This is a genomic window from Streptomyces sp. H39-C1, assembly GCF_027158125.1.
Classification (GTDB): Bacteria; Actinomycetota; Actinomycetes; order Streptomycetales; family Streptomycetaceae; genus Actinacidiphila; species Actinacidiphila fildesensis.
Genome location: NZ_JAPVLS010000019.1, coordinates 57672 through 114634 on the forward strand (window position 1 = coordinate 57672; position 56963 = coordinate 114634).

Genomic DNA, 56963 nt, shown 5'->3' on the forward strand with positions numbered 1-56963 from the left:
ACTTGCGCAGGCCGACGGCGGAGACGGCGGCGGGCGGCTTCTGACCGTCGCCACTATTGGGCATGGGCATGACAGATGAAGGCATGGGCCTCTCCCGATCGAAGGCTGGAACGAAGCAACTGGATGAAGTGACTGGAAGGGAGTGCTGGAAGGAGCGCTGGAAGGAGTGCGGGGCGGACTGTCAGGCGCGGGCGCGGCGGATGTCGATGTTGCCCCAGCGGGTCCGGGCGCGGACCTCGACGGTGTCCTCGGTCTTCTCCGGAGCCTCGGAGGCGTCGAGCGCGTTGCGTACCTGCCCGCGGCCGGAGCTGACGTCGAGCCAAGCCGCGGTGCCCGCACGGATACCGATGTCGATGGCGCCGTAGTTGGTCTCCAACTGGACGTTCCCACGGGCGACTTCGGCGACGCGCAGGGTGCCGTTCGCGGTGGTGGCGGCGACCGAGCCCTCGGCGCGCTCGATGGTGATGTCGCCGTTGGAGCCGCTGACCCGGAGGTCGCCGGTCGCGGTGCCGACGGTCGTGGTGCCGTGCGAGTTCTTCAGGACGGCGGTGCCGTTGACGGTGCCGACGCGCAGGCTGCCGGAACTGGTGGTGACCTCGGCGGAGCCCTCGACGTGGTCCACGGTGATGGAGCCGTGGGACGCGGTCAGGTGCAGCGGCCCGGTCGTGTCGAGGCGGACGTCGCCGGACGAGGTCTTCACGCGGACCTCGCCGAGCCGGCCCTCGCCGAGCACCTGGGTCCAGGAGCCGGTCATTTCGACGCGTGAGCCGGTGGGCAGCTCGACCGTCACGTCGACGGCGCCGGTGGCCCCGACGAGATAGCGCGTCTTGGGTGTCCTGATGGTCAGGACACCGCCCGAGTAGGTGACCTCGGTCTGCTCGGCGGCCCGTACGTCCTTGTCCTTCTTCGGGTCGCGGGGAGTCACGTCCACGACGGTGTCGGCGCGGTCGGCCGCGGCGAACTGGATGGATCCCGCGTCCACGCGGGCGTTGACCGAGATCGGCTGGGGAGTGTCGAAAGCAGGCATGGCTGTCCCGTCCTCTTGGGTCGTCCTGGGTTTTCGTGGCGTCCCCGCTGGTGGGACGTGGTGTGAGTGGAAGTGTTCTGAAGGGCTGGTCAGTGCACCCAGCCCGTGAAGCTCTGGCCGATGGTCCTGGTCTTCCCGGGAGTACGGGGGGTGGTGGCGTCGCCCGTGTCGACCGCGGCCGACACGACCCGTACGAGCCATGCGTTGACAGAGAGGCCCTCGCGTGCCGCGGCGTCCTCGGCACGGTTCTTGAGATGGGCGGGCAGGCGCAGATTGACGCGGGCGGTGCCGCCCTCGTCCGTGTCGGCGGGGACCGGGGCCGGTGCGGGCGCCGGTGCGTCGAGGGGTTCGCTCCGGTCCTCGTGCTGCGGCAGCATCACGACGAAGTCGGGGTCGAGACCGCGCAGTCGTACGTCGACCGAGCCGGGGGCGAGTTCACGGGTGACCTCGGCCATGGCGGCGGACAGCACATTGAGCATGGTCAGGCGGGTGGCCGACTCCAGCGGCGCGGTCAGCCGCTCGGCGAGCTCGCGGGCTTCGTCACCCCCGGCTTCGGCGGCCACCGCCAGTTCCCTGCGGAGTGTTTCGACGTACGGCGTGAGGTCCATGACGCAATAGTGGCACCACTATGGCGCCATTGGCAAGCACAAAGGCGCCACCCGTGGCGCGTGGCATGGCCGAGGAACGACAGACAGGTACGTCATTGCAGGTCAAGGGCGTACGGGAGAGGGCGGGGGTTCATGGCGCCAGATTGTCGCGGAGTGGCGCCAAGCGGTGCCATCGCTCCTTGCCAGTCGGTGGTCACCGTTCCGGGAGTGAGCGCGGGCACGGCCACGGGCGTCCCGCCGCGGCGCAGGGCGACGGTGGTGTACAGACCGCGCCCTGCGGCCGACTTGCCGGCGGCCGGCTTCCGCGCCGCCGACTTTCCGGGAGGCCGGCAGGCCGCACCCGGATGGCGCCGAACGGAATGCCGTCGGCGGACGCCCGTGGTGTGCTGGCTCCGGCGCAGGCCGTCATCGGGGCGGCGGGGAGGAACCGGAAAAGCCACACGGAGGAGACCCCCATGGCGATTTTCATCCAGGCCGAATTGGCAGGCGTGACGACCGCACAGTACGACGCCCTGAACGCCAAGCTCCAGGCCTTGCCCGGTGACACGTTCAAGGGCTGTATGTCCCACGTCGCCATCCCGACCGGCTCGGGGATGCAGATCTTCGACGTCTGGGAGTCCGAGGAGAGCATGCGGACGTTCTCGGACCTCCTCATGCCGGCCGCGCAGGAGCTCGGACTCCCCATGGGCGAGATGCCGAAGGTCTCGCCGGTGCACGACTACTGGGTGCCCGAGGCGTAAGCGGGCATCACCCGAACGGCGGAGACCGTCGGGCCGGCGTCGTGGCCGCCCTTCCAGGCGCTTTGCCGGTCCGGAAGCCTGTGCCCAGGGCGTGCGCCCGGAAGCCCGCGCCCAGGACATGTACCCAGGACGGTCGGGGACCCATACTCAGGTGCACACCACAGCGGAAGGCGGACCCGGACGGGATCCGCCACCGATCACCTGCGGGACCATGGATCTTCTGCCTTTCGACCGGACGCACGCGGTCATGGTGGCCGGCTGGCCGCTCACCCCCGCAGAGGTGTCGATGTGGTGCGGCCTGCGGGAGTTCCCCCTGCCCGCGCGCACGGTCGAGGCCTGGCAGCAGGCCGACGACGTCCGGGCGCATCTGCTCGTCGACGGCGAAAGACCCATCGGCTACGGGGAGTTGTGGATCGACGCCGAGGAGCAGGAGATCGAGCTCGCCCGGATCATCGTCGCCCCCGACGCCCGCGGGAATGGTCACGGACGGACCCTGGTCCGCGAGCTGCTCACCCAGGCACTGCTGACGGGTCATACCGCCGTCTTCCTGCGCGTGCACCCCGACAACGACCGCGCCCTGCGGTGCTACCGGGCCGCCGGCTTCGCACCGGTCGACCCCCGCCTCGCCGAGAGCTGGAACGCCATCCAACCGGTTGCCTACGTATGGCTCCGGTACGACCACGCGACACCGTGACGCGCCGCACTCCCCCACCCACGCGGCTCATGGGCGAGACCAGCCATCGGTGCGCGACAATCGACGAGTGCCCGGCTACCCCTCCCTCACCGCACTCGACACGCTGCTCGCCGCGCTGCCCGGCGTAGGAGAAGCCCGCCGGCGGCAGCTGGGCATGGTGCGGCGGGAACTCGCGGCGGCGCTGGAGCGGGACGCGCTGCCGGTGACGGCCCGGCGCAACCTGCGACGGCTGCTGGAGACCGCAACGTTGGAGACCTACCTGCGCCTCGCCGAGTCCGGCGCGCTGCGCCACCGGCTCGTCGGCGGACGGCGCCCGCCGACCTCCCCGCCCACCAACCAGGCCCGCTACGACTGTCTGAACCTCGCCCGGCAGGCACTGGGCCTGCCCCGACTGCCGCTCGGCGGCGGCACCCCGATACTGCGGCCCACCCCCGAGTCAGGTCAGCTCGCCGCGCTGCGGCGGCAGCTCGGCCAGGACCTCGGCGGCCACCTCTCCCCCGGCCGGATCCGGCTGACCGCCGTACTCGCCCTGCTGCTCGACACCCGATCACGGTCCGGCGAACTGACCGTGCAGCGCGTCACGCATCTCACCGGCGACGACAGCCGCCCGCACACCGGAATCCATTCGCGGCGGCAGCCGCAGCACGGCACCGGCGTCGCGACCGAGAGCGAATGGCTGCCGCTGTCGGACCTGAGCCGGGCCGCACTCGACCGGTGGCTGCCGCTGCGCGCCGATCTGATGAGCCACGCGCACGGCACCACCCGCCTGTGGGTGAGCCTCCGCATGAACCACGCGGGCACCCTGGACGACGACGGCCGGGCCACCCTGCGGCCGGCCGGGATGCCGCTGGAGGAGAACGGACTGATCACCTCCTACCGCGCCGGGCGCTCCCGGTACGAGGAACTGCGACGGCTCCTGCCCCCGAAGATGGAGCAGCTGCGCCGGGCCGCCGAGGACCAACACGCCGCATCACAGGTGTAGTTCCGCGCTGCGGTTCTTCCTGGGCGTGACCTCGTGAGCCGCCTCGCTGTGAGCCTCGCCGTAAGCACTGCCGTAAGCCCCGCTCCCCCGCTGCTTGTTCGGTCCTTTCCTCAAGGACAATGGGGAAGCCAAAGGGCTTGTTATTACCATACTATTGCCACGGACTCATCGTTGACGGTGCCGGCCTCAGCCGAGGTAGTGGACGCAGACGTTGAGCGGATCGCCCCAGCCCGTGTGGATCCTGACGATCACCGCGCTGTTGAGCACGGTGACGCCTTCCGAGTAGACGTGTGCGTCGTTGGCGCCCTCTCCATGGAGAACGCCCTCGGAGGCGGAGGCGACGACGGGCTGTGACGCCGTGACCGGCGCACCGAACCAGGTCAGCGGCTGTTCGTCGCGGACCCCCGTCCAGCAGAGGGTCGCCGCCGGCGACCCCGCGGCCGAGATCTGCTTGCTGACCAGGACAGGAGCCTTCGGGGCGGCCGACGCCACGGTGCCCGCAGAGGCCGACGAGGCGAAGAACCCGCCGCCGGCCATGAGCCCCACGGTCGCCGACAACGTCATCAATCGGTGCGACTTCTTCATGATTCCCCTTCCATCGGAACTGAGCGCGGATGCGCTGAGGTGCGGATGCCTCGCAGGGGTGTCCCCTCATCCGGATCGGTGGGAGAACGCCTCGCGACGACCGTTCCGATAGTGATCCGACCGCGAAGATCCAGGTATCCCCAGCTTTAGGGGGTTGACGCGGCCGTGGCCGGACGACCCGGCAGCCACCGCCCCTGACCTCACCCCCTACGCTGGAGCCCGCCACGTCGCGGACACGGAAGACCGCCGGAAGACCGCCGGACGGCAGACGGACGACAGCCGGGCGACGCGCGACGGAATTGAACAGGATGGGACGGAGCAAGGGTGACGACGGGGGACACGAACGGCGGCGAACTGGTCGGCACGGTCATAGCCGGGCGTTACCGGGTGACCGCGCAGCTGGGCCGGGGCGGCATGGGCGTCGTCTGCCGCGCGGTGGACGAGGTGCTGGGCCGGGAGGTCGCGGTCAAGGTCCTGCGCGCGTACAACGACGCGTCAGGACCCGAACTGGCCGACCTCCGGGCCCGGATGCAGCGCGAGGCGCGGGCCGCCGCCCGTATCCGTCACAGCGGTGTCATCACCGTGCACGACGTGACCGAGGAGCAGGGACTGCCGGTCATCGTCATGGAGTTGATCCAGGGCCCCTCCCTCGACGACGTGCTGGCGGAGAACGGCGCGATGGATCCGCGCGAGGCCGCCGCGATCGGCGCCAAGGTGATGGACGCGCTCGACGCGGCGCACCGGGCCGGGGTGCTGCACCGGGACGTCAAGCCCGGCAATGTGCTCCTCGACCGCAGTGGGCGGGTGGTGCTCACCGACTTCGGCATCGCCAGTGTGGAAGCCCCCGACGAGGACGCGATGACCAAGCTGACCCAGGACGGGGTCATCGTCGGTTCGCTCGACTTCCTCGCGCCGGAGCGCGCCAAGGGCCAGGAGCCCGGCCCCGCTTCGGACATCTGGGCGCTCGGCATGACGCTCTACGCGGCGGTGGAGGGCGGTTCGGCGTTCCGCCGCACCTCCGTCTGGTCCACGCTCAACGCGATCGTCGGGGACCCGCTGCCGGAACCCCGGCAGTCCGGCCCGCTGGCGCCGGTGCTCCTCGCACTGATGTCCAAGGAACCGGCGGACCGCCCGTCCGCCGACCAGGCGCGCCGGATGCTGGAGACGGTCGCCGCCGGGAGCGGCACGAGTGTGCCGCCCGCGTCCGTGGCGGGAGCCGCTCCGCTGCGCCGGCCGGTGCCTCCGGCCGTCGCGGGAGCGGGCAACGCATCCGCCGGGCGGCCGCCCGCACCCGCCGCGTCTCCCGCGGAAGCGGCGCCGCCACCCGGAGCCGCCGGATACCGGCCGTCCGCCGGCCTGGGCGGCTCGGGCGGTCCTCTCGTCTCCCCCGCCGGTGGCAGGGAACGGCGCACCGAGCCGCTCCCCTCGCGCCGTCGTAACCGCGGCCGCATCACCGTCGCGGCGGCGGCCGCCGCCGTTGTACTGGCCGGCGGCGGACTGGCGTACGCCCTGGTGGGAACGGGTGATTCGGGCGGTGCCGGGCAGCAGAACCACGCGGCCGGCTCCAGTGGCACCCCGCAGGGCGAGGCCAACATCGCGGGCGAGAAGGCCGATGGAAAGACCGGCAAGAAGACCGGCTCGAAGTCCCCGGGAGCGTCCGCGTCCTCCTCTCGCACGTCCGGAAAGCCCACGAAGCCGTCCGGCGGCACGAGTCCGGGTGACGCCGGCAGCCCTTCCGCCTCCGGCAGCAAGGCCGGGGGTGCGCCGTCGTCGCCGGCGGCCCCCAGCACGTCGGCGAGCGCGGTGTCGAAGAGCTGCACCGGATGGACCCACCAGGACCCGCATCCAGGCACCTACGGCTACATGACCGGCAGCTTCCACCTCACGACCGGCCCGTACGCGGTATGCCCGGACGTGGCGATGGCCAAGTCGGGAGCGAAGGTCTTCTACCACTGCTTCATCCTCAACGCGTACGGCCACACCTGGACCTACGTGCGGATCGACGGCACCAAGACCGCAGGCTGGATGTCCAACGACAACCTCACCAAACAGAAGGGCCCCGCCTACCACTGCTGAGCCTCTGCCGGGGCCCGTCCCCGCTCCCCCACCGGGCCGGTCGTACTGTCCGACCGGGCCGGTAGGGTGCGCGAGTGATATTCGCACGAGCTACGTTCACCGACGCCGTCGCCGCCTTCGAGGCCGCGGTGCGCGCGCAGGACTCCCGGGCGTCGGGGAAGTCCTTCGGGAAGCTGCAGCAGTCCTTCCAGCGGGCGGACGACGCCGAACTCGCCGCGGCCGCACCGCGGCTCGCCGCGCTCCTGCCCGAGGTGCCGGCCGGCCCCCGTTCGGTGATCGCTGTCCTCGTGGGTGCCTGTGTGGAGCGCGGCGCCGATCCCGCCGGGTGCGCCCCGGCGATCTTCGCGGAGTTGGGGAAGGCACTCGCCGGCGCGGCGGAGTTCGTCGAGCGGTGGGCCGCCACCGGCGGCGGCGACCTGCCGCACGCCGACGGGAGCGGCCCGGAGGCCGCGGTGGTCGCCCGGGTCGGCGCGGACGCCGCCCAGGCTTGGTGGTCGCTGCCGCAGTGGGAGATGGCCACGGTCGCCATGCTCAGCCACCGGTCGGTACGGGCCCAGGTGGACGGACGCCAGGAGTTGGTCACGGCCGCCCGCCACCTCGCCGAGGTGAGCGGCGACGAGCTGAAGTGCCTCACCTACGCGCTGCTCGTCCTCGACGACGAACCGCTGGTGGTCCTGCACCGGGAGAGCCGGTCCGGCTACCGGATGCGGATGAGCGGGCTCGGTGACAACTTCCAGCTCCACACCCTGCTGGCCGCCGAACTGGTCGGCGCCGGGCACGTCCCCGGCGAGGCGCCCACCCCCGAGGCCGTCGCCGTGTGCCGGAACTCCCCGGGCCAGGTGCCCACGACCGGTGCGTTCAACCTGGCCGCACCCGACGGGACATGGATCTGGAACGAGGGCACACCGTCCGACATCCCGGTCGTGGACGACGTACGGCTCCTGGTGCTCGACCCGCCGCCGTACTCACGCGGGTGGCCCGCCGGCCGCTTCTTCCCCGGGATGCCCGGTAAGCTCGTGCTGGAAGGCGTGCTGGACGCGGCGGAGACCGAGAGCTGGTTCGCCAAGGTCGCCGACGCCAAAAGCTGACTCACCTCTGGTGGTCGAGCCTTTGGTGGTCGAGCACGGTGAACACAGCGGCCCGGCGCGTCAGCGCCGCCGCAGGACGCCACGGATGAAGGCGGCCTGGCCCGCGTGCTGCAGATCGTCGGAGATGACGCTCACGAGGCGTACGCCCTGCGTCACCGCCGGGGTCCAGGCTTCGTCGACGACGCGGTCGAGGTCGGCCTCGCTGAGCCCTCGCACGTAGCCGACGGTGTGCTCGTGAACGGCGTCGTAGTAGCCCAGGAGCAGCGCCGGGGTGTCGACGCGTACGGCGGCCACGTCGTCGGTGCGGTGGCCGTAGCCGGTGGCTCCGGTGGAGAAGGGCAGCTGGAAGCGGTCGAACCAGCCCTCGGCGGTCCAGATCTCCTCGGTGCCCGCCAGGTCGGCGACATGGTCGTCCTGAATGCGCGTCAAATGCCACACCAGCCAGCCGATCGAGTTGGCCTCACCGTCGAGACGCACGGACAGCTCGTCCGCGCCGAGCCCTTCGACGGCGCCGTGGACGGTTTCCTGGACCCGGCCGAAGGCATCGGCCAGTAGCTCCGCGCTGTTCATCCGTGACTCCTCAGAAAGTGGCGACGTTCCGACCCTTCCGATTGTGCACGCCGGCCGGCGGGGTGGGCGGGAGCACGGGCGGCGGGGCGCCGGCCGGACCGGCCGGGAAAAATCACCGGCGTCGCCGCTGCGCCGCAATTCGAACACGTGCTTGAATTAGCGGGTGATGTACTCCTTCCCCCACGACCTCCTGCAAGCACAGCGCGAGTGGTACGCCGTGTACGGCCAACTCGCCGACCGCACCAGTAGCAGCACCGCCGCACAGACCACGGCACTGCGCCGCCGTCTGCACCGGCTCTCCGTCCAGGTGTCCACACATCCGTACTGGGAGGCACATACCGGACGGGCACCGGCGGCGCGCATGGCGCTGCGTGAACTGGCCCGCTCCTGAGCGACGTTCGACGGGGCTCCCACCGTGACCGGTCCGCCCGTCAGTGGTATCAAGGGGCAGCCGTTCAACGGAGGAGGGGCCATGCAGGGTTACGCCCGTAGGTACGTCGGAAACTTCGTTCTCGCCGTCTTCATCAATCTCTCGGTGCCCGTGGTCCTCCTCATCGCCGTGGCCGCTGCCGGACCCGGAGTCGATGGGAGGTTGTCGGCGGCTTCCCTCGGCCTGGGGCTGCTCGGTGCCCTGTCCGTGCCCTTCTCGGCGAAGCGTCTCGCGCGGGCGGACTTCCCGCGGATCAGCCGCGGGGACGTCATCGAGGACGCGGGCCACCACGAGGACGATGCGTTCGCCCTGTGGTCTCCGCGCGCCGACGACCACATCCGGCAGGGCCGGTTGGCCAGGGCCGATGTTCTGGAAGCGACGTTCGTGTCGTACACCCCCGACTCGGAGGCGAGCTTCGTCCATTACGTCGGCGACTTCGACCCCACCGAGGTCAGGCCCCTGATCCGGATGAAGCTCCTGGTGCGCGGTGACGGGATCGATTCCTTCGAGACCACCGACGAAGTACGGGTGCAACCGCTGTGTCTGGCCGCCGTCACCGCCGGACGCCTCGCCGTCTACGTCGATCCGGACAGCTCCACGGTGCTGGGCGTCGACTGGCCGCGCAGCGCCCTGCTGTCCGGTGCCAGAACCTGCAAGGTGCTCGGGCTCGACGGCCGGAGCGTCGAGCTGACCGGACATCCCGACCTCCTGATGGAACAGATGCAGATCTCGCGCGCCGCCGGCGACATCGCCCTGGTCGTCGACACGGTCGTTCTCGAGCGACTCGAACCCGAGGTCGCAGCACGAATAGCGGGGCTGGCCGAGCGGGCCCGCACCGCCGTGGCGGACCGGGACCGCCCGGCGCCGCCGGGCGAGGGGCCGACCTGGGTGGTCGACGACCTCCCCGGCGAAAAGGGAGCGTTCGGCCGTGTCGGCAAGGGCTGGGCGCGCAGAGGAGGGCGGCTGGCCCGCGCCCGGTTCCTCGAGATCCGGGGCACGACCACCTTCCAGGCCGACGGCCCGGTGGTGAAGACGATGCTGCGCATCCGCCCTGAGGACGGCGGCGCCCCCTTCGACGTGCGGCGCAAGCTGACGGTGCCGATGAACTACCTGGCGCTGCTGCACCGTACCAAGGAGGTCGTCGTCCGCGTCAGCCCGAACAGGAGGTCGTACGACATCGACTGGGAACGCACCAACCTTCTTGCCGGGGTCGGCCCGGCCGTGGTGATCGGTCCCGACGGGCAGCAGGTCACCCTGACGGGACAGGCCGATCCGCTCTGGGCCGTCATGAAGCTGCTCGTGGCCAACGCGGTCAGCAACCCCAGCGGCACTCTGGACCTCCGCGAGCACCGCCCCGAGGTGGCGGAGCAGGTCCTCGACGTCATCGGACGGACGGGCTAGTCCTCGTCCGCGTCCGCGTCGTCGTCCTCGATCAGGCGCTCCAGATCGCTCACCGCCTCGTCGGCGACCTCGCCGAGGAACCGCGGGCAGGCCGGCCATGAACGCCGGGCAGAGCAGGGTCTCCAACGACGGCCCCCTGCCCGACGTTTCGCGGTCGAGTTCATGGAGGCGGCGTCCGCCGGGTGGCTCAGTCTGATGCCGAGTTCAGCGGCCGGCGGTCCGCTGCCCGGCAGGTGAGGATGACCGTCCGGGCCGTGCTCGCAAGGGACTTGGCTCTCGTGGGCCAACGCCTTCGCCAGTGCCTCGATCAGATCGTCGAGGTGGGTTCGGAAGGGGTTCCGAAATCCGGTTCCCCACCCGCACCCCGGTTCACTACACTCGCAACGAATCGCGCGCCGCCACGTCTTCGTCATCGCGGCGCGCACCGTGACCAGTGAGGGGAGACCGGCCATGCGTTACCGCACCGCTGTCGTTGTTCCCCAGTCACGGTACGAGGTGATCCTGGTGTCTTCGTGCCCCCAGTGCCGGCTGCGCGGCTGCCACTGGATGTCCGTGACGAACGCCTGACCTCTGCTCCGACCCCCCTGTACCCGTCCCGTCCGGTGGTGAACCGCTGAGCGGGTACGGCCTGATGCGATGTGCCGCGTCGGATGTGCCGCGTCAGAGGGTTCCGTGCGGCCTGGTCGCAGGCCGTCTTCGTCCGGAATCGCGCCGACCCGTTCCCAGGATCACCCCGAAAGGCCATGGGCCGTGCGTACCGACCTGCATCGTCAACCCGTCAATCCACTGACCGCCGTCCGCAATCTGGGCATCCTCGCCCACGTCGACGCCGGAAAGACCACCGTCACCGAACGGATCCTGTACTTCACCGGCGCCACCCACAAGCGGGGCGAGGTGCACGACGGGACGACCGTCACCGACTTCGACTCCCAGGAGCGCGACCGTGGCATCACCATCTTCGCCGCCGCGGTGAGTTGCGCGTGGGACGGGCACCGGATCAACCTGATCGACACGCCCGGCCATGTGGACTTCGCCGACGAGGTGGAGCGCTCGCTCCGCGTCCTCGACGGCGCGGTCGCGGTGTTCGACGCCGTCGCCGGGGTCGAACCGCAGAGCGAGTCGGTGTGGCGGCAGGCCGACCGGCACGGCGTACCGCGGATCGCGTTCGTCAACAAGCTGGACCGTGTCGGCGCCGACCTCGACGCGGCCGTCGAGTCGATCCGGGAGCGGCTGCATCCGGCTCCGCTGGTGGTCCAGCTCCCGATCGGCAAGGAGGACGGGTTCACCGGCGTGGTGGATCTGCTCCGCATGCGCGCGCTGGTCTGGGCCGGCGACGGTGACACGTTCGAGGAAGGCCCGGTACCCGAGGCCCTGCTCGAAGAGGCGCACCGGCGCCGCCGGTTGCTCGAAGAGGCGGTGGCGGAACTCCATCCGCTCGCGTTGGAGGAGTTCTGTGCCGGGTCGACGATCTCCGCGCCGACGCTGGCCGCGGCACTGCGCGACCTGACCCGTACCGGTGAGGGCGTTGTGGTGCTGTGCGGTGCGGCCTACCGCAACCGTGGCATCGAGCCGCTGCTCGACGCCGTCGGGACCTATCTGCCGTCGCCGCTGGACGTGCCGGCGGTACGCGGCACCCTGCGCGGCATGGAGGAGGAGCGGGCCGCCGATCCTTCGGCGCCGTTCGCGGCGCTGGTGTTCAAGGTGACGTCGACGTCCACCGGGCGGCTGACCTATCTGCGGGTGTACTCGGGAACGATCCGGAAGGGAGACACGGTGATGGACGTGGGCGCACGGCGCTCCGAGCGGATCAGCCGGATCCTCCGGGTACAGGCCGACCGGCACGCGGAGATGGACCAGGCGGTCGCCGGGGACATCGTCGCGGTGATCGGGCCGAAGGCCGCCCGCGCCGGAGCGACCTTGTGCGTACCCGAGGCCCCGCTGGTCCTCGAACCGCCGACGACGGCCGATCCGGTCGTCTCCGTAGCGGTCGAGGCTCGCAGGAGCACCGATACGGACCGGTTGGTGTCGGCGTTGGTGCGGCTGGTCGAGGAGGATCCCTCGCTGGTGGTCAGGACCGACGCCGAGACGGGTCAGACGGTGCTGTCGGGCATGGGCGAACTGCATCTGGAGGTCGCGGTGGAGAAGATCCGCCGCGCCCACGGTCTGGAGATCGGCGTCGGCCGCCCGCAGGTGGCCTACCGGGAGACGGTCTCCCGCGGCGTCACCGGACTGCTGTACCGGCACGTCAAGCAGGACGGCGGCGCCGGCCAGTTCGCCCATGTCGTCCTCGACGTGGATCCGCTGGATGCCACCGACGCCATCGGCGACGGCAGCGGCGGCAGTGCGGTGGAGTTCGTGTTCCGGTCGGCCGTCGTCGGTGGACGGGTTCCGCAGGAGTACGTCCGGGCGGTGGAGGCCGGTTGCCGGGACGCTCTGATCGAGGGTCCCCTCGGCGGTCACCCGGTCACCGGACTGCGGGTCACGCTGACCGACGGAGCCACCCATCCCAAGGACTCCTCGGAGATGGCGTTCCGTACGGCCGGCCGGCTCGCGCTCCGGGAGGCACTGCGCGCCAGCGCGATGGTGCTGCTGGAGCCGGTGGTCGAGGTCACGGTCACGGTGCCGGACGACGCCGTGGGCGGAGTGCTCGGTGATCTGGCCGCATGGCGCGGCCGGGTCTCGGGCTCGACAGCGCGGGCGGGCACGGCGGTGATCACCGCGGCCGTGCCGCTGGCCGAGCTGTTCGGCTACGCGACCCGGCTGCGCAGCCGGACCCAGGGCCGGGGCACGTTCACCGCCCGGCCCACCGGCTACGCGCCGGCCCCGGCCTCGGTGGAAGCCCGCTGAGCCGGTAGCTCAGGGCCGGCCCCGCTCGCCTCCATGCGAGCGGGGCCGGCTCGCGGGACCCGCTACGCCTCGGCCTCGGGCGCGTCGAGGAGGGTCATCTCCTGCTCCGTGAGACGCAGCGCGCCCGCGGCGACATTGGCGGTGAGGTGGTCCGGATTGCCGGTCCCCGGAATGGCCAGCACGTGCGGACCCTGCTGGAGCGTCCAGGCGAGCCGGACCTGCGCGGACGACACACCGCGCGCGTCCGCGATGGCGCGTACCTGGGCGTTCTCCGCACCGGTCGCGCCCGACTCGCGCCCTTCACCGGCGATGGCGAAGAACGGCACGAACGCGATCCGCTGCTCCCCGCAGAGGTTCAGGAAGTCGTCGGTACGCGGGCGCCGCGCGTCGATGCCGTAGCGGTTCTGCACGCAGACGACGGGCGCGATGGCCTGGGCCTCGGCGAGATGTTCGGCGCGGACGTTCGACAGCCCCAGATGACGGATGAGACCGGCGTCCCGCAGTTCGGCCAGCGCCCCGAAGTGCTCGGCGATCGAGCCGGGTGCGTTCATCCGCAGATTCACCACGTCGAGGTGGTCCCGTCCGAGCTGCCGCAGGTTCTCCTCCACCTGCCCGCGCAACTGGTCCGGCGTGGGCCAGGGCAGCCACGCACCCGAAGCGTCCCGGCTCGGACCGACCTTCGTGACGATCACCAGATCGTCCGGGTACGGGGCCAGCGCCCGATTGATCAGCTCATTGGCGGAGCGCAGCGACGAGAAGTAGAACGCGGCGGTGTCGATGTGGTTCACACCGAGCTCGATCGCCCGGCGCAGCACCGTGATCGACCGCTCACGGTCGCTCGGCGTCCCGAGATCGAACGCGGCACTCCCGGTCAGGCGCATCGCGCCGAGTCCGATCCGGTTGACCGTCAGGTCACCGAGCTTCCAGGTACCTGCGGCCTCGGCGGTGATCGTCCGTGCGGGCAAGAGCGGTCCTCTCGATCGATCTTCGTCCGGTGGTCCCGGCAGCACTGCGGAGATCGGATTATGAGGCGCCGGTCGGCGTGCCGGGAAGCCGGGAGAGGTGCGGTGATCATCACATCCGGAGCGGGAATCCGCGGCCGGGGATTCAGGTTGAGATCGGCAACGACATCACACCGCCGGCGGGGACGCCCGCCGGCATGACGCTCTACCGTGCAGGGCCGCTCCTCGGCAGTGTCGACACTGCCGAGGCGCGGCCCTGAAATCGCTGCGGCGCCTCAGACGGCGCCGCGGCGGGCGCCGCGGTCGTGGGAGCGCTCTGCGGGTGAGGGCAAGAAGATGCGGGCGGCCGAGGTGCCCAGGCCGGCTGGGGTGGCCCAGGCGTGTCCTTCCGGGGAAGGCAGGGACGGCAGTGCCAGGGGCTCGGACGGGAGGGTGGTCCGAGAGGTGGGTGTGTGGGGGACGCCGCTGTAGGGCAGGGTGCTCGGCAGGTCGGCGTCGTAGTAGCGGCGCACGCCCCGGTGCCAGTTGAGGATGCCGACGAGCCAGTCCTGCAGTTCCTTCATGTACTCGTCCATGGTCGCCCGGCCCTCGGCGTCCAGGTCGAAGTCGTCGTAGAGCACGGGAAGTTCGTGCTCCATCGCGTGCTGGAACTGGGCGAGCCGGGACGACATCAGATCCGCGACGATCTTCAGGGCGGTCGGATAGTCGCAGTCGAAGAAGTTCTCGACGACGAGGATGAGGTTGTGGATCTCTCCCTCGTACTGGATCTCCTTCTGGTACGAGAAGACGTCGTTGATCAGGAATCCGTAGTCGGAGACCGCGTTCTCGATCGCGCGCAACGTGCCGCTCTCATAGATCCCCGGCGGCAGCTTCTTGCCGTGCCGCATCCGGCACAGGCTCATGGTGAGGTCGGAGCCGAAGGTGAACCGGCGCATCTCCAGGTAGTCGATGGGGTCGGGGATGCGGTTCTGGTGCTGGTTGTGGAGTTCCCACAGCCAGCTGTCCAGCATGACCTCGATGGTGCGCTGGAAGGCCCGGCGCTGGTCCATGTCCATGGGCACGATGGTGCGGCCCCACAGGTCCGCGAGGCCGCGTTCCATCGGGGTGACCGCCAGGGCGGCTCCGACGGCCGGGTCCTCGACGGTCATACAGGCCTTCAGACGATCGGTGCACAGCTTCGCGCCGGCGAGGTCGTGGGTGCGGCCGAAGGCGAGCGGGTACAGGTCGTCGCCGTAGGTCCCCCAGGTCAGCCACTCCGCGCTGAGCTCCAGTTCCTCACGCGTGGCGTCCGGATCGAGGCCGGCCGAGCAGAGGGCGAAGTCGTAGCCGGCGAGCTTGGCCTCGTCCCAGATGTCGGCGAGCAGGCCCATCCGTCCGGCCCAGGCGACGGATTCCTTCCGCGCGTGATCGAGGTGCGGACTGACCGTCAGAGTGAACGGCAGGTCGAAGTCCGGTAGTCGGGAGGGGCCGACGTGCCGGCGCGGCACGTTGCTGTGGCTCCGCAGCCGGGCCTTGGCCGGCCGGCCGAAGAGCGTCTTGATGTCCAGGACCGACGTGCCGACGGCTCCCCCGAACAGGGCGTTCGGGGTGGTGACCGCGCCTTCGTTCATGTAGCGGCTGGAGCGCAGATGCCACTCGTGGCCGCCGGACTGCCAGTCCTGGAGCCCCTTCACGTACGCGGCGACGGCGGCGCACTGCGCCGGATCCAGGCCCTTCTCCACGCAGAGCGCCGGGACTTCGGTCAGCGCGGTGTTCTCGAACTGCTGCAGCCGCGAGGTGAGCAGATCGTTGACGGCCTCGGCCGCCTCCTGGGTCGTACAGCCCAGGAAGGTCTCCAACACCAGGACACCGTTGCTGAGTTCGCCCTCCTCCTCCACCTCCCGCTGGTACGAGAAGAGGTCGTTCCGCAGGTGGACGCCGTCCGAGAAGGCGTCGGTGAGGACGCGCAGCGGACGGGTCCCCGCGACCGGGACCGGGAGCTCGGCGTTCGCCGCGAACTCGATGATCCCCGCGGACCAGGGCGCCCCGCCCACCTTCCGGCGCATCTCGATGTACTCGACGGGGTTGGCGATCCGCCCGGTGTCGATGTTGGCGAGTTCCCACAGGGACTCGTTGAGGAGGTTGCGGGTCGACTCCGCGAAGCGCTCGCGCCAGGCGTACGACATGCTCGGCACGGTGCGCGCCCACAGGTCGGCGAGCCCGGCCTCCACCGGGTTGCGCGGCTCCGGGAAGCCGTCCGCCAGATCCATCGGCATGAACGCCGGCAGCCGGTCCAGATACTCCTTGCCGCCCTCCCGGTCGGGAGTCCGTTTGTACAGCTCCAGGAAGTGGTCGTCGAAGAAGAACACCCACACGTACCAGTCGGTGACCAGCGACAACACGTCGGCGTCGCAGTCCGGGTGGGTGTACGAGCACAGCAGGGCGTAGTCGTGGGCGTCGAGGTCCTTCTGCTCCCAGATCCCTGAACCCTCCAACATGCCCATTCCCCGGGCCCAGACCCTGGACTGCTCACGGGCCGCTTCCAGATGCGGGTTGAGCCGGGCCGGGTACGGCATGTAGAACTCGGGCAGGTCAAACGGCTGAGTCACTGGGCCGCCCCTCCAATTTTGCGCGCCAGTTGGTCAGGCCCAGTCATGCCCAAGGAGCCGGTGGCCATACGGAGTACCGCGTCGTCTCACACGAAAGTATGACGTTCCGCCAAAACACCCCGAACGAGCGGCCGGTTCTGCAGACGGCTGACTCCGCAGAACCGGCGCGACGACGGATCCAGACCTCAGCCGACCGCGGTGGGCGTGCGGGGAGCGGTGGGAATCGGCCGGGTCTGCTCGCGGGCGGCGAGGAGCGCCGCCCCGATGTCCCGGGTGCCGGTGGAGACGCACAACGTGTACGCGGTGTCCTGGAGTTGGCGGTGGACGTACGGGTCGACGGCGTCGGAGCGGGCGAGTAACTGCAGGGCGTCGTAACGTTCCAGCAGGTTCCGCAGTACGGCGGGGTGGGCCATCAGCATCGTGGAACTCCCTCGGCTCGGCGGTTCGGTGCGGCGGTTTCGTGCGTCAGCCCTGCACGACGGTGGCGTGCGGCCGGTTTCAGCCGGTCCAGGTCCAGTCCGCGACCTCGGGCAGGTCCACCCCGTGTTCGCGGATCCAGGCGTGGTGGCGCAGCCGCACGTCCTCCATGTCCTGCCGGACGGAGGCGGCGCGGACGGCGAGGCCGGGAACGCGGTCGATGACGTCCATGACCAGGCGGTAGCGGTCGAGGTCGTTGCGGACCACCATGTCGAACGGCGTGGTGGTGGTGCCCTCCTCCTTGTAACCGCGCACATGCAGGTTCGCGTGGCCGGCACGGCGGTAGGCCAGCCGGTGGATGAGCCACGGGTAGCCGTGGTACGCGAAGACGACCGGCCGGTCGCGGGTGAACAGGGCGTCGTACTCGGCGTCGTGCATGCCGTGCGGGTGTTCCTCCTTCGGCAGCAGCCGGGCGAGGTCGACCACGTTCACGACCCGCACCCTCAGCTCCGGCAGATGGACGCGCAGCAGTTGCGCGGCGGCCAGGACTTCCATCGTGGGAACGTCCCCGGCGCACGCCAGCACCACATCGGGCTCGCCGGTGCCGTCCTCCGTGCCGGCCCACTCCCAGACCCCGGCGCCGCGGGCGCAGTGCGCTCGGGCCTGGTCCAGGGTGAGCCAGTCGAAGCAGGGCTGCTTGCCGGCGACGACGACATTGACGTAGTCGCGGCTGCGCAGCACGTGATCGGCCACCGCCAGCAGGGTGTTGGTGTCCGGGGGCAGATAGACCCGGACGACCTCGGGGCTCTTGTTCAGGACGTGGTCGATGAAGCCGGGGTCCTGGTGGGAGAAGCCGTTGTTGTCCTGCCGCCACACGTGCGAGGTGAGCAGGTAGTTCAGCGACGCGATGGGGCGGCGCCAGGGCAGCCGCCGGGAGACGCGCAGCCATTTGATGTGCTGGTTGACCATCGAGTCGACGATGTGGACGAACGCCTCGTAGCAGGAGAACAGACCGTGCCTGCCGGTCAGGAGATAGCCCTCCAGCCAGCCCTGGCAGGTGTGTTCCGAGAGGATCTCCATGACCCTGCCGTGCCGGTCCAGGTCCTCGTCGACCTCCAGGGTCTCGCCCTGCCATGCCTTGCCCGTGGCCCGGTAGACGCTCTGCAGGCGGTTGGACGCGGTCTCGTCCGGGCCGACCAGCCGGAAGTCGCGGCGCTCCGCGGTGTCCTCCATGATCGTCTCCACCAGGTCGCCCAGGACGCGCGTGGGCTCGTGGAGGGTCGCGCCGGGTTTGTCGACGGGAACGGCGTACCGCTCCAGCGCCGGGATCGGCAGGTCCCGCAGCAGCAGACCGCCGTTGGCGTGCGCACTCGCGCCGAGCCTTCGTTCGTCGTCCGGCAGGCATTCCAGCACCTGGTCGCGCGGGCGGCCGTGCTCGTCGAACAGCTCGGCCGGCCGGTAGGACTGCAGCCAGGCCTCCAACTGGCGCAGGTGCTCCGGGTTGTCGCGCACTCCGGACAGCGGGACCTGGTGGGCGCGCCAGGTGCCTTCGACGGGCAGCCCGTCGACCTCCGCGGGACCGGTCCAGCCCTTGGGGGTGCGCAGGACGATCATCGGCCAGCGGGCGCGTTCTCCAACGCCCTCCTCGCGGGCGGTGCGCTGGATGAGGGCGATGCGGTCCAGTGCCGTGTCCATCGCACGGGCCATGTCCTGGTGCACGCGCAGCGGGTCGTCCCCGGTGACGTGGATCGGTTCGTGGCCCAGCCCGCGCATCAGGTCGTCGAGTTCGGCCTCGGGGATCCGTGCCAGGACCGTCGGATTGGCGATCTTGTAGCCGTTCAGATGCAGGATCGGCAGGACCGCTCCGTCGTTCACCGGGTCGAGGAACTTGTTGGAGTGCCACGAGGCGGCCAGCGGTCCCGTCTCGGCCTCACCGTCGCCGATGACGCAGGCGACGAGCAGGCCGGGGTTGTCCAGTGCGGCGCCGTAGGCGTGCGAGAGCGAGTAGCCCAGCTCCCCGCCCTCGTGGATCGATCCGGGCGTCTCCGGTGCCACGTGGCTGGGGACCCCGCCCGGGAAGGAGAACTGCCGGAACAGCTTGCCCATGCCCGAGGCGTCCCGGCCGATGTCCGGGTACGTCCGGCTGTAGGTCCCCTCCAGCCAGGTGTTCGCCAGTACCGCCGGTCCTCCGTGCCCCGGCCCCCACACGCACAGCGTGTCCTGGTCGCGTGCCTTGATCACCCGGTTGAGGTGGGTGTGGACGAGGTTGAGACCGGGCGAGGTGCCCCAGTGGCCCAGCAGCCGGGGCTTGATGTGCTCCGGGAGCAGGGGTTCGGTGAGCAGCGGGTTGGCCATCAGGTAGATCTGGCCGACGGCCAGGTAGTTCGCCGCCCGCCAGTGCGCGTTCAGTGCCGCCAGTTCGGCGTCGTCAAGGTAGGTGTCGTTCTTTTGCGTCTCTGACCTGGTGCCAGGCATATCCATCTCCTCCGCAGGCGCCGGACCGGCGTCGCTCCTACTCTGCGACGCGGTGCGGCCCTGCCTCTTGGGCCGATGAGGGACATCCGGGGGGCCGAACGGCCCTCACTTCCAGCGGCGTGAACCGCGGTGTCAGAAGTCGTCCTCCGCGCCGCCCACCGATACCGAGCCGTCGCGATACACCCCGAACGGGCCGTACAGGTCGAGCAGCCGGGTGCGCGTGGAGTGCAGCCGGTCTCCGATGACCGCGGCGCAGAGCAGGACGAACTCATGTCCCAGAGCGGGATCGGCAACACACAGTTCACGGACCGCCGCCGCCGGGAACTCCCAGGCCTGCACGGCGGTGTGCGCCTGGGCGCCGAGTTGCCACCGGAACGGCGGGAACAGCCAGGACCAGCCGAGGAGTTCGCCCGCCGAGACGGTCTGCACCACGGCTGCCTGCCGTCCGGGGACGTGCAGGTCCAGGGTCACCTCGCCACGGTCCAGGACCCAGAAGCGTTCGGCGGTCCGGTCGGCGTCGAAGATCCGGGTGCCCAGGGGAAAGGCGACCGGTGTGGACAACGCCATGAGTCGGTCACGGTGTGCGGTGGTGAGCCTGTCGAGAAGGGAGTGTGTGGTGGACATCGCACTGTCCGTTTCCGCGGCTCCGCGGTCTTCGACGTGTGCAGGCGTGGTCGCGCTTCGCCGCTCTGGTTTGTCCGTGCTCCGGTTGTCCATCAATCCTGCCTGCCCTCCCATCCTCACCCAGGGGGCGCTGACGCGCAGGGGCCCGAACGTCCTCAGTTGCCGGCGGGGTGGCCCGCTTGCGCGGCGGCATCCGCCGACGAGCAACCGGGGACGGGGGCGAACGGTCAGTGTGCGCCGGTCACCGTCGGTGACCGGCGTCGTGCCGGCCTTCCTGGTTCAGCCGGTCCTGGGCCTGGGTCGCGATCACGGCGGCCTGGACGCGTCGCTCCACGCCCAGCTTGGCGAGCAGCCGTGAGATGTGGTTCTTGACGGTCTTCTCCGCGAGGTACAACCGCTGTCCGATCTGCCGGTTGGTCAGCCCTTCGCCGACCAGCGCCAGGATCTCCCGCTCCCGTTCGGTCAGGCTGGGCAGCGCGACCAGTTCCGGTGCCGGTTCCTCCGCGCCGCGCAGCTTGGACATCAGCCGGGCCGCCGCGCTGGGGTCGAGCGTCGACTGTCCGGAGGCGACGGTGCGGACGGCCGAGACGAGGTCGGAGCCGCGGATCTGTTTCAGCACGAACCCCGAGGCACCGGCCATGATCGCGTCGAGGAGCGCCTCCTCGTCGTCGAAGGACGTGAGCATCAGGCACGCGAGCTCGGGCATCTTGGAGCGGAGCTCCCGGCAGACCGTCACTCCGTCACCGTCCGGCAGCCGCACGTCCAGCACGGCGACCTGCGGGCGCAGCGCGGGAATGCGGATGAGGGCCTGCTCCACGGTGCCGGCCTCGCCGATCACCGTGATGTCCGGTTCGTCGTCCAGCAGGTCACGCACCCCCCGCCGCACCACTTCATGGTCGTCGAGGAGGAAGACCGTGATCCCGGCCGCGGGGGTGGGACGGTCGCTGTCCGACATCAAGAGCTCCTGAATCCTGCGCCGGGATTCGCCGTCCAGCGGACGGGTCCCGAACGGCGCTCACCGTTCAGTCTGCGGCTCCCCGCGCCGTGGTGACAGGGCCAGGTGGCCCTGATCCGTGGTGTCATCGCCACCGCACCCTCCCATTCTCCGCTCTTCGGGGCCCAGCCGCCGGAGGGCCGCCGCCCGCGGGCACGCCGTGGAGTGGACCGGGGCGAGTACGGTGGAGGGGGCTGTGACGATGGGCCTGCATTCCGTCACGAGCACCTGGAGGCATATCGGTGGGTAACGTCGACGAGGGCACCGGGCAGTCTCCTCAGCTGCGGATCGACGAGCTTCTCGAGGACCTGCAGGACCGGCTGGACGCGGCGCGCGGCACCCGGGACCAGGTCCGCGGCCTGCTGGAGGCGGTGCTCTCCGTCGGGCGTGAGCTGGATCTGGAGCAGGTGCTGCGCAATATCGTCGAGGCGGCGGCGGTACTGGTAAAGGCCGAGTACGCGGCGCTGGGCGTGATCGGGCCGGACGGCGAGCGGCTCGCCGAGTTCGTGACGGTCGGTTTCACGCCCGAGCAGATCACCGCGATCGGCGCGTACCCGTCGGGGCACGGAATCCTGGGCGTGCTGATCCGCGATCCGCACCCGTTGCGGCTGCCGCGGATCTCCGATCACCCCTCCTCGTACGGCTTTCCGCCGAACCACCCGCCGATGGACTCCTTCCTCGGGGTACCGATCCGGGTGCGCGACCACGTCTTCGGCAACCTGTATCTGACGGAGAAGCGCGGCGGCGGGCAGTTCGACGCCGAGGACGAGTCCGTCCTGGCCACGCTGGCCGTGGCCGCCGGGGTGGCGATCGACAACGCCCGGCTGTACGAGGAGTCCAGGCGGCGCGAGCGGTGGCTCCAGGCCAACGCGGAGATCACCCACACGCTCATGGCGGGCAGTCCGCGCAGTGCGGTCATCAGCCTCATCGCCGAACGCGCCCGCGAGATCACCGGTGCGGAACTCGCCCTTATCGCGCTGCCCGTCGACGACGCGGCGGCGCTCTCCGTCGAACTCGTCATCGGCCGGGACGCACCCGCGCTGCGCGGTCTGGTCGTGCCGGTCGAGGGCAGCCTCGTGGGTGCCGCCTTCTCCTCCGGGAAGCCCGTGACCAGCGAGAACATCAACCTGGACGAGTCGGTCCGCACGGACGTGCCGCGCAATGACCGGCTGGAGGCCGCGGTCGCGGTCCCCATCGGTACGGGTGACGGCCCGCGTGGCGTACTGCTGCTGGTCCGCGCGGCCGGCGGGACCTCCTTCACCGCGGACGAGATCGAGCCGCTGCTGGGCTTCGCCGGGCAGGCGGCGGTGGCGATGGAGCTGGCCGAACGGCGTACCGGCGCCGAGCAGATCGCGCTGCTGGAGGACCGGGACCGGATCGCCCGCGATCTGCACGACCTCGCGATCCAGCGCCTCTTCGCCACCGGGATGACGCTGCAGAGCGCGGGCCGCTTCATCGAGCACCCGGAGGCCTCGGAACGGGTCCGGCGCGCTGTCGACGACCTGGACGAGACCATCAAGATCATCCGGTCGACCATTTTCGGCCTGCGGTCCCGCGAGACCGGCGCGGAACACACCCTCAGGGCCCGTACGGTGCGGGCCGCCTCCGACGCCTCCGCGGTACTCGGCTTCACGCCGAGCGTGCGGATGGAAGGGCTGCTGGACACCCAGGTGCCACGGGAGGTCGCCGACCATGCGATGGCGGTGCTCGCGGAGTCGCTCAGCAACGTCGCCAAGCACGCCCACGCCACCCGCGTGCAGGTGGCCCTGGAGACCGACGGCCGGCAGGTCGTCCTCACCACCACCGACAACGGCGTCGGACTTCCGGCGCAACGGACCGGCAACGGCCTGCGGAACATGCGGGAGCGCGCCCTGCAGCTGGGCGGCGACATGGAGCTGATCTGCCCGCCGGACGGCGGGACCACCCTCGTCTGGCAGGTGCCGGTGAAGGCGGAATAGCGGATCCCCGACCGGCTCCCTGCGTGGCGTCCGCCTCCGTCAGGGCATGTCGGCCGGCGACAACTCGACCAGCTCCGCCGGGACATGACCGTTCCGGTCGACGACGCGCCCCGCCACGAGTTCGGGTTCGACATGGATGAAGATCCCGTCACCCGTCTCCAGCCACGGCCGCGGACCGCTCGACCTCAACCGCGCTTCCTTGACCGGGTTCGTGACCACGGAAGCGCGGCCGGTGACCACCACACTCCAACCGGTGTGGCCGGCCTCGTCGAAGTGGTCCGCCTCGAACGCGACCACCGCACCCCGCACCGCGCGCGCCATGTGCGAGGCGGCGGAGGCCTGGAACAGCACGGCACCGTCCGGGTCCAGGAGGAAGTGAACCGGCAGAATCGTGGGCAGGGCATCCTCGGTGTAGACGACCCGGCCGATCGTCACCAGAGACAGCAGACGCAGACTCTCCCGGCGATCCAGCTCCCGGAAACCGTTGTGTCGGTGCATCGTTCGATCCTCAATACCGTCCATGCCGTCATGACGATCCATTCGCCCACCGACCATGCTTCCTCACGACGCCCGCACGCGGTAGGGCCGCATGTCCCCCACCAGGGCCACATGGCCCTGGGCGCCACCGGGCGGACGTGCTCGGTCGTACTCAGTCGTGCGGGACGACGGCGACCGGAGCGGCGGCGTGGTGCATCACGGCGTGAGTGACCGAGCCGATGTGCGCGCCGATCGCCGAGGTGCGGGTGCGCCGGCCGATGACGACCAGGCCCGCGCCGCGGGCGGAGTCCACCAGATGGTGCGAGGCCCGGCCGATCACCGCCTGTGCGGTGACCCTCACGCCGGGGAACTTCTCCCGCCACGGACGCAGCGCGTCCGCCAGCGCGGTCCTCTTCTGCTCGGCCAGCTCCCCGCCGACGTCCTGGTTCACGGCGAGGTCCGCGGTCCCGAAGCTGTAGTAGGCCGGGAGGTACCAGCCGTGGACGACGCGCAGCGCCGACTGACGCACGGCGGCGGCCTCGAAGGCGAAGCCGATCACGGCATCACCCGGGCTGTTCAGGTCGAGACCCAGCACGACATGGCGGGGCGGAGCCGGGATGGTCGCCGTCTCAGTCCCAGTCGCTGTCGCGGTCGCGGTCGCGGTCGCGGTCGCGGTCCCAGTCGCGGTCGTGGTCGTGGAGGGGTCGGCCGGCTGCGCCGTCCCGTCCGGTTCCCCGGCCCGGACCAGTACGACGGGCCGAGTGGCCCGTCCCACGACCCCGAGCGCCACCGAGCCGACCAGGAAGCCGGCGACGGCGCTGAGTCCCCGTGAGCCGATGACCAGCATCTCCGAGCCGTTCGCGGCGCCCAGGAGGGCCGCCACGGGCTCGTTGGCGATCTGCTCGCCGACGATCCGCAGATCGGGGTGGCGCAGCCGCACCTGCGCCTCGGCGTCGCGCAGTACGCGATCCCCCCAGTGGCGCTGCGGGGGGCCGGGACCGCCCAGCGGCGTGTGCGGGGTGACGGTGTCGGGCTGCCATTCGCCTGCGTGGACGAGGCGCAGGGTCAGCCCGCGGCGGCGTGCTTCGCCGGCCGCCCAGTCCGCCGCGGCCATGCTCTCGGGGGAACCGTGCAGGGCGGCGGTGTGGGTGGGGCCGGCTCCCGGCCGCCGGACGGCGGGAGGAGGGCCGCAGGATCACCTGACGGAACGGTGCTGGGCGGGTGCCGGGTGGGGGTCAGAGCAGCCAGCGGTGGTCGCGGACGACCGGCAGTCGCGCCCAGATCCGGCCGAGGCCCCAGACGGTGCCGGCGGAGGCGACGGCGAGCGCGATCATGACCGCCGCGTACAGCAGGTGGTAGTCGACGAGCGGGTTGCTGGACATGCTCAGCGTTCCGTCGGAGCCGTGCCGGGCCGGCGGCCATTCCGCCATCCACATCAGCGCCATCATGGCGGTGCCCGCGACGGCGGCGAACCGCAGTGCGACACCGGCCGTCAGGGCCACGCCGATGCTCAGCAAGCCGAGCATGAACAGCCAGTTCGCCCAGCCGGCACCCGCCCAGGAATGGAAGGTGGACTCCATGGGACCGGCCGAGACCCCGCTGAGGAAGCCCTTCGTCGGCGAGCCGCCGTCGACCCAGCCCTTGCCGGACGCGGTCGCGTAACCCCAGCCGAACGCTTTGTCGAGGAAGGCCCACAGGAAGATGAACCCCGTCAGGACCCGGATCCCGGCGAGGACCCGTGCGCCGGTCGACGTGACCGCCAGAGCGGGCGCCGTGCCGGACACCGCCGCGGCACCGGCCCTGCGCCGTACCGGCAGGTGGAACCCGGTGTGCTGCTGCGGGTGCTCGTGGACTGCCATGATGGCCATCCCTTCCGGGATCTGGAGGACGGACGCGGCAACCGCGTCCGCTCTCAATGTGCCGTCGCGGCAGCCGGGACCGCAGGGGCCCGCAGTCCCGACGACCGGGCCGAACGTCCCTACTCCGAGGGCCCGTTCGGCCGACCGGGAACGCGCCCGGGCCCGGGATCCGCAGGTCTGACACCATGCAGCGAGTTCATCCGGCGCCACGGCACCGGTCGACGACCCCAGAAGGCGGTAGATCCCGATGAGCAGGCCCGACGACCACGCGCGGCATCATCCGGTTGTCGTGGCGCACCGCGCCAGTCGTTCTTCCGACCTTCAGCTGCGCATCGCCGACGCGATCACCAAGTTCGCCGGCTCCATGATGTTCGTCTATCTCCACGCCGTCGCCTTCCTGGTCTGGATGCTGGTCGCCGAGTCGAACCCCTGGCCCACGTTGACGCTCGTCGTATCGCTCGAGGCGATCTTCCTGTCGACGTTCGTCATGATCGGACAGAATCGGCAGGCCGTGTTCCAGCAGGCCAAGGCGGATCACGACTTCGTCGAGCAGGAGCTGGAGCTCAAGACCAACACCGAGCTGACGCGCGCCATCCACGCCATGACCACGGAAATCCACCGCCGACTGGCATCGGGCGAGGCCGACGGCAACGCCTGACGTTCGGTGGTGCGGGTGCCTCAGAACTCCGAGTTGGCGAACCAGTGCGCGAGCAGTTCCTCGTCGCCCTCGATCCCGAAGAGGTCCGCGTCACGGTCGAGCCGGCCGTACAGGAGCAGCAGCAGATCCGCTGCGGCGCCCCGCACGGTGGCGTCGGCGGCAGGCGTCGCCGACCCGGGCGGGCGCGGGTCGAGCCCGAAGCCGTCGGGCCGCAGCCGGACCAGCCAGTCACCGTTGCTGTTGACGTCGCCGTCGCTGTCGCCGTTGACGTCCGTGCACTGGAACCGGATGGTCTTCCCGTCGCCGCGCAGGTTGGACACCTTGGGCGCGAAGGACGCGGCGAACGGCAGATTGGTCAGGAACTCGTCGACGCCGTCGGCCGCCAGGTCGCGGTCGATCACCGGTCGCAGGTCCAGGGCGCGTTCCGCGTCGGTGCGGTGCACCAGCGTCTCGAAGAGCATCCGCCGCACCCAGAACCGGGCATGGTGATCCGCGCCCCACACCCACATCGGGGCATCGGGCTCGGTGGCCGCGAAGGCGCTCGCGGCCTCGGCGGCGCTCGCCGTCAACCAGTCGGGGTAGCCGTCCTCGGCCGGAGGCAGCCGCAGCTCGACGTCGCGGCTCCTGGGCCGTTCCTGGACCTGCTGGCGCAGCAGGACGGAGAACCAGCGCTGCACGCTCCCGGTGTGCTTGACCAGGTCGGCAAGCGTCCAGCCCGGGCAGCTCGGCACCGAGGTCGTCAGGTCGGCGCCCTTGACCGCCGCCACGAAGCGATCGGTCTCGGTGGCGACGGCAGCGCGGTGATCGGCCGACGTCACTGTGCGTCGCGAATGATCCGACGATGTGCTCACCGTGGCGTACCTCCGTGATATCTCCGGGCCCGGGAGTCGACGGTCCGGGCAGCCGGATTTCTCCTCGCAGCCTGCCACAGCACCAGCCGGGGGCGGACGACCGCACCCAGGCATCGCGGGCGGCACGTACCCGGGGCCGGGTCCGGTCCCACCGCCCGGGGACCCCCTGCCCAAAGATTTACCGCCAATGGTATAGACAACAACTACTTCTCCCGTCCACTATGGGCGGTATGTAGCGGGTCGTGGGACAGATCCCCGCCTGGACCCGGCCGCTCCGGCGATTCCGGTGAATCCGGCGCCCGGGTGAACGAGGAGGCGGTCATGTCCACGGCGGACACCTATCGGGGTCGTGCGCGGATCGCCGCCTATCTCCGCTGCTACCCGTACGACCAATGGCGGATGGCCGTCCATCTGCACGCCCTCGAGGAGCACGCCGACCGGCTCGGCCACCACGCCCCGGAGATCTTCCTGGACAACGGCGTCTCCTGTCGGGCCGTGCGGCCGGAGCTGAGCCTGCTGCTCGCCCGGGTCGCGGTGGGGACCATCGACACGGTGTTGATACCCGGTCGCTGGGTGTTCTCCCTCGACGACCGCACGGCCGACTCCGTGATGGACTTCGTCCGGGGATGCGGCGCCGAGGTCGTCGAACTTCCGCAGCGCCGGGAACTCTCCCCCTCGCCGTACCCCTCCCTCGCCGGCTAGGGCGGACAGCGAACGCTCCGAACGCAACAGAGCCGACCGCCGCCCCTCCGACCGGCTCCCGTGTCCCCTCGTCGGACAACCACTACAGTGTGGGCATGTCCGGTGAATTGGTACCCGATCACGGCGAACTGCGCGCGTCTCACGAAGACCGGGACCAGGTCGTGGAGCGGCTGCGGGTCGCCGCAGGAGACGGCCGGCTGACCGCCGAAGAGCTGGACGAACGGCTCGAGGTGGCGTTGACGGCGCGTACCTACCGAGAACTCGAAGCGGTGCTCACCGATCTGCCGGCGCCCGGACCGGCGTGGGCGGGTGGCGGTGTCTCCTCCCCCGCACCGAAGGACAGGTCGCGGATCGCGGTCGACAGCGCGAGCGCGAAGCGGGAGGGCACGTGGTCGGTGCCCCGGCAGATGGAGATCGAGTCCAACAGCGGCTCCGTCGTTCTCGACTTCACCCGTGCCGTCATCGGATCGCCCACCCTGGAGATCGAAGCGTCGGTGCGCAGCGGGTCGGTGACCCTGATAGTGCCGCCGGACGTTTTCGTGGACGTCGACGAGGTCGCGGTGAGCAGCGGCAGCGTGCGCCATCGGGCGCATGTCTCCGCCGGGACGCCGATCCGGCTGCGTATCCATGTGACGGGGAAGGTGCGCAGCGGCAGCATCACGGTGCGACCGCCCAAGCCGCCCCGCCGCGGTTTCCTGCAGTGGCTGCTGCGCCGGCCCGGGCCGATGAAGTCGATCGCCCGCTGACGTAGAGCGTGGCGGCGTCGACTGCGGCCTACGGGGCGGCCCGTTCCGCTACGCGTCGGCCCGTTCCGCGCTGCCCGCGGGCGGCAGGTCCTGTTCGGCCCAGATCGTCTTGCCCGTCGGCGTGTAGCGCGTTCCCCAGTGCTCGGTCATCTGGGCGATGAGGAAGAGGCCGCGGCCGCCTTCGTCGTCGCTCGCCGCATGGCGCATATGGGGTGAGGTGTGTCCGGAGTCGGAGACCTCGCAGATGAGGGTCTGATCGCGGATGAGCCGCAGCAGGATGGGGCCCTCGGCGTAGCGGATGGCATTGGTGACCAGCTCGCTGACGATCAGTTCGGTGGTGAACGAGACGTCGTCCAGGCCCCATTCGCCGAGCTGCCCGGTGGCAGCGGCGCGGGCGCGGCCGACCATGACCGGGTCGGCGGCCAGCTCCCACACGGCCACCCGGTACTTGTCGAGCCTCCGTGTGCGGACGAGGAGCAGGGCCGCGTCGTCGTCCGACGGCCCGGGGAGCAGCGTCGAGACGGTCCGGTCGGCGAGCTCTTCCAGGGGGCGCCGGTGCTCGGCGAGGATTTCGTCGAGCCGGTCGAGCCCGGCGTCGATGTCGCGGTCGGAGGACTGGACCAGACCATTGGTGAAGAGCGCGATGAGGCTGCCCGCGGGCAGCTGCAGGTCCGTGCCCTCGAAGGGCAGGCCGCCCAGTCCCAGGGGCGGGCCCGCGGGAAGCTCCGGATAGCTGACGAGGCCGCTCTCCGCGTCGACCACGGCCGGCACCGGGTGGCCCGCGCGCGCCATGCTGCACTGTCCGGTCACCGGGTCGTACACCGCGTACAGGCAGGTCGCGCCGACCGCTTCGTCGTCCTCCGGCCCGCCGCCCCGCACGCCCCTGACCGCGGCCCACTCCTTGGCGGACTGCCCGACCAGGTTGTCCAGCCGGGTCAGGAGTTCGTCCGGGGCGAGGTCCAGCTGGGCGAGCACCCGGACGCTGGTGCGCAGCCGCCCCATGGTGGCGGCGGCTCCCAGGCCGTGCCCGACCACGTCCCCGACCACCAGGCCGACACGTGTGCCCGACAGCGGAATGACGTCGAACCAGTCGCCGCCGACCCCGGCCCGGCTGTCGGCGGGCAGATACCGGTACGCCAGCTCGACGGCTGTCTGCGGCGGCAGGCTCTGCGGCAGCAGGCTCCGTTGCAGTCTGAGGGCGGCCGTGTGCTCACGGGTGAACCGGCGGGCGTTGTCGATACAGACCGCGGTACGCGCGACGAGCTCGTCGGCGAGGTCCAGCTCACCTTCGTCGAACGGGTTGGTGTCCCGGTCCCGGAAGAACGTGACGAGCCCGATCGGGCTGCGCCCGGCCCGTAGCGGCACGGCAAGACACGAGCGGAGCAGCGGTTCCCGCGTGTCCTTCACGTCGTGCGCTGTGCCCTGCGGTTTCGTGCCGGTCTCCAGGACCTTCCGGCCCAAGGTCAGGCTGCGGGCCTGGGCCGATGCCGGTGGGTAGTCGACCAACTGTCGCGCCGTACGTCGCCGGCCCCCCTCGGCCGTCGTCCCGCCGTCCTGCCCGGTCTCCCCCCACATTCGGACCAGCCGCCGTCCGGCCGTGGTCCCCGGCGTGGTCTGGTCCCCCTCCAGTACCGCCTCCAGCAGGTCCACGGTGACCGAGTCCGCGAACTGCGGGACGGCGACCTCGGCGAGCTCCCGGGCCGTGCGGCTCATGTCCAGGGTCGTACCGATGCGCGCTCCGGCGCGCACCAGCAGGGCCAGTCGCTGCTGGGCCCGGTAACGGTCGGTGATGTCCACCGACTCCTCGCACATGCCCAGCGAATTGCCCTGGGCGTCCTGAAGCCGGTAGTAGGAGCACGACCAGACGCGGTCGTGCTCCGGATCGACGGGCGCGCGGCCGCCGTAGTGCAGATCGATGACGGGCTCGCCGGTGGCGAACACCTTCCTCATGACCTGTTCCAGCGTGGACGGATACCCCTCGGACAGAATCTCGGCGTCCAGGATCATCTCGTCCGGGGACATGCCGACGTACTGGGTGGACCCCATTTCGCGGTTCAGCTCGGCGTTGATCCACATCACCCGCATGTCGGCGTTGTAGATGGCGAGGCCGACGGAGGAGCGGGTGATGAGCCCCTGCAGCATCGCCTGCCGGGCCTCCCACTGGGCCAGCTCCTCGGAATCGGCGGCTACGACGAGCCAGGCCGGCCCGGCCCCTTCGGAGGAGACCGGGACCATCGTCGTGGCGATCCGCAGCGAGCGGCCGTCCCGGTGCCGCAGATGGAGGACCACGCTGCGGGTACTCCGCTCCGCCCCTGGCGGGCCGGCGTGCTCGCCGGTGCCCGCACGGCGCCCCAGCAGGTCGTCAGCGGGGCGTCCGAGCACGTCGTGCGCCTCGTAGCCGAGCAGCTCCGCCGCCGCCGGGCTCCACCCGATGACCCTGCCACGGGCATCGACAACCGCTGTGGCTGCTCTCGTGACGTCGAGGGGTCCACGGGAGTCCACCCCGTCAGCTCCGTCCATCGCACAGTTCCGCCTTAATCCACTACCTCATGGTGGGCCCGGAGCCCTGGCGCCACAACCGCTCCGGTACGCCCGGGGCTCCCCCGTCGGGCACCGGCCGGGTCCGCCCCACCCACCGGTACACCCGAATGGCGCAACCACGAGCCCGGCCCCACCACCGGGCCGGCGGCGTACGGCCGCCGGGCAGCACCACCGTCAGCAGCCACCCGACGCGGTGCGTGCGGGGGCGGCCGTGCCGATCTGAAGGGTGGCCGGGGCCGAGCAGCAGCCGCCGCCGTCGGTGGGGGCCTCGGCTTCGTCGAAGAGCCCCGCTCCGCCGCACACTCCGGTCTCGGGCAGGGTCAACTCGACGCGTTCGGCGGACTCGTGATCGCCGGCGAGGGACGCGGCGATGGAGCGGACCTGCTCATAGCCGGTCATGGCCAGGAACGTCGGCGCGCGACCGTAGGACTTCATGCCGACCAGGTAGGCGCCGGCCTCGGGGTGGGAGAGCTCCTTGACGCCGTGCGGGTAGACGGTGCCGCACGAGTGGACGTTGGGGTCGATCAGCGGCGCGAGTGCGACGGGCGCCTGCAGGCGCTCGTCCAGGCCGAGGCGCAGTTCGCCGACGAACGACAGGTCCGGGCGCAAACCGGTCAGGCCGATGATCTCGTCGACCGGCTCCAGCCGGGTGCCGTCCTCCCCGACCAGCACGAGCCGCCCGCCGTCACGCTCCACAGCGGCCGTGCGGAATCCGGTCACGGCATTGGCGTGACCGGCCTCGACGGCCGCTTTCGCGCGCAGGCCGAGGGCGCCGCGGGCGGGCAGCTGATCGGCTTCGCCGCCGCCGAAGGTGCTGCCGCTGAGGCCACGGCGCAGAATCCACACCGCGTGCGTGCCGGGGGCATCCTTGGCGAGGTCGGCGAGGTAGGCCAACGCGGTGAACGCGGAGGCGCCGGAGCCCACGACAGCGGTGCGTCTGCCGGCGTACCGGGCGCGGACGGCCGGGTCTGCGAGGTCCGGGACGCGGTAGGCGATGCGGTCGGCGGCGGCGCGCTCGCCGAGCGCCGGCAGGCCGTCGCCGCCCAGCGGGGCGGGGGTCGACCAGGTGCCGGAGGCGTCGATGACGGCGCGGGCGGTGATCCGCTCCTCGGCCCCGCCGGAACCGGTGAGGTGAACGGTGAAGGGCTGCTCGGCACGGTCGGCGTCCACGACGCGATCCCGTCCGGCCCGTGACACACCGGTCACCCGGGCGTCGTACCGGACCCGGTCACCGAGAGCGTCCGCCAGCGGCTGCAGGTACTTCTCAGCCCAGTCCGCGCCTGAGGGGTAGGTGGTCCCGTCGGGGCGGAGCCAGCCGGTGGGGGCCAGCACCTTCTCCGCGGCCGGATCGACGACCTCGCTCCAGGTGGAGAAGAGCCGCACGTGCCCCCACTCGCGCACCGCGCTGCCCGCACCGGTCCCGGCTTCCAGGACCAAGGGTTCCAGTCCGCGGTCCAGGAGCTGGGCGGCGGCGGCCAGCCCGACGGGGCCGGCTCCGATGACGACGACGGGAAGGACGGTGGTCGTACTCATGGCGGTTGAGCCTTTCAGAGCGGCAGGACGGCGCTGTTTCGACATGCATCGATACAGTGAACCTTGCCACCGGCATCGATGGGTGTCAACATAGACGCATGTCGAATTCAGAGGTTGCCGAGTTGCCGGTTCTGCGGCCGGCCGTGCCGTGCTGCCCGCCGCTGACGCAGCGGCCGCTGACCGTCCTCGAGGCGGAACTGACCGCGGCGATGTTCAAGGCTCTCGGCGATCCGGTCCGGCTGCGGCTGTTCTCCCTGGTCGCCTCGCACGACGGCGGGGAGGCCTGCGTCTGCGACATCTCCGACGTCGGCGTCTCGCAGCCCACCGTCAGCCATCACCTCAAGAAGCTGCGCGAGGCCGGCCTCCTCACCTCCGAGCGGCGGGGCACCTGGGTCTACTACCGCGTGGTCCCCGCGGTGCTCGCCGCCATGGCCGGCGTACTGACCGCCTGAAACCGGGGTGTCAGCCGACCCGCTCCGCCAGGAAGTCCTCCCAGGTCCGCTCGCCCACGGCTGCCCCGTCGAGCGACAGGTTCTCGGCGGCCCGGTAGGCGCGGCCGGCCTTTCCGGGCATCCGCACCGGCATCATCAGGCGGTGCTTGCCGCGCGCCCGCAGATAGCCGCGGCTCAGGTCGGCCATCCCGTACACCTTCGGCCCCGCCAGGTCGGGCACCAGGCCGGCCGGTTCGCCGAGGGCCAGTTCCACCAGCCGGGCCGCGACCTCACGCGAGTCGACCGGCTGGAACCGCAGTCCGCCCGGGACCGGGATCACCGGCAGCTTCCCCATCTTCTCCACCACCGTCAGGACCAGGTCGTGGAACTGGGCCGCGCGCAGCGTCGTCCACGGGATGCCGGACTCGGCGACGGCCCGCTCCGCGCCCAACTTGGCCTGGAACCAGCCCAGCGGCATCTTGTCCGTGCCGATCACGGAGACGTACACCACGTGTCGCACTCCGGCACGCGATGCGGCCCGCATCAGATTCCGGGTCGCCTCGTCATCGCCCTTGGGGCCGCCCGCGAGGTGCAGGATGACATCGATGCCGTCCACCGCCGCCTCGATTCCCCCGCCCTTGAGGAGATCGCCGCTCACGTACGCGACGCCGTCCACGGACTCACGGTGCTGCCGGCTGAGGACGCGAACCTCGCGCCCGGCCGCCCGCAGCAGGGGGACGACGTGGCCGCCCAGAGTGCCCGTACCACCGGTGACCAGGATCGTTGACGTCATGGCTGCTCCAAATTCGTTCGGTCCGGGAGTCGGCCTCCCGGTACCTTCAGCTCGGTTCTGTGGATCTACTGCTATGACCCCCGGCGACGAAGGAATGTGACCGATGGACGAGAACGCATCGCTGATCGAGCGTTTCGAGGAGGACCGGGTTCGCCTTCGGGCCGTGGCCTACCGGATGCTCGGCTCGGTGAGCGAGGCCGACGACGCCGTGCAGGAGACCTGGCTGCGCCTCAGTCGTACCGACGCCGGCAGCGTGGAGAACCTCGGCGGCTGGCTGACGACCGTCGTGTCACGCGTGTGTCTGAACATGCTGCGCTCGCGCGACCACCGCCGCGAGGAACCCCTCGCATTCCACGAGCCCGACCCGGCCCTCGGCCGGCCGGACGGGGTCGATCCCGAGCAGGAGGCGTTGATGGCCGACTCCGTCGGCCTGGCCCTGCTGGTGGTGCTCGACACGCTGACGCCGCCCGAGCGCCTCGCCTTCGTGCTGCACGACATGTTCACCGTGCCCTTCGACGAGATCGCCCCGCTGATCGAACGCTCCCCTGCCGCCACACGGCAGCTCGCGAGCCGGGCCCGCCGCCGGGTCAAGGGGGGAACGGCGGTCCCCGACACCGATCTGACCCGCCAACGCCGGGTCGTGGACGCCTTCCTGGCCGCCACCCGAGGCGGCGACTTCGACGCGCTCGTCGCCCTGCTGCACCCGGATGTCGTACTCCGGGCCGACAGGTCGGTCGTCCCCACCCCCGAGCCCATCCTCATCAGCGGCGCGCAGACCGTGGCCAAGGGCGCGATGGCCGCCATGGAACGCGCTCGGTCCACCGTGGCGGCGCTGGTCAACGGAACGGTCGGGCTCGCCATGGCCCCCTTCGGTCGGCTGTACCTGGTGCTCGACTTCACCATCACCGATGACCTGGTCACCGAGATCGAGATCATCGCCGACCCGGATGCCCTCCACCAGGTCGACCTCGCCGTCCTCGACAGCTGACCTGACTCAACACCCTCAGCACGGCCGGGAGCACGGATACGAAGTGCTCCCGGCATCAATGCATGCGGCGCATACCTGACGTGTCACGCACCGCAGAGACGCTGCCCGCCGTGGTCGCGCAGTCGGCGCAGGAAGGACAGCACTCCCGCGCTGCCCGTCGCCCAGGCGGCGTCGGAGCCGACGAGGGTGTTGTCAGGCAGCAACGGCTGCCGGGCGGTCCCGCCACTACGGGCCAGGATCAGCCCCGCCACGTCTTCCGCGTCCCGCCAGAAGCTGTCGTCGCCCGTGGCGACGGCCGCGTCGACGAGCAGTTCGCCGACGCCGGCCAGACCGCAGCACTGGGAGACCAGGCTCATCCGCGGTGCGAGCGCGCGGCACACCCGGGCGCAGCGCAGGCCGAGTTCGAGAAGCTCCCTGTCCTCGTCCCGGCTGCCCGCCGCGATCAGGACGGCGCCTATGCCCGCCATTCCGCGACACCACGATCCATAGCGCCGGGAGGCGCCAGGGCCGGCGGCGGCAGCGAGCAGGCCGCGGGTGTCCGCGGCGAGTTGAGTGAGGCCGGCCCGGGCCGCAGCACCGACGGCCCGGTCGGCGGTGGCCCGGTGGTAGACGTGCAGGAAGTGGACGATTCCCGCCCTGCCGTGAGCGAAGCCCTGGTCGTAGGCCGCGAGCGAGGGTGCCTGCGGCAGCCCCGATCCCTCTTCCTCGGGCTGCCCGGTCCGGTTCAACAGCTCCCGGGCGCATCGGCCCGCTGCGGCCAGGTGCGCGGCTGCCCTCTCCTGATGTCCCGCAACGCGGGCCCGGTGTGCCAGGAGCAGTTGGCCCGTTCCGGTGCCTGCCGCACCGCCGATCTGGTCACCGCTGCCGTCGTAGTGCAGCAGGCCGGGCGGATCCGAGGGCGCCGGGCCACCGTGAGGAGACGGGAACGCGTCGGCGGCCGATGCCAGGAACAGCTCCACTCCGGTACGGCCGGTGTACAGGGCAGCGGACAGCGCGGCCGTCTCGGGGTGTTCCGCCGTTCGGCGGGCCAGGTCGGCGACGGCCTGCGGTACGCCTGGATGGTCAGTGTGGTGCAGGAGTTCCAGGCCCACCCCGGCCGAGCCCGCGTAGAGCGTCACGGTCGAGCCCGTGTGACGTCCGCCCGGCCCGGCGGGTGACCGGGAGGCGCGCACACAACCGGCGACGGTGTGCGCGATCACGTCGTCCAGCAGCCCGGCGGTGATCCGTGGCGGAGTCGGCGGACGGCGCCCGCCGACCGGTTCCGGCAGGCCGGCCCGTAACCGTCCCGCACAGGCCACTCGTTCCGCGGGATCGAGGCTGAGCAACCCGGCGACCAGCGCGCGGACCGGACGGTGGGCGGCGCCGGGCAGCGCGCCGTCCAAGCAGGCCAGTGTCCGGTCACGGTTGACGGCGTGGTCGGGGTCGACGACCACCGGGTCCATGCCGGTCAGCGCGAAGTGCAGGGTCGCGCCGAGTGCGTAGAGGTCGTCCGCCGGGTGGGGCGGGGCTCCGGCGCGGTACACGGGGAGGGTGTAGCCGGGTGTCGCACCGGCCGGGCGACGAGACCCCAGAGCACTGATGCCGAAGTCGACAAGACGACAGATGCCGTCCGAGCCGATGACCACGTTGCCCGGTTTCAGGTCGCACACCACCACCCCTCGGGCATGCACCGCGTCGAGCGAGGCCAGCAACTGATGTGCCAGCGCGAAGATCTGACGCCCGGTGTGATGGGGATCTGCACCATAAGGCCCGTGCTCCAGCACGTCGCGGCGCAGGTCACGGGGACCGCAGTCCGTGGTGACCAGGTACTCGTCCTCGCCGTGCCGCACGTGGTCGACGACGCGCGGCACGCCGTCGAGGCCGTCCAGCGCCGCCAGCACGGCACGTTCGTTGCGCAACCGGCCACGGGCGTCCACTCCGTGCTCGTCCTCGCCGGCATACGCTCTGGCCTGCTTGACCACCACCCGGCCACCGGTCACCGTGTCCACAGCGCGGTAGACGTCCCCGTGCGGGGACCGCGCGATGCCCCCGGTGAGCCGGTATCTGCCGCCGACAAGGCGCGTGGCAGGTCGCCCCGGGCCGGGCGCGGCCGCCCCGAACGGATCCTTCGTCCAAGGGGGTTGGCGGTACCGGCTGCTCGCACGACCGGCGAAGCTCTGACCGTCAGGACCGGTCATGAGGAGCGCCGACGCGCCGGCTCCGATCGCCCCGGGCGCCCGGAAGGGGCCGTACCGGTAGTAGACCGGAGCGTCCGGCCGCACCCGGCGATCGCTGAGCACCCGCGGTCCGGCGCGCCCGGCCAGGACCTCGGCCAGTTCCCTGCCGAGCGCCGCCACATCCTGCCCGCGGGGATAGACGGTGACCGCCTTCCCGACGAGGGCCTGGTCCCGCACCCCTGCGTTCAACTCCCCCAGCACCGCGGCGCTCCGCGCGAACTTCGCTTCGCAGGTGTAGCGCAGCAGCACCGGGACGAGTAGCTCCATGGTCCCGGCGAGGTCGTCGGGCCGGGCGGAGACGTGCAGTTTCCAGCCGTGCTCCATCGCCGGCATACGCGGATCGAACAGATAGAGCCAGACATCATCCGCACTACGGCGACGCTCGTGACCGGCCACGAGCGCGTCGAGCCGCTCCCCCAGGTCCGGCGCGGACCCGCCCGGAACCGACCCCGACCCCGGAACCGACCCCGGAACCGAGCCCGGCACCGGAGCCGGCACCGGTGCCGGCTCCGGCCTCAAAGGATCGGTTCTGCCGACGGTGGACCGGCCGGGCTAGTCACATGCGAACCGCGTGGTCGCGGTGACCCAGGGATCAGCCAAGCACGCTTCGGCACCGCGGCCGGGATCCAGCTCGTCCTCGAACGTGATCCCCTCCGCTTCCACATCCAGCGGACCGGCGTCACGGATGTCCAGTTCCACAGGGCTCATATCGATCCTTTCGCGAAAGAGCGGGCATTCCATTTCACGAACCGAGCGTCCTCACGGCGGTCCACGCCGTCCCGCCGCGCCGGAGAGCGCGCAGCCAGAGCGGCGAGTAGCGGGCTGTCGGACCGTCACAGTCTCCTGGACGCCCGCGAAGGAGGAACGTCGTAAACCAGCCGACTTGCGGGCCGGAAATCCGAACAAGATCATCCGCAGTGGAACCAAACGCCGCGCCGGTCTCTCTTCGACGGCGAGAAGGAGCGCGGCATACGCGGGAACAGAATCCGCAGCTGCGATGATCACCGGATCAGCCGAGTCAGGAACAAGGAGCGTCATGGTGCAAGGCAAGTTCGGTAGGCGCGCGGCGATGAGCGCTTCGGTGCTGGCTCTCGCCGTCGCCTCGGTCCCGGCCCTCGCTGCCCCGTCCGAAGCCCGGACCACGGCGGGGACCGAAGTGGGCATCACCGCTCGGCAGGACGACGCGCTGCCGAAGCCGGATCTCGATGCCCTGCACAAGGTCTTCGCGCAGGTGATGGCCGGCGGCGCGCCGGGCGTGATGACCCGTATCGACAGCGGGAACACCGTCTACCGGGAGACCGCCGGGGTGGCCGACCGCGCCAACGGGCAGGCCATGAACACCGATGCGCGCTTCCGCATCGGCAGCATCACCAAGTCCTTCTCGACGGTGGTGCTGCTGCAGCTCGTCCAGGAGGGCAAGATCGCGCTGGACGCGCCGGTCAACCAGTACCTGCCGGGTCTGCTGCCCGACTCGACGATCACGGTGCGGCATCTGCTGACCCACCGCAGTGGTCTGTGGGACTACACGAACGACATGTTCGCCAACACGGTTCCCGGATTCGAGGCGGTCCGGAACAAGGTGTTCACGTACCAGGAGCTGGTGAATCTCTCGCTCGCCCACCCGAGGACGGCCAAGCCGGGCGCCGCCTACCAGTACTCCAACACCAACTTCGTGGTCGTCGGCGCACTGATCGAGAAGGTCACCGGCAACCCGGTGGGCGCCGAGTACCAGCGGCGCATCATCACTCCGCTGCAGCTGAACAACACCTTCTACGTGCACCCGAGCGCCACCATCCCCGGCCGCCACATCAAGGGCTATCTGGCCCCCGACGAGGCGGGCGCGCCGCTGGTCGACTCCACCGACCAGACGGTCTCCTGGGCCCAGTCGGCCGGTGCCATGGTCTCGAACCCGCGGGACCTCAACCGCTTCTTCTCGTCCCTGCTGGGCGGCCGGCTGCTGAGCTCGGGCATGCTCACCGAGATGCTCAAGATGACGCCCAGCGACGACACCGGAACCCGTTTCTACGGACTCGGCCTGCGTCAGCGCGACCTGTCCTGCGGGATCTCGGTCTACGGTCACACCGGCACCGTGCAGGGCTTCTACTCCTACGCCTTCACGACCCGTGACGGCCGCCGCAGCGTCAGCTCGATGGCCAACACCTCCAACAACGGCAACGTCAACACCATCCTCGGCAACACCCTCGAAGCGGCCTTCTGCGGCAAGGCCCCCGCCCCGAAGACTCCGGCCACCCAGGGCCCGTCCTCGAAGCGGTCGGCGGCCGCCACCCCGAAGGCGCCGTTCTACGAGGACATCGCGCCGAACGTCGCCCGGCACTGAGTACGTTCCGGCCGGTGGCCGTGCGACCCGGCGAGGGCGCGCGGCCACCGGCCGGGAGCACCCGACGCGGCAGGGCCGGATCAGACGCCCGTCACGGCCCGGCTGCCGACCGCGGCGTCATCCTCGTGCGGCGTCCGGTCACGGCGCGGGAGCAGGAACGGCGTCGCCAGCATGAGGAGTCCGGCGATCACGATCGCGGTGCGCGGGCTGGTGACGCCGGCGAGCAGACCCCACAGGGCGGTCAGCGCGGCGATGGTGGCGTTGCTGGAGACCGACCAGGCGGACAGGGTGCGGGCGACGCGGTCCGTCGGGGTCTGTTCGAGGCGGTAGGTGGCGAACACCGGGTTGAACACGCCCATGCAGGTGATCAACCCGAGTTCGACGGCGATGACGAGTACGAGCCCGGCGACGCCTGGGCGGATGAAGAACAGCCCGGGCAGCCAGCAGGCGCGCAGCGTCCCGGCGGTGAGCATGACCTTGTGCTGTCCGAACCGCGCGACGAGCGGACGGGCCAGCCGTGAGCCGATGAGACCGCCGACGCACGGTGCTCCGAACGCGAGACCGTACTGCCACGGTGCGAAGCCGAGGTGACTCAGCATCAGGACGGCGAGCACCGGCGAGGTCGCCATGATCAGGCCGCTGACCAGGATCGTGTTGAAGAACAAGGGGCGCAGCGCCGGGTGGCTCAGGATGTACCGCCACCCTTCGAGCAGGTCGCCGGCCCGGAAGCGGGGTGCGGCGGTTCGCTCGGGGCGCGGCTCCTTGCCGCCGATCGCGCGGATCCCGGCTGCCGAGAGCAAGTAGCTGACCGCGTCGGCCACCACGGTCGTCACCGGGCCGAACAGCCCGATCGCCGCCCCGCCGAGCGGCGGTCCGAGCGCGGTGGCGGTCCAGGTCGTGGATTCGAACCGCCCGTTCGCGACGAGCAGGTCCTCCGGCCGCACGAGTGCCTTCAAGCAGGCGCCGGCAGCCGATCGGAAGGTGATGTTGGCCGCGGCGACGACGACCGACACGACCAGCAGCTGGACGAAGGTGAGCCGCCCGAGCGCGTACGCGGCCGGGACGGTCAGCAGCGCGGCGAACCGGGTCAGGTCCATCGCCATCATCACCGGCCGCTTGCGGCGGAACTCCACCCAGGGGCCGAGCGGCACCGCGACCGCCGCCCCCACCGCCAGTCCCGCCGCCGCGAGCCCCGACACCGCGGCCGGTCCTGCGTGCAGCGCGAGGATCGCGATCAACGGGAACGCGTCGAGCGCGATCCAGCTGCCGAACGTGCTGACCGCGAACGACGCCCAGAGCCACTCGAACTGCCGCCCCAGTGATCTCCTGCCCAGCATCCAGCCCGCCCCTTGCCGTGTCGCCCGAACCACCTCGCGTTGGCCACTGCGATCCAAGCGGTCCGGGCACCGGCGGGTCAAACCACCGATCGTTCGGCCGCGAGGTGGCCGCGGAACCCCTGCGGCACCGGCGCGAAGCGGTACGCCATGGTGATCGATGCGGGGTCCTGCACGGTGAGGCGGTAGCGGGTGCACATCAGATAGCAGAGCGTCATCAGCTGGATCATGCCGATGTCGGCGCCGACGCAGTTCTTCGGCGCCCAGCCGAAGGGTACGTAGTGGTTCTTGTCGACCGGTCCGTGCGGCGCGCCGGGCAGGAAGCGGTCCGGGTCGAACGTGTCGGCCTGCTGCCAGCACCGGGGGTCGCGGTGGATCATGTGCGGGCTCAGCAGGTAGCCCTGGTCCTTCTCCAGCCGGGTGGTACCGAGGTCGAACGAGAACCGGGAGCGCCGCATGAGGAGCAGCGGCGGGCTCCACATCCGCAGCACCTCCTTGACGAACCGGTGGGTGACCGGCGCCGCCTTCGTCGGTGCGGCACAGAACCCGGCCGGGTCCACGGCCCGCAGCTCGGTGGTCAGCCGCCGCGCCCACTCCGGGTTCCTGGCCAGCTCGTACAGCACGCTCGCCGCCGCGGCACCGGGCGGACCGCCGATCGCGGTGAGCACGGCGGTGACCACGTCCAGCGCGCGGTCCATGCCGAGCTCCGGAAGCAGGTCGACGATCGGATCGGCGAGGTCCAGCTCACGGGGGCGGCGGCCGGCGGCCCGCTCACGCAGCACCCGCCGTACGACGACGCCGGCCCGGACCTGTACCGCGGCGAAACGCAGGTGATGCCATGGCCCGGTGCCCGGTTGGCGGGCGATCAGGCGGAGCAGTTTCTGGTCGAGGTCCTGGCTGATGTGGCCGGCCTCGCGAGGGGTGAGGCCCGACAGGGCGACCGGCAGCATGGACTGAACGGCCACTTCCTGCGCGAGCAGGACGAGGTCCACGTCGTCGCCGAGCCGCGCGTCGATGATCCGTTCCATCCGCGTGATCATGTCGGCGTTGTGCTCGCCGGTGGTGAGCTTGTGCAGCTGGGCGAGCCACGCGCCGCGTACCCGGGTCCACCGCACCTGCGGGCTGCGGCGCCGCCTGATCAGGTCGACGAGGCGGTCCGGCATGACGAGGTGGTGCCAGTTCGCACCGCTCACCTGGCGTGCCGCGTTCGGCTCGAAGACGGCGAGCAGGTCGTCGTCCATCCAGAAGAGGCCGCCTTCGGCCGCGCTGCGCTGGCGCAGATCGTGCAGGAAGTCGGTGGGATGGTGCGGAGTGGTCATCGCCTCGCCTCTCGCGGCGTGCGGGGAGCCGCCGTCGGCGGCTCCCCGCAGCTCTGCCGATCAGATGTGGTGGTAGAGGTACCAGTGGATGTTCGTGGAGTAGCCGGCCCGGATGTTGAGTGCCGACATCGCCGAGCGGTAGAGCTTCCTCATCGTGTTCACCTCCTCCCGGGGGGATCGACGCGGGCGTGCAGTTCCGCGGTGAAACGCGGAGGAGCCAGCGCGGGGCCCGGACGGGGCCTGTCGCCGCCGGCTGTGACCGATAGCCGCCAGTCGTGGGTGATGATGCGGATCAGGTCTTCCAGCAGCGTCATCGTCACGGTCGCGCCGGCACAGGTGTGCGGCCCGAACCCGAACGGCATGAAGGCCGGATCGACGAGGGACTGCGCCCAGCGACGTGGCGCGAACTCGTCGGGGCGGTCCCAGTGCCGCGGGTGGCGGTGCACGAGGTAGGAGCACACGTCCACGTCGTCCCGCGGGCCGACCGTGACTCCGGCCAGCTCGTGCACACGGCTCGGAGTACGGGCGAACAGCCACGCGACCGGCCGGAGCCGCATCGCCTCCCTGACGATCCACTCCGGCTCGTCGCCGTCGGTGCCGGGGTGGGTGCCGACGAGGAGGACCGCCCAGCCGAGGGCGAAGCCGATCGAGCCGACCGTGGCGAACAGGAACGACAGATAGACCTCGGCGAGTTGGCCAGGATCCGCCGGCGGTCCTGCTCCGGTGATGGTCACGTCGAGCAGGTCGCGCGGCGGACGGTCGTGAGGGCCCGCGCTCCGGCGGGCCCGGATCTCCCGGGTCAGGACGCGCATGGCCCGGCGGCGGAACGCGAGCCGCGACAGCGCGGAATGGCGCAGCGGCGCGCCGGACAGCACCGCGCGGGTGATGATGCCGTCGACGGTTTCGTGCAGCTCCGCGGGTGCTTCCGGGCACAGCAGGACGTCCCGCAGGTGTTCGCGGACCAGGAGATTTCCCGCGTCCGGCCAGTCGGCGGAGGGTGCGAGCCGCTCTTCGACCAGGAGCGGCAGCCGGTCCCGGCGGGCGTCGAGCCGGCCGCGCACCAGCGCGCGGGCCGCCCGGCCGATCTCGATCTGCGCGGATCTGGGGCCGAAGACGCCGTCGCGGGTGTGGAAGAAATCGGACGTCTCGACGAACAGGCCCCGGCGGTTGCCCATCACCGCGCGTGCGGCCTCCGGATCGGCCACGCACAGCCGGCCCGACGCGGAGCGCCACACGTCGTGGGTGGCGTCGAACTCCGTCTCCAGGAACGCCAAGGGGTCTCGGTGGTAGGCGGCCGCGTCATGGCGGGGCCCCGCCGCTCGACCGTTCGTTCCGCCGCCGGCCGCCGACGCCAGGGCATCCTCCTCGACCGGACGGGAGGCCACGGGAAAGTCTGGGCCTGCGTCCGGCCGCGGTGGATCCCGCGCCCCCTGATACCGGACCGCCGTGAGACAGCGTGCTCCGCCGCCGGCGCCCTGTCACGACCTGATCCGGCCCAGTCGGTGCGATCCGTCGGTGCGGTCCGGTCAAGCGGCGCCTAGACGCAGGAGGGGCACAGTCCGCGGTAGGTGACCTCGACCTGGGACACGGCGAAGCCGAAGCGCTCCTCCGCCGGGAGGTCGGCCAGCGGATCGCCGGTGGGGTGGACGTCGCGGATGGTGCCGCAGGTGGAGCACACCAGGTGCTGGTGCGGGTGGTGGGCATTGGGGTCGTAGCGCTTGGCGCGGCCGTCGGTGGCGACCTCTATGACCTCGCCGAGGGACACCATCTCGCCCAGGGTGTTGTAGACGGTCGCCCGGGAGATCTCGGGCAGCCGCTGCGCCGCGCGGGCGTGCACCTCGTCGGCCGTGAGATGCACGTGGTCGCCGTCGAGGACCTCCGCAACGACACGTCGCTGGGAGGTCATCCGCCAGCCACGGCCACGCAGTCGTTCCAGCAGGTCACTCATATCGGTTCACCTATTCAGGTTCGGTGGGATGCCCGAAGTTTACCGATGGATGTCCGGGTTCCGATTGGATGTGGGCCTGGCGCGCTTCTTGACTTGGAATCTGTCCATCGTAGGATCGGTTCCGGCAATAGCCAAGAGACAGGAAGCCTCCAGTACGGCAGGAGACAGAGACGTACGGGACCACCGCCGAGGAGCTGCGCGGTGCCGGCCTGCGGGTGACGGCCGCCCACGTCGCGCTGCCCGGGACCGTCCCGGACGGTCCCGGGGCCCGCGCCCCGGCCGTTCCCCCCGCCCGCAGTTACAGAGCACCGTGATCTCCCAGGTCCGGAAGGATTCCCATGACTGAGAACAACGACGCGATCGTCACAGACGCGAAGGCGGAGGGCGGGGGTGGCTGCCCGGTCGCGCACGGGCGCGCCGCGCACCCGACGCAGGGCGGCGGAAACCGCCAGTGGTGGCCGGAGCGGCTCAACCTGAAGATCCTCGCCAAGAACCCCGCCGTGGCCAACCCCCTCGGCGAGGAGTTCGACTACGCCGAGGCGTTCAAGGCCCTCGACCTGCCGGCCGTGAAGCGGGACATCGCGGAGGTGCTGACGACCTCGCAGGACTGGTGGCCCGCCGACTTCGGCCACTACGGCCCGCTCATGATCCGTATGGCGTGGCACAGCGCGGGTACCTACCGGATCAGCGACGGCCGCGGCGGCGCCGGGGCCGGTCAGCAGCGGTTCGCCCCCCTCAACAGCTGGCCGGACAACGTGAGCCTCGACAAGGCCCGCCGCCTGCTGTGGCCGGTCAAGAAGAAGTACGGCCAGAGCATCTCGTGGGCCGACCTCATGATCCTCACCGGCAACGTCGCCCTGGAGACGATGGGCTTCGAGACCTTCGGCTTCGGCGGCGGTCGTGCGGACGTCTGGGAGCCCGACGAGGACGTCTACTGGGGTCCTGAGACCACCTGGCTCGACGACGAGCGCTACACCGGCGACCGTGAGCTGGAGAACCCCCTCGGCGCGGTCCAGATGGGCCTCATCTACGTCAACCCGGAAGGCCCCAACGGCAACCCGGACCCGCTCGCCGCGGCACGCGACATCCGTGAGACGTTCCTGCGGATGGCGATGAACGACGAGGAGACGGTCGCCCTGATCGCGGGCGGTCACACCTTCGGCAAGACGCACGGCGCGGGCCCGGCGGACAGCGTCGGCGACGATCCCGAGGCCGCCCCGCTCGAGCAGCAGGGCCTCGGCTGGAAGAGCTCCTACCGCACCGGCAAGGGCGGCGACGCGATCACCAGCGGTCTCGAGGGTATCTGGACGAACACCCCGATCGCGTGGGACAACAGCTTCTTCGAGATCCTGTTCGGCAACGAGTGGGAGCTGTTCAAGAGCCCCGCCGGTGCGCACCAGTGGCGGCCGAAGAACGGCGCGGGTGCGGGCACCGTACCGGACGCCCACGACGCGTCGAAGAGCCACGCTCCGACGATGCTGACGACCGACCTCGCGCTCCGGTTCGACCCGGCCTACGAGCAGATCTCGCGGCGCTTCCTGGAGAACCCCGACCAGCTCGCGGACGCCTTCGCCCGCGCGTGGTTCAAGCTGACCCACCGCGACATGGGCCCGGTCGTGCGCTACCTCGGCCCGGAGGTCCCGACCGAGACGCTGCTGTGGCAGGACCCGCTTCCCGCGGTGACGCACGAGCTCGTCGACGCCGGGGACGTCGCGTCCCTCAAGGGGCAGATCCTCGCCTCGGGCCTGTCGGTGGCCCAGCTCGTGTCCGCCGCCTGGGCGTCGGCCTCCTCCTTCCGCGGCAGTGACAAGCGCGGCGGCGCCAACGGTGCGCGCGTCCGTCTCCAGCCGCAGAGCGGCTGGGAGGTCAACGAACCCGACGAGCTGGCGCAGGTGCTGCGCACGCTCGAAGGCGTCCAGCAGGCGTTCAACGCCACCCTGACCGGCGGCAAGGCGATCTCGTTCGCCGACCTGATCGTGCTCGCGGGCGGTGCCGCCGTGGAGAAGGCCGCCAAGGACGCGGGCTTCGACGTCGAGGTCCCGTTCACGCCGGGCCGCGCCGACGCGTCGCAGGAGCAGACGGACGTGGAGTCGTTCGCCGCGCTCGAGCCGGCCGCCGACGGGTTCCGCAACTACCTCGGGAAGGGCAACCGGCTGCCGGCCGAGTACCTGCTGATCGACCGGGCGAACCTGCTGACCCTGAGCGCCCCCGAGATGACGGCCCTCGTCGGTGGTCTCCGCGTCCTGGGCGCGAACCACCAGCAGTCGGCGCTCGGTGTCCTCACCACGACCCCGGGGACCCTGACGAACGACTTCTTCGTCAACCTGCTCGACCTGGGCACGACGTGGCAGCCGACGTCCGAGGACGCGAACACGTTCGAGGGCCGCGACGCCGCCACGGGCGAGGTCAAGTGGACCGGCAGCCGGGCCGACCTCGTCTTCGGGTCGAACTCCGAGCTGCGCGCGCTCGCGGAGGTCTACGCCAGCGATGACGCCAAGGAGAAGTTCGTGACGGACTTCGTCGCGGCGTGGCACAAGGTCATGAACCTCGACCGGTTCGACCTCGTCTGATCACGAGGACTGATCACAGCCGGTGATCACCGCGTCCGGGTCGGCCCGCAGGGGCCGGCCCGGACGTTTCCGTTCTGCCGGAACCTTCGGGGCTAGCGAAGGATCCCGGCGGAGCGGGCCGCCTTCAGCCAGGACGGGAACTCCTGCAGCAGACGGTCGTACAGCTCCTCGTCCGAGACCTTGTCGATGTCGTCCACGGCGAAGAAGCCGACGTTGTCGACCCGCCGGCCGGGCATGTTGTCGAACTTCTCCAGCACCCCGAAGTTGGCCCGGCCGAGACCGACGAACTGCCAGAACACCGGCTCCTCCACGGCCGCGCGCAGCTCCTGCTCGATCTCGGCGTTGCGGTACACCCCGCCGTCGGAGAAGAACAGCACCAGGGTCGGCGCCTGCGCCGGGTTGTCGCGCACGAATCGGCGGACCTCGGCGATGACCTTCTGCTCCTCGTTCTGGATGCCGACTACGCGCATGTCGACTTGTCCCGGGCGCTGTCCCTTCGGCGGCTTCTTGCGGCCGAACAGGCTGATCTGGCCCACCCGTACATGGAGTTCGAGCCAGTCGGGCAGATCGCCGACGGTCAGGTCGGGCAGCCGGGCCGGGTGCGAGGCGAACGTCCAGGCCTGCATCTCGCCGTCGTCGTCGACCTGTGCGGCGACCGCGGCCATCCGCTCGACCACGCTGTGGACGGTGCCGCGCGAGTAGAGGCCGGCCATCGATCCCGAGGCGTCGAGGACCAGGATCACCCGGGCGACCACGCCTTCCGCACCGTGCTTGCGCAGGCTGACGGCGACCTGCTGCTTGCGCAGCGAGAGCCGCTTGCGCATGTCGACGGGCAGGTTCTCCTCGCCCTTGGTGAGCCGGGCGGGCATGGCCGGGGCGGCGGGCCCCGCCGGCGACGGCGGTGGCGGCGGCGGTACTACGGGCACGGGTGTCGGCGTCGCGGCCGCGGCCGCGGCCGGCGGCTCCTCGTCCACGCTGATCCCGAAGTCCTGCGCGAGGCCCGCGAGCCCCGACGCGTACCCCTGTCCCACCGCGCGGAACTTCCAGCCGTCCCCGCGCCGGTACAGCTCTCCGCCCAGGAAGGCGGTCTCGGTGGTGGCCGTCATGTCGAAGCGCGCCAGCTCGGCGTTGGTCGCCAGGTCGAGGAGCCGCAGTCGCAGCGCCGGGACCTGGCCGAACGTGCCACCGTCGGCGGACGCGCCCAGCAGGACGCGGTCGATGGCGGGCTCGATCCGGCCCAGGTCCACGTCGATCACGTCCTCGCCGGACGCCGCCGAGCCCACATGGCGCACCGCGCCCCTGGGGTGTTCCGGCTGGTTGTAGAAGACGAAGTCGGCGTCGGAACGCACCCGCCCCGCCTCCGTGAGCAGCAGCGCGGAAGCGTCGACGTCCGGCACGCCCGGGCCCGCGCCCCAGGTCAGCACGGCCCGGACGGCGGTGGCAGCAACGGGGACATTGGCGCCCTTACCGAGCGAAGGTGTCGAGGTCACGACGGCCAGTCTGCCGCACCGGCGGAAAAATTCACCGGAGCCCGTCGGCTCCCGGCGTAGCAGAGGGGGCGCCGCACCGGCGGCACCCCCTCGACCGATCGGTCCTACGGCTGCATCTCGTACGCGCCGGACAGTGCCTCGACCTGGGTCCAGACCCGGGCCGCGCGGCCGGCGTCCGAGACCGGGCGGCGGATGTGGGCCAGCGCCCAGGCGGCCTGCTCGTCGGTGGTGGAGCTCTTGCCGTGCAGATCGGTGGCGTGGGTGGAGAAGTCGCGCACCAGGACGTCGAAGATCTCGTCCAGCAGGTCGGCGTCCAGGCCGGTCAGCTCGGCCTGCTCCAGCACCAGCTGGCCGTAGACGACCAGGGCGAACAGCTGGCCGATCTCCAGCAGGAAGTCCAGGTCCTGCTGCTGCTCCTCGCTCGGCGCGTGGGTGCGGAGCAGGGTGCAGAGGCCGTCCGCCTGCTCGCGGAAGCGGGCCACGTTGGGCAGGTGCGCGTGCGCGTCGTACGCGGTGCGCCAGTCGTGGAAGCGGATCGCGCCCAGGCCCCGGGCCGGGCCCTGCTGGAACAAAAAGGTGTCGTCGGCCGGGTCGAGACGGCTCGGCACGGCGGGGTACTCGGCCGGGGCGAACAGGTAGTTCGCCATGAACTTGAGGATCAGGGCGAGGTTGACGTGCACCGTGCCCTCCAGCTTCGGCAGGCCGCGGATGTCGCGCGCGGCCTTGTCGAAGTAGGTGTCCGTCTCGAAGCCCTTGGCCGCGATGACGTCCCACATCAGGTCGATGACCTTCTCGCCCTCGGTGGTGACCTTCATCTTGGTCATCGGGTTGAAGAGCAGGTAGCGGCGGTCCTCGGGCGAGGCGGAGCGGAAGTAGTCGACGGCGCGGTCGCTGAACAGCTTCATCGCGGTGAGGCGGGTGTACGCGTCGGTCAGCTCGCGCCGCACGTGCGGGAAGTCGGTGACCTTCCGGCCGTACAGCACCCGGTTGTCCGCGTGCGTGACGGCCTCGTACATCGCGTGCTCGCAGATGCCGATGGACGCGGTGCAGAGGTTGAACTTGCCGACGTTGACGGTGTTCAGCGCGGCGTCGAAGGCGGCCTTGCCGGTGTGCAGCACGTCCTCGGCGCGCACCGGGTAGCTGTCGAGGCGGAACTCGCTGACGTACATCTGCGAGTTCACCACGTTCTTCACCAGGTGGTACGCCTCGTGCCGGCTGTCGGCGGCGAAGAAGACATAGCCCTCGGGACCCTCGATGTCCGAGCGGCGGCCGAAGACCGAGACCAGGCCGGCGACGTTGCCGTTGCCGATGTAGTACTTGGAGCCGCTCGCGGTGAAGCCGCCCGCACCGTCCGGGGTGAGGATCATGTCGGTCGAGTAGATGTCCGCGCCGTGCGTCCGCTCGGAGAGGCCGAAGGCCATGACGTGGCCCTCGGACAGGAGCTTCGCGGCGCGCTCCCGCACGGCCTCGTTCCCGCTCTGCCAGACCGGTCCCAGGCCCAGGATGGTGACCTGCCAGGTGTACCAGTAGCCCAGCCCGTAGAAGCCCAGGATCTCGTTCAGCTCGGCGATCCGCGCGGTGTCCCAGCGCTTCGAGTCGTCCGCGGAGGACGGGGTGAGGAACTCCGCGAAGAGCCCTTCCTTCGCCGCGAACTCCAGGAAGTCGCCGTACCAGGCGCGGTCGACGTAGGTGTCGATGAGTGCCTTCTTGCCGCGCGACTCGAACCAGTCGACGGTGGCGCGGAGCAGCTGTCGGGTGCGCTCGTCGAACTGTACGGGGTCGTAGGTACGCGGGTTGAAGAGCATGTGGACTCCAGGGGAATGAGGGTCAGTTGGCGATGCGGTGGAGCGTGGCGAGCACGTCGTCCAGCCAGGCGAGGGTCATCCGCTCGTACTCGATGCCGCCGCGCAGCACCACGTGCTGCAGTTCCTGCTGGGCGGAGGGCGAGGTCAGGTCGGGAAAGTCGCGCCGCTCGCCGGTGAGGTAGCGGGCCAGCAGCGCGGCATGGCTCTCGCGGTGCCGCTCGACCTCGGAGATGAGTGAGGTCAGTGCGGCCTGGTCGTCGAAGGCGGCGGCGCGGATCTTGACGGCGAGCTCGTGCCGGACGGTCTCCGGTTCGACGGGCTCGCGCAGCCAGGACGCCAGGGCGGCCCGGCCCGGCGCGGCGGCGGAGTACACCTTCTTGTCCGGGCGGCCGTCCTGGGCGACCTCCTCGACGGCGATCCAGCCGTCCGTCTCCATCCGCCGCAGCACCCGGTAGATCTGCTGGTGGGTGGCGGTCCAGAAACGGCCGATGGAACGGTCGAAGCGGCGCGCCAGCTCGTACCCGGAGCCGGGCTGCTCCAGCAGGGAGACGAGGATCGCGTGCTCTAGGGCCATACCCGTATCCTGCTATGCAACGAGTTGCATAGGCAATGAGGCCCGGCCGGGTTGAGACACGGATCACGCGCCGCGGCCGGGCCGTCCGAGCAGGTGGTGGGCGCCGTGCGGCTGCACGGTACCGCCGGCTGCGCGGTCCCGCGCCAGGATGTTCGACGAGTTCGCACCGCTGGTCGACCCGATGCTCCGCGCGGAGATCCTGTGAAGGCTTCGGCCATCCATGAGCGGCCGGCCACGGAGTACGGCTCAGCGGTCATCACCAGCGGGTCGAGCTCTACGTTCGAGAAGCCCGCCCGAAGGTCGCCACGGATCTCGGCATCACGCCGAGGGAACTGGCCGGAACGCGCCGCCGCTTCGAGCTGATTCCGGGCGCCCGGCCCAGGCTGACTGGGGCGACGAGCCGAATCCGGGACGAATCATGTGGTCCGCCGCGTGGCCGGTTCGCTTCGCGCTCGCTGCGGCAGCCGGGTCCGCGGCTTCGGCAGTGGCCACATGTGCGATGCCAGAAACCAGTAAATGCCTTGTACCACAGGCGAGTTCACGTCGTATCAGTTGGACTGGATGTGCCTGGGGCATGCCGGCAGCGGATATGCTCCTTGGCGGCGCGGTGAGTTGATCACAATACTCTCCGTTGTCGCCCTGCTGCCTGCCGTCGCAGTGATGGTCACACGTATGGGTCAGGTCGGTTGTGTGTGGCCGCCGGCAGCGACTGGTCCGAGGTGTAATCGCTGGGCCATCCCCCCACTTTCGATACCTTGAGGTTGCAGATGGTTCGTGATCAATCGCCACCTGGGCAACGGCAATCCTCCGCCCTCGCGCTGCTGCTTCCCGCGGTGGTCACCGCAGTGGTCGGGACCGTCGCCGTGTGCGTCGTTCCGGCTGAGGCACGTGTGTCGGTCGTCTGGTGCGCTGTGACGGCCACGTTGGCCGTCGCCGTCCTGGCGGCTGTCGCGGTGCGGCGCGGGAAGGTCATCGCCGAGCTGCGCAGGGACCACGCCGCAGCCGGCGAAGGCCTCGGACGCCGGCTGGCCGAGCAGGAGATCCAGACGCTGCGCCTGGCCGAAGAGCTGCTGCCGGAGGCCGTGGGCCGGCTGCAGAAGGGTGCGACGGTCGACGAGGCGCTGGACCTCGCGGGGCCCGTCAGGACCGAGCACCTCGCGGTGATGCGCTGGGTGCTGGAAACCGTGGATGCCGAAGAGGGTCTGCGGGAGTCCGCGCAACGCGCGTTCGTCAATATCGCCCGTCGGGTTCAAGCCATTGTGCACCAACAGGCGCACGCCACCCGGGAGATGCAGGAACGGCACGGACAGGACCCCGAGGTCCTCGGCGATCTGATGCGTCTGGACCACGGCACCGCGCTGGTCGGACGCCTCGCCGACGGCATCGCCGTACTCGGCGGAGCGCGCTCCGGCCGGCAGTGGAGCAAGGCAGTCCCGTTGTACAACGTGCTGCGCGGGGCCATGTCGCGGATCCTGGACTATCAGCGGGTGGACCTGCAGGCGGTGACGCAGATTGCCCTCGTCGGTCCTGCGGTGGAGCCGGTCATCCACGCGTTGGCCGAGCTTCTCGACAACGCGACCCGGTATTCGCCACCGAACACGCGGGTGATTCTGACCGCATCGGAGGTGCAGTCCGGCATCGCCATCGAGATCGAGGACGGCGGTGTGAGCCTGAGCGAGGAGGCCCGGGAGCGCGCCGAGCGAATGCTGCGCGAGGCGCAGTCCGGGATCGACCTGAAGGACCTGGGTGAAACGCCGCGCCTCGGCCTGGCCGTGGTGGGACGCCTGGCGCAGGAGCACAACCTGCAGGTCTCGCTGCGTCCCTCCGCCTATGGCGGCGTCCGCGCGGTGGTGATCGTTCCCACCGACCTCACGACGACTGCCCCGGTCACCCGCCCGGAGCTCGGAACCAAAGTCCCCTCAGCAGGAGGCCGGCATGCCGCCGCCGTCCCCGCCCTCTCGGTACGGAGACCGGCGCTCCCCTCGGCCCGGCCCCCGGTGACCGGCCCGGTGAGGGCGACCGAAGCGGAGCCGGAATACGACCGGGCGCCGAACGGCCTGCCGCAGCGGCGCAGCCGCCGCACGGGCACCTCCGGGGGAGCGGCGTCCGCACGACACGCCCCGGCCGAGTCCGCACCGCCGCCTGCCGATCAGCCCGCGCCGCCCGGCCTGTGGCTGGCGGATTTCCAACGGGGTGTGTCCGGCGAGACGTCGGGCACCGGTTCTGATCATCACGTCAGTGACACGACGTCGTCGGATAGGGATGAATAGCCGTGATTCAGCAGCGGGCCAACTTCGACTGGTTGCTCAAGGACCTCGCGGAAGGCGTTCCGCAGACCCGCCACGTGGTGGTTCTGTCGTCCGACGGCTTGTGCATGGCGCAGCACGGCACCGAAAGGGACACCGCTGAGCGCCTCGCCGCGGCGTGCGCGGGTCTGCAGAGCCTTGCGGCCGCGGTCGCCGCGGAAGTCCCGCACAGTGACGGCCGGATGCGAATGGTCGTCATCGAGATCACCGGTGGCTTCTTCTACCTCATGGCCGCCGGCGAGCGGGCGTATCTGGCCGTGCTCGCCGACGAGGGAGTCGACGCGGGCTTGATGGGGCTTCGGATGCGTGACCTGGTGGCCCGCATCGGTGAGCACTTGAGCAGCCCGCCACGCAACGACGAGCAGCGCGCATGAGCGAATCAGACCAAGATTGGGATGAAGCAAGCCCCGAGCGGCTCTACGTCATCACCGGAGGGCGTAGTGGTCCGTCCGAGCACGTCGTCCTCGACCTGGTCACCCTGATCGTGTCGCGGTCGCCGCCGCAGCCGACGATGCAGCCCGAACATGTCGCCATCGTGCGCATGTGCAGTTCCCCGCTCTCGGTCGCGGAGATCTCCGCCTATCTGGAGCTGCCCTTCAGCGTGGTCACCGTACTGCTCGCCGACCTGCTGGCCGATGAACGGGTGGAGGCACGAAAGCCTGTTCCACCCGCCCTTCTTCCCGATGTTGAACTCTTGGAGGCGGTAATGCGTGGACTTCAGAAGCTCTGACACGGTCCCAGGGCCGCGGAGCGAGGACATACTGCCGTCGACTGCCGCCGCTGCGGTGAAGGTCGTGATCGTCGGTGGCTTCGGGGTCGGCAAGACAACCCTGGTCGGATCGGTGAGTGAGATCCGACCGCTGTCGACCGAGGAGACGATGACGCAGGCGGGCGTCGGTGTGGACGATGTCCACGGGGTCGAACAGAAGGCCGCCACCACCGTGGCGATGGACTTCGGCCGGATCACCCTCAACGAGCAACTCGTGCTGTACCTCTTCGGAACGCCCGGCCAGCAACGCTTCTGGTTCCTGTGGAACGGCCTGTTCGACGGGGCGCTCGGAGCCGTCGTCATGGTCGACACCCGACGTCTCGAAGTCAGTTTCGATGTGATCGGGCGGCTCGAAGAGCGCGGCGTTCCCTTCGTGGTCGCCATAAACACCTTCCCGGAGGCGCCTTCCTACCCCACGGAGGAACTGCGGTCCGCCTTGGACCTGCCCGGCAACGTTCCGATCGTCAACTGCGACGCCCGCGCGCGCACGTCGAGCCGGGACGTCCTGATGACGCTCATGCGCTACCTGCACTCCCTCACCGCGACCCCGGAGCACACGTGACCTCCCCTCACGCCGACGACACACGCGCCAACAGCTTCGCCACCCCACCCCCCGAGTGCCCGGCCCACTCCACGGGAGCGGTTGCCGGCCGGCGACGGCTCTACGGGCCGGAAGCCGACGCGGACCCGATGGCCCTGTACGAACAGCTGCGCAGCGAACACGGCTCCGTCGCGCCCGTTCTGCTGCACGGCGACGTCCCCGCCTGGCTGGTCCTGGGCCATCGCGAGAACGAGGAGGTCGCTCGTACTCCCTCGCGGTTCTCCCGTGACTCCCGCCGGTGGCTGGAGCTGCAGAAGGGCAACGTCGCGCTGGACTCACCGCTGCTCCCGATCGTCGCCTGGCAGCCCATGTGCTCCTTCGTCGACGGCGAGGAGCACCAACGGCTGCGAGCCGCGGTCACCCAGAGCATGGAGCGCTTCGACGGCCGCGGAATCCGCCGCTACGTCAACCGCTTCGCCAACCAACTGGTCGACACCTTCTGCTCCGACGGCCATGCCGACCTGGTGACGCGGTTCGCCGGGCACCTGCCGATGCTGGTCATGACGCAGCTGCTCGGTATGTCCGACGACTACGGCCCGCGTCTGGTCGAGGCCGCTCAGGACATGATGAAGGGCTCGGAGACGGCCATCGCGAGCAACGACTACGTGGTGCGGACGCTCCAGGCACTCGTAGCCCGCAAACGCGCCACACCGGGCAAGGACTTCGCCTCCTGGCTCATCGGCAATCCCGCGTCGCTCACCGACGACGAGGCCGTGGAACACCTGCGCCTCGTCCTCATCGCCGGCTACTCGACCACGGCCAACCTGATCGTGAACACCCTGCGCATGGTGCTCACCGACCGCCGGTTCCGAGCGTCGCTGGCCGGCCTCCAGATGACCATTCCCGACGCCCTGGAACAGTCGCTGTGGGACTCACCGCCCTTCACGGCCGTCTACGGTCGCTGGGCCACCGGTGACACGGAACTCGGCGGACAGCGCATCAAGAGTGGGGACATGCTGGTGCTCTGCCTCGCCGCCGGCAACGTCGACCCCGCGGTTCGCCCCGATCCGACCGTGCCGATGTACGGCAACCGTTCCCACCTCGCATTCAGTCGCGGGCCGCACGAGTGCCCGGGCCAGGACCTCGGCCGCGCCATCGCGGACACGGGAATCGACGCACTGCTCACCCGGTTGCCCGACCTGGCATTGGCCGTCGACGAGGAGGAGTTGACGTGGACTCCTACCCTCCTGTCCCGAAACCTCGACGCGCTTCCGGTGACCTTCACCCCGCGCAGGCCCACTCAATCGGAGACGCCGACGACGCCGTGGCCGACCACACCGCCCGCTCAGCGGACGCCGGCGACGGCCCAGGCTCCGACGAGGGCGGAGATGCCGCCCACCGCCCCGCCGATCCCCCTGCCGCCACAGCACGCGCCACAGCAGGGAACACCCTGGTGGAGGGCGCTGACCCGCTGGCTTCGGAGTCGGTGACCTTCTCCGGGCGGTCTGCGCCGGACCGCATATGAATCACTGCGGTCACATCAAGTGCCTTTCGACGTAGGTAGGAACGGCGCCTGCTTCGGTGGTCTCCACGTCTCTGTAGCGGGGGGACCACCGGTGCCAGCTCAAACTGCCGGCGATCCATTCGCCAAGGTCGGTCAGCGATTCATCCACCCGTGTCCAGGCGTCCTCGTCGAGGCCGTAAACGCCGCGAATGGCGCGAAGGTCAGCGGCGGCCTCGAGGAAATCCCGGGTGAGCGCCTCGACCAGGTCCGACGCGTGGGTGAGGGCCTCCTCCCAGGTACTACCGGTGTCGTGTCGGAGAACGGCCGCGAGGTGGTCCTGGTCGCCGCGGGCGTTCTCCTTGCGTATGGAGAACATGTCGTTGGTCCAGGAGATGACGTCATTGGCAGCCAATCGGACGGCTCGATAGGCGTCACTGCGCGCCACGGAGGCCGGAACCTCCCGGGCATTCGCTGTTTCGATGAGGTCGAAGCTCATCTCACACCCGGAGTTCAACCGGCGGCGCCGAATGAATGCCGTCATGTCGGAGGGGGATTCCTGTGACTTCTCCGGATCTGAGTGCGACAGCAGGGTGAACGCCAGGAAGTCCACGTAGTGAGTGGCGAACCGCTCTCGCCACGCCCAGGAATGCTGGGACGCCGTCCGCTGCCAGAGGTCGGACAGCGCCGCCGTCAGCGGACCGGACGCGCGAGGGGCGCGAAGATCCAGCGGCAGCTGGGCGACCAGATCGCGGACGACCTCCTCGCGTTCCTGGTAGGTGCCTTCGAGGTACCCCTCATCGAGCCGGTCATCGACGATCCAGTTGAACGCCTGCCACTCCGCCACCAAGTGCAACTGGGTGGCTCGCGGATACACCCGAGCCGCGAACTCACCGAAGCCGGCCGAGTGGAAGCGCTCGGCAGCCGGCCGACTGCGTATGAGATCGGTGCGTTTGACCCAGTCCAGGAGATGATCATCGATACCGTCCGCCTGTGGATGCGTGCGAGCCGGAACCGGGCACCAGATCGGGGGGCACTCAAGGGTGAAGGGCGGCAGTTCAGGAGCGGTTCTCGTGGCCATGGGGGGTCTCCTCGGCTGGGGCTGCGCCCGGTCCGGTGCGGGCGCACGGTCGTTTCGTCCGATCGGTTGCGGCTGTCTGGATCGTGACTCCTCTGTGACCTCCGTCGATCGATGGGCGACGCGAAGCACCGTCCGAAGGAAGCAGCCGGGGCTGTCCGTCCTGGGCGCAGGCGACATTTAGTTCGCCTTTGGAATATGCCATCGAAGAACCGGAGCCAACCATGCCGTCGAGACTCGGGAGCACCGCCGTCGCGGGAGCCGCCGCCCCGTCCCAGCCGTGATCAAGGAGGTTCTACCAGAGGCGAGTTGATCACCGGAACCCCGTCCGGCGCGCGCATCCCCGCGGTCGCCGGCGGATGCCCGATATGCGCTGCCGGCAGGAGACCGACGCCCGGGTGGAGATCCGCCGCATCATCGACGAGCAGCCCTGATCCGGCTTCCCGCCGTGATCATGATCCACGCACGGGTGCCGCAATGAGCCGGGCCGTCAACCGGCTGCGGTGGCGGGATCCGTCCGGTGGCTCCA

The 56963-nt window shown here is 70.6% G+C and carries 50 protein-coding genes (1 of these 50 only partly in view); 21 read left to right on the top strand and 29 right to left on the bottom strand.

From position 1 onward, the window contains the following. The 3 genes from O3W51_RS15295 to O3W51_RS15305 form a co-directional block, all read right to left on the bottom strand. Positions 1-85: the beginning of an ATP-binding cassette domain-containing protein gene (locus tag O3W51_RS15295; RefSeq protein WP_269286172.1), read on the bottom strand. 917 nt of this gene lie to the left of the window's left edge; the window shows 85 of its 1002 coding nt (coding positions 1-85); its start codon is at positions 83-85; its stop codon lies off the left edge, out of view. Between the two features lie 96 nt (positions 86-181). Next, the gene (locus O3W51_RS15300; protein WP_138352466.1) at positions 182-1027 is read right to left on the bottom strand and encodes a DUF4097 family beta strand repeat-containing protein; all 846 of its coding nucleotides are present in this window, start codon (positions 1025-1027) and stop codon (positions 182-184) included. Positions 1028-1116: 89 nt separating this feature from the next. Then, the gene (locus O3W51_RS15305; RefSeq protein WP_138352465.1) at positions 1117-1635 is read right to left on the bottom strand and encodes a hypothetical protein; all 519 of its coding nucleotides are present in this window, start codon (positions 1633-1635) and stop codon (positions 1117-1119) included. A gap of 455 nt (positions 1636-2090) precedes the next feature. Here O3W51_RS15305 and O3W51_RS15310 point away from each other — a divergent pair, with 455 nt between their 5' ends. The 3 genes from O3W51_RS15310 (at position 2091) to O3W51_RS15320 (ending at position 4051) form a co-directional block, all read left to right on the top strand. Further along, positions 2091-2375 (top strand): hypothetical protein, encoded by a 285-nt coding sequence (locus O3W51_RS15310; protein ID WP_138352464.1) that lies wholly within the window; start codon positions 2091-2093, stop codon positions 2373-2375. Between the two features lie 211 nt (positions 2376-2586). Further along, entirely contained in the window at positions 2587-3069 is a 483-nt protein-coding gene (locus O3W51_RS15315) for a GNAT family N-acetyltransferase (protein WP_187145123.1), read from the top strand. Positions 3070-3136: 67 nt separating this feature from the next. Beyond that, the gene (locus O3W51_RS15320; protein WP_244809579.1) at positions 3137-4051 is read left to right on the top strand and encodes a hypothetical protein; all 915 of its coding nucleotides are present in this window, start codon (positions 3137-3139) and stop codon (positions 4049-4051) included. Positions 4052-4237: 186 nt separating this feature from the next. On the opposite strand, the gene O3W51_RS15325 is transcribed toward O3W51_RS15320, so the two are convergent. After that, entirely contained in the window at positions 4238-4636 is a 399-nt protein-coding gene (locus O3W51_RS15325; RefSeq protein ID WP_138352461.1) for a hypothetical protein, read from the bottom strand. Positions 4637-4960: 324 nt separating this feature from the next. Between O3W51_RS15325 and O3W51_RS15330 the strand changes: the two genes are divergently transcribed. Continuing rightward, complete coding sequence (locus O3W51_RS15330) at positions 4961-6712, top strand: serine/threonine-protein kinase (protein ID WP_138352460.1); 1752 nt, start codon at positions 4961-4963, stop codon at positions 6710-6712. 74 nt (positions 6713-6786) lie between these two features. After that, positions 6787-7800 (top strand): hypothetical protein, encoded by a 1014-nt coding sequence (locus tag O3W51_RS15335; protein ID WP_138352459.1) that lies wholly within the window; start codon positions 6787-6789, stop codon positions 7798-7800. A gap of 60 nt (positions 7801-7860) precedes the next feature. Here O3W51_RS15335 and O3W51_RS15340 read toward each other — a convergent pair whose 3' ends face one another. Next, positions 7861-8370, bottom strand: a complete 510-nt coding sequence (locus O3W51_RS15340) for a mycothiol transferase (RefSeq protein ID WP_138352458.1) — start codon at positions 8368-8370, stop codon at positions 7861-7863. A gap of 166 nt (positions 8371-8536) precedes the next feature. Between O3W51_RS15340 and O3W51_RS15345 the strand changes: the two genes are divergently transcribed. Together O3W51_RS15345 and O3W51_RS15350 are read left to right on the top strand one after the other, a co-directional pair. After that, positions 8537-8761: a hypothetical protein gene (locus O3W51_RS15345; RefSeq protein WP_187145353.1), complete on the top strand. Its 225-nt coding sequence runs from the start codon at positions 8537-8539 to the stop codon at positions 8759-8761. An 81-nt stretch (positions 8762-8842) separates the two neighbouring features. Beyond that, a complete protein-coding gene (locus tag O3W51_RS15350) occupies positions 8843-10201 on the top strand; it encodes a hypothetical protein (RefSeq protein ID WP_269286178.1) in 1359 nt (452 codons plus the stop codon). On the opposite strand, the gene O3W51_RS15355 is transcribed toward O3W51_RS15350, so the two are convergent. Then, the gene (locus O3W51_RS15355) at positions 10198-10365 is read right to left on the bottom strand and encodes a hypothetical protein (RefSeq protein ID WP_269286180.1); all 168 of its coding nucleotides are present in this window, start codon (positions 10363-10365) and stop codon (positions 10198-10200) included. The two genes, O3W51_RS15350 and O3W51_RS15355, sit on opposite strands and share 4 nt — an antisense overlap. 586 nt (positions 10366-10951) lie before the next feature. Here O3W51_RS15355 and fusA point away from each other — a divergent pair. Further along, positions 10952-13048: an elongation factor G gene (fusA, locus tag O3W51_RS15360; protein ID WP_198357649.1), complete on the top strand. Its 2097-nt coding sequence runs from the start codon at positions 10952-10954 to the stop codon at positions 13046-13048. A 62-nt stretch (positions 13049-13110) separates the two neighbouring features. Here the strand turns inward: fusA and O3W51_RS15365 are convergent, their stop codons facing one another. The 6 genes from O3W51_RS15365 to O3W51_RS15390 all read right to left on the bottom strand — a co-directional run bounded on the left by O3W51_RS15365 (position 13111) and on the right by O3W51_RS15390 (position 21069). Then, positions 13111-14013, bottom strand: a complete 903-nt coding sequence (locus O3W51_RS15365) for an oxidoreductase (protein WP_198357650.1) — start codon at positions 14011-14013, stop codon at positions 13111-13113. 272 nt (positions 14014-14285) lie between these two features. Next, complete coding sequence (locus O3W51_RS15370; protein ID WP_138352846.1) at positions 14286-16598, bottom strand: terpene synthase family protein; 2313 nt, start codon at positions 16596-16598, stop codon at positions 14286-14288. 185 nt (positions 16599-16783) lie between these two features. After that, positions 16784-17017 (bottom strand): DUF5133 domain-containing protein, encoded by a 234-nt coding sequence (locus tag O3W51_RS15375; protein ID WP_138352845.1) that lies wholly within the window; start codon positions 17015-17017, stop codon positions 16784-16786. A gap of 79 nt (positions 17018-17096) precedes the next feature. Continuing rightward, a complete protein-coding gene (locus O3W51_RS15380; protein ID WP_138352844.1) occupies positions 17097-19490 on the bottom strand; it encodes a phosphoketolase family protein in 2394 nt (797 codons plus the stop codon). A 132-nt stretch (positions 19491-19622) separates the two neighbouring features. Continuing rightward, positions 19623-20114 carry a Crp/Fnr family transcriptional regulator gene (locus tag O3W51_RS15385; RefSeq protein WP_138352843.1) on the bottom strand — a complete coding sequence of 164 codons (492 nt, stop codon included), beginning with the start codon at positions 20112-20114 and terminating at the stop codon, positions 19623-19625. Between the two features lie 241 nt (positions 20115-20355). Next, entirely contained in the window at positions 20356-21069 is a 714-nt protein-coding gene (locus O3W51_RS15390; protein ID WP_138352842.1) for a response regulator, read from the bottom strand. A gap of 281 nt (positions 21070-21350) precedes the next feature. On the opposite strand from O3W51_RS15390, the gene O3W51_RS15395 reads away from it, so the two are divergent. Beyond that, positions 21351-23066 (top strand): sensor histidine kinase, encoded by a 1716-nt coding sequence (locus O3W51_RS15395; protein ID WP_269286187.1) that lies wholly within the window; start codon positions 21351-21353, stop codon positions 23064-23066. A gap of 39 nt (positions 23067-23105) precedes the next feature. On the opposite strand, the gene O3W51_RS15400 is transcribed toward O3W51_RS15395, so the two are convergent. The 3 genes from O3W51_RS15400 to O3W51_RS15410 all read right to left on the bottom strand — a co-directional run bounded on the left by O3W51_RS15400 (position 23106) and on the right by O3W51_RS15410 (position 25402). Beyond that, positions 23106-23564, bottom strand: coding sequence for a pyridoxamine 5'-phosphate oxidase family protein (locus O3W51_RS15400; RefSeq protein WP_269286190.1), 459 nt, complete (start codon positions 23562-23564; stop codon positions 23106-23108). A gap of 151 nt (positions 23565-23715) precedes the next feature. Next, on the bottom strand, positions 23716-24678 hold the full coding sequence (locus tag O3W51_RS15405; RefSeq protein ID WP_269286233.1) for a universal stress protein: 963 nt from the start codon (positions 24676-24678) through the stop codon (positions 23716-23718). A gap of 100 nt (positions 24679-24778) precedes the next feature. Then, positions 24779-25402 (bottom strand): DoxX family membrane protein, encoded by a 624-nt coding sequence (locus O3W51_RS15410; RefSeq protein WP_138352838.1) that lies wholly within the window; start codon positions 25400-25402, stop codon positions 24779-24781. Between the two features lie 247 nt (positions 25403-25649). Between O3W51_RS15410 and O3W51_RS15415 the strand changes: the two genes are divergently transcribed. Next, positions 25650-26060, top strand: a complete 411-nt coding sequence (locus O3W51_RS15415) for a DUF1003 domain-containing protein (protein WP_269286193.1) — start codon at positions 25650-25652, stop codon at positions 26058-26060. Positions 26061-26080: 20 nt separating this feature from the next. On the opposite strand, the gene O3W51_RS15420 is transcribed toward O3W51_RS15415, so the two are convergent. Further along, positions 26081-26878, bottom strand: coding sequence for a maleylpyruvate isomerase family mycothiol-dependent enzyme (locus tag O3W51_RS15420; RefSeq protein WP_244809575.1), 798 nt, complete (start codon positions 26876-26878; stop codon positions 26081-26083). 354 nt (positions 26879-27232) lie between these two features. On the opposite strand from O3W51_RS15420, the gene O3W51_RS15425 reads away from it, so the two are divergent. Together O3W51_RS15425 and O3W51_RS15430 are read left to right on the top strand one after the other, a co-directional pair. Beyond that, positions 27233-27613: a recombinase family protein gene (locus O3W51_RS15425; protein WP_187145122.1), complete on the top strand. Its 381-nt coding sequence runs from the start codon at positions 27233-27235 to the stop codon at positions 27611-27613. A 95-nt stretch (positions 27614-27708) separates the two neighbouring features. Continuing rightward, on the top strand, positions 27709-28359 hold the full coding sequence (locus O3W51_RS15430) for a DUF1707 SHOCT-like domain-containing protein (RefSeq protein WP_269286196.1): 651 nt from the start codon (positions 27709-27711) through the stop codon (positions 28357-28359). Between the two features lie 48 nt (positions 28360-28407). Here O3W51_RS15430 and O3W51_RS15435 read toward each other — a convergent pair whose 3' ends face one another. Together O3W51_RS15435 and O3W51_RS15440 are read right to left on the bottom strand one after the other, a co-directional pair. Further along, complete coding sequence (locus O3W51_RS15435) at positions 28408-30879, bottom strand: SpoIIE family protein phosphatase (protein WP_138352834.1); 2472 nt, start codon at positions 30877-30879, stop codon at positions 28408-28410. A gap of 195 nt (positions 30880-31074) precedes the next feature. After that, the gene (locus tag O3W51_RS15440; RefSeq protein WP_138352833.1) at positions 31075-32433 is read right to left on the bottom strand and encodes an NAD(P)-binding domain-containing protein; all 1359 of its coding nucleotides are present in this window, start codon (positions 32431-32433) and stop codon (positions 31075-31077) included. Positions 32434-32531: 98 nt separating this feature from the next. Here O3W51_RS15440 and O3W51_RS15445 point away from each other — a divergent pair, with 98 nt between their 5' ends. Continuing rightward, positions 32532-32885, top strand: a complete 354-nt coding sequence (locus O3W51_RS15445) for an ArsR/SmtB family transcription factor (RefSeq protein ID WP_138352832.1) — start codon at positions 32532-32534, stop codon at positions 32883-32885. Positions 32886-32895: 10 nt separating this feature from the next. Here the strand turns inward: O3W51_RS15445 and O3W51_RS15450 are convergent, their stop codons facing one another. After that, a complete protein-coding gene (locus O3W51_RS15450; protein ID WP_138352831.1) occupies positions 32896-33657 on the bottom strand; it encodes an SDR family oxidoreductase in 762 nt (253 codons plus the stop codon). Positions 33658-33760: 103 nt separating this feature from the next. Here O3W51_RS15450 and O3W51_RS15455 point away from each other — a divergent pair, with 103 nt between their 5' ends. Continuing rightward, positions 33761-34645 (top strand): sigma-70 family RNA polymerase sigma factor, encoded by an 885-nt coding sequence (locus tag O3W51_RS15455; RefSeq protein WP_138352830.1) that lies wholly within the window; start codon positions 33761-33763, stop codon positions 34643-34645. Between the two features lie 83 nt (positions 34646-34728). On the opposite strand, the gene lanL is transcribed toward O3W51_RS15455, so the two are convergent. Then, positions 34729-37359, bottom strand: a complete 2631-nt coding sequence (gene lanL, locus O3W51_RS15460) for a class IV lanthionine synthetase LanL (protein ID WP_331284072.1) — start codon at positions 37357-37359, stop codon at positions 34729-34731. Between the two features lie 54 nt (positions 37360-37413). Further along, the gene (locus O3W51_RS15465) at positions 37414-37569 is read right to left on the bottom strand and encodes an SflA family class IV lanthipeptide (RefSeq protein WP_187145120.1); all 156 of its coding nucleotides are present in this window, start codon (positions 37567-37569) and stop codon (positions 37414-37416) included. A gap of 328 nt (positions 37570-37897) precedes the next feature. On the opposite strand from O3W51_RS15465, the gene O3W51_RS15470 reads away from it, so the two are divergent. Then, positions 37898-39199, top strand: coding sequence for a serine hydrolase domain-containing protein (locus O3W51_RS15470; RefSeq protein ID WP_269286203.1), 1302 nt, complete (start codon positions 37898-37900; stop codon positions 39197-39199). Positions 39200-39279: 80 nt separating this feature from the next. Here the strand turns inward: O3W51_RS15470 and O3W51_RS15475 are convergent, their stop codons facing one another. The 4 genes from O3W51_RS15475 to O3W51_RS15490 all read right to left on the bottom strand — a co-directional run bounded on the left by O3W51_RS15475 (position 39280) and on the right by O3W51_RS15490 (position 43800). Beyond that, positions 39280-40536, bottom strand: coding sequence for an MFS transporter (locus O3W51_RS15475; RefSeq protein WP_269286205.1), 1257 nt, complete (start codon positions 40534-40536; stop codon positions 39280-39282). A gap of 77 nt (positions 40537-40613) precedes the next feature. After that, positions 40614-41852: a cytochrome P450 gene (locus O3W51_RS15480; protein ID WP_138352827.1), complete on the bottom strand. Its 1239-nt coding sequence runs from the start codon at positions 41850-41852 to the stop codon at positions 40614-40616. 158 nt (positions 41853-42010) lie between these two features. Beyond that, positions 42011-43237: a cytochrome P450 gene (locus O3W51_RS15485; protein ID WP_269286208.1), complete on the bottom strand. Its 1227-nt coding sequence runs from the start codon at positions 43235-43237 to the stop codon at positions 42011-42013. 152 nt (positions 43238-43389) lie between these two features. Then, positions 43390-43800, bottom strand: a complete 411-nt coding sequence (locus O3W51_RS15490; RefSeq protein ID WP_138352825.1) for a Fur family transcriptional regulator — start codon at positions 43798-43800, stop codon at positions 43390-43392. A 338-nt stretch (positions 43801-44138) separates the two neighbouring features. Between O3W51_RS15490 and katG the strand changes: the two genes are divergently transcribed. Next, positions 44139-46370: a catalase/peroxidase HPI gene (gene katG, locus O3W51_RS15495; protein ID WP_138352824.1), complete on the top strand. Its 2232-nt coding sequence runs from the start codon at positions 44139-44141 to the stop codon at positions 46368-46370. 92 nt (positions 46371-46462) lie between these two features. On the opposite strand, the gene O3W51_RS15500 is transcribed toward katG, so the two are convergent. The 3 genes from O3W51_RS15500 to O3W51_RS15510 form a co-directional block, all read right to left on the bottom strand. Then, positions 46463-47860: a VWA domain-containing protein gene (locus tag O3W51_RS15500; protein ID WP_138352823.1), complete on the bottom strand. Its 1398-nt coding sequence runs from the start codon at positions 47858-47860 to the stop codon at positions 46463-46465. Between the two features lie 104 nt (positions 47861-47964). Continuing rightward, the gene (locus O3W51_RS15505; RefSeq protein WP_138352822.1) at positions 47965-49665 is read right to left on the bottom strand and encodes an acyl-CoA dehydrogenase; all 1701 of its coding nucleotides are present in this window, start codon (positions 49663-49665) and stop codon (positions 47965-47967) included. Between the two features lie 22 nt (positions 49666-49687). Further along, positions 49688-50239 (bottom strand): PadR family transcriptional regulator, encoded by a 552-nt coding sequence (locus O3W51_RS15510; protein WP_138352821.1) that lies wholly within the window; start codon positions 50237-50239, stop codon positions 49688-49690. A 767-nt stretch (positions 50240-51006) separates the two neighbouring features. Here O3W51_RS15510 and O3W51_RS15520 point away from each other — a divergent pair. Genes O3W51_RS15520 through O3W51_RS15540 form a run of 5 tightly spaced genes read left to right on the top strand, consistent with a single transcriptional unit; the run spans position 51007 to position 55345 of the window. Further along, a complete protein-coding gene (locus O3W51_RS15520; protein ID WP_187145119.1) occupies positions 51007-52509 on the top strand; it encodes a sensor histidine kinase in 1503 nt (500 codons plus the stop codon). 2 nt (positions 52510-52511) lie between these two features. Continuing rightward, complete coding sequence (locus O3W51_RS15525; RefSeq protein ID WP_138352820.1) at positions 52512-52919, top strand: roadblock/LC7 domain-containing protein; 408 nt, start codon at positions 52512-52514, stop codon at positions 52917-52919. Beyond that, positions 52916-53275 (top strand): DUF742 domain-containing protein, encoded by a 360-nt coding sequence (locus O3W51_RS15530; RefSeq protein WP_138352819.1) that lies wholly within the window; start codon positions 52916-52918, stop codon positions 53273-53275. The genes O3W51_RS15525 and O3W51_RS15530 overlap by 4 nt, the downstream gene beginning before the upstream one ends. After that, complete coding sequence (locus O3W51_RS15535; RefSeq protein ID WP_269286215.1) at positions 53256-53876, top strand: GTP-binding protein; 621 nt, start codon at positions 53256-53258, stop codon at positions 53874-53876. The genes O3W51_RS15530 and O3W51_RS15535 overlap by 20 nt, the downstream gene beginning before the upstream one ends. After that, positions 53873-55345, top strand: a complete 1473-nt coding sequence (locus O3W51_RS15540; protein WP_269286217.1) for a cytochrome P450 — start codon at positions 53873-53875, stop codon at positions 55343-55345. The genes O3W51_RS15535 and O3W51_RS15540 overlap by 4 nt, the downstream gene beginning before the upstream one ends. A gap of 45 nt (positions 55346-55390) precedes the next feature. Here O3W51_RS15540 and O3W51_RS15545 read toward each other — a convergent pair whose 3' ends face one another. Then, on the bottom strand, positions 55391-56203 hold the full coding sequence (locus O3W51_RS15545; RefSeq protein WP_269286220.1) for a bifunctional terpene synthase/polyprenyl synthetase family protein: 813 nt from the start codon (positions 56201-56203) through the stop codon (positions 55391-55393). Between the last annotated feature and the right edge of the window lie 760 nt (positions 56204-56963).

Coding starts and splice junctions, on each gene's coding strand:
- O3W51_RS15465 (WP_187145120.1), bottom strand. CDS start 37,569: ATGAGCCCTGTGGAACTGGACATCCGTGACGCCGGTCCGCTGGATGTG.
- O3W51_RS15510 (WP_138352821.1), bottom strand. CDS start 50,239: ATGGCCCTAGAGCACGCGATCCTCGTCTCCCTGCTGGAGCAGCCCGGC.
- O3W51_RS15425 (WP_187145122.1), top strand. CDS start 27,233: ATGTCCACGGCGGACACCTATCGGGGTCGTGCGCGGATCGCCGCCTAT.
- O3W51_RS15400 (WP_269286190.1), bottom strand. CDS start 23,564: ATGCACCGACACAACGGTTTCCGGGAGCTGGATCGCCGGGAGAGTCTG.
- O3W51_RS15345 (WP_187145353.1), top strand. CDS start 8,537: ATGTACTCCTTCCCCCACGACCTCCTGCAAGCACAGCGCGAGTGGTAC.
- O3W51_RS15480 (WP_138352827.1), bottom strand. CDS start 41,852: ATGACCACTCCGCACCATCCCACCGACTTCCTGCACGATCTGCGCCAG.
- O3W51_RS15455 (WP_138352830.1), top strand. CDS start 33,761: ATGGACGAGAACGCATCGCTGATCGAGCGTTTCGAGGAGGACCGGGTT.
- O3W51_RS15300 (WP_138352466.1), bottom strand. CDS start 1,027: ATGCCTGCTTTCGACACTCCCCAGCCGATCTCGGTCAACGCCCGCGTG.
- O3W51_RS15445 (WP_138352832.1), top strand. CDS start 32,532: ATGTCGAATTCAGAGGTTGCCGAGTTGCCGGTTCTGCGGCCGGCCGTG.
- O3W51_RS15440 (WP_138352833.1), bottom strand. CDS start 32,433: ATGAGTACGACCACCGTCCTTCCCGTCGTCGTCATCGGAGCCGGCCCC.
- O3W51_RS15350 (WP_269286178.1), top strand. CDS start 8,843: ATGCAGGGTTACGCCCGTAGGTACGTCGGAAACTTCGTTCTCGCCGTC.
- O3W51_RS15340 (WP_138352458.1), bottom strand. CDS start 8,370: ATGAACAGCGCGGAGCTACTGGCCGATGCCTTCGGCCGGGTCCAGGAA.
- O3W51_RS15385 (WP_138352843.1), bottom strand. CDS start 20,114: ATGTCCACCACACACTCCCTTCTCGACAGGCTCACCACCGCACACCGT.
- O3W51_RS15435 (WP_138352834.1), bottom strand. CDS start 30,879: ATGGACGGAGCTGACGGGGTGGACTCCCGTGGACCCCTCGACGTCACG.
- O3W51_RS15305 (WP_138352465.1), bottom strand. CDS start 1,635: ATGGACCTCACGCCGTACGTCGAAACACTCCGCAGGGAACTGGCGGTG.
- O3W51_RS15375 (WP_138352845.1), bottom strand. CDS start 17,017: ATGCTGATGGCCCACCCCGCCGTACTGCGGAACCTGCTGGAACGTTAC.
- O3W51_RS15410 (WP_138352838.1), bottom strand. CDS start 25,402: ATGGCAGTCCACGAGCACCCGCAGCAGCACACCGGGTTCCACCTGCCG.
- O3W51_RS15415 (WP_269286193.1), top strand. CDS start 25,650: ATGAGCAGGCCCGACGACCACGCGCGGCATCATCCGGTTGTCGTGGCG.
- O3W51_RS15505 (WP_138352822.1), bottom strand. CDS start 49,665: ATGCTCTTCAACCCGCGTACCTACGACCCCGTACAGTTCGACGAGCGC.
- O3W51_RS15355 (WP_269286180.1), bottom strand. CDS start 10,365: ATGAACTCGACCGCGAAACGTCGGGCAGGGGGCCGTCGTTGGAGACCC.
- O3W51_RS15490 (WP_138352825.1), bottom strand. CDS start 43,800: ATGAGTGACCTGCTGGAACGACTGCGTGGCCGTGGCTGGCGGATGACC.
- O3W51_RS15430 (WP_269286196.1), top strand. CDS start 27,709: ATGTCCGGTGAATTGGTACCCGATCACGGCGAACTGCGCGCGTCTCAC.
- O3W51_RS15470 (WP_269286203.1), top strand. CDS start 37,898: ATGGTGCAAGGCAAGTTCGGTAGGCGCGCGGCGATGAGCGCTTCGGTG.
- katG (WP_138352824.1), top strand. CDS start 44,139: ATGACTGAGAACAACGACGCGATCGTCACAGACGCGAAGGCGGAGGGC.
- O3W51_RS15475 (WP_269286205.1), bottom strand. CDS start 40,536: ATGCTGGGCAGGAGATCACTGGGGCGGCAGTTCGAGTGGCTCTGGGCG.
- O3W51_RS15390 (WP_138352842.1), bottom strand. CDS start 21,069: ATGTCGGACAGCGACCGTCCCACCCCCGCGGCCGGGATCACGGTCTTC.
- O3W51_RS15315 (WP_187145123.1), top strand. CDS start 2,587: ATGGATCTTCTGCCTTTCGACCGGACGCACGCGGTCATGGTGGCCGGC.
- O3W51_RS15310 (WP_138352464.1), top strand. CDS start 2,091: ATGGCGATTTTCATCCAGGCCGAATTGGCAGGCGTGACGACCGCACAG.
- O3W51_RS15450 (WP_138352831.1), bottom strand. CDS start 33,657: ATGACGTCAACGATCCTGGTCACCGGTGGTACGGGCACTCTGGGCGGC.
- O3W51_RS15325 (WP_138352461.1), bottom strand. CDS start 4,636: ATGAAGAAGTCGCACCGATTGATGACGTTGTCGGCGACCGTGGGGCTC.
- O3W51_RS15530 (WP_138352819.1), top strand. CDS start 52,916: ATGAGCGAATCAGACCAAGATTGGGATGAAGCAAGCCCCGAGCGGCTC.
- O3W51_RS15520 (WP_187145119.1), top strand. CDS start 51,007: ATGGTTCGTGATCAATCGCCACCTGGGCAACGGCAATCCTCCGCCCTC.
- O3W51_RS15380 (WP_138352844.1), bottom strand. CDS start 19,490: ATGCCTGGCACCAGGTCAGAGACGCAAAAGAACGACACCTACCTTGAC.